This window comes from Mesorhizobium sp. M1423 (assembly GCF_040317575.1).
Taxonomy (GTDB): domain Bacteria; phylum Pseudomonadota; class Alphaproteobacteria; order Rhizobiales; family Rhizobiaceae; genus Mesorhizobium.
In genome coordinates, this window is the sequence record NZ_JAMYKU010000028.1 from 1 (window position 1) to 56,215 (window position 56,215).

Below are 56,215 nucleotides of genomic sequence, written 5' to 3' on the forward strand. Positions count from 1 at the left end.
ATGCGCCTATATAAAAACTGATGAATTCGTCGGGCTAGGTGCCAAAGTCGGCGCCTCCGGGCGCCGACCGCAACCTCTTCGGTAACAACTAGAGCAATTCCAGGAAAAGTGTGAAACGGTTTTCCGTCCGGAATTGCGTCAAAACAAAGAGATAGAGCGGTTCGGCGTTTCCGTGAAAACGATGAACCGCTCTAACAGCCGAACTGGAATTCCAAACAAGAGCGGCGGGCCATGCCCGCCGCTATTGTCTTTGCATGGCGGAAAAACGCCTGCTTCAAGCCGCCTTTGCTTCTGCTTCATGGAGCGCGAAAGAGCGCCCGTCGGCGTCGAAAATATGCAGGTCGCCTGCGTCCGCCGTCAGCCGCAGCGTCGCTCCGCGCTTGACCTCGACATTGCCCGGCAGCTTGGTCACCAGCGGCAGGTCGGCGCGGCCGATGTCGACATAGACGAGTTGGACCTCGCCGAGCTGCTCGACATAATCGACCGTCCCTTCGAACAAATAGTCGGCGCCGGTGGCAATCATCAGATCCTCCGGCCGCACCCCGAAGCTCACCGCAGCGCCTTTCGCCGAGGCAGGCGTTGCGATCGGCACCGTTGCCTTGCGGCCGCCGACATGGCTGACGAGCGTCGGGTTGCCGGTCTTGTCGATCGTTGCCGGCAGGATGTTCATCGCCGGCGAGCCGATGAACTGGGCGACGAACAGATTGCCGGGCCGCTTGTAGAGCTCCATCGGCGTGCCGACCTGTTCGATATGGCCTTCCTTCAGAACCACGATGCGGTCGGCCAGCGTCATCGCCTCGACCTGGTCGTGGGTGACGTAGATCATCGTTGTGGCCGGCATCGATTCCTTGAGCTTGGCGATCTCGATGCGGGTAGCGACGCGCAGCGCCGCGTCGAGGTTGGACAGCGGCTCGTCGAACAGGAAGACCTTGGGATTGCGCACGATGGCGCGGCCGATAGCGACGCGCTGGCGCTGGCCGCCCGACATCGCCTTGGGCAGACGGTCGAGATATTTGGTCAGCTGCAGGATCTCGGCCGCCTGGCGCACCCGCTTGTCGATCTCGGCCTTGCTTTCCTTGCCGATCTTCATCGAGAACGCCATGTTGTCGTAGACGGTCATGTGCGGATAGAGCGCATAGGACTGGAACACCATGGCGATGCCGCGCTTCGACGGCGGCACGTCGTTGACGATTTCGCCGTCTATCTTGAGCTCGCCCGAGGTGATCTCCTCCAGCCCGGCGATGCAGCGCAGCAAGGTCGACTTGCCGCAACCAGACGGACCGACGAAGACGATGAATTCGCCCGACTTTATGTCGAGGTCGACGCCGTGCAGAATGTTGAGATTGCCGTATGATTTCTTCACTTGCCTTAGCGTGACATCGGCCATGGTACCCTCCAGTTCTTCCTTGAATTCAGTCGATACGCCCGAACCAGGCGCCGTAGCCGCCGAGGCGGATAGTGCCGGCGCCAGTCTGTCCCGAAAACCCGTGCCCCGGCAAGGGCTGCAGTGAGCGGCCGCCGAGATCGACCTCGGCCGGCTTTGCTCCGAGATTGAAGGCGCAGACGATCTGCTCGTTGCCTTCGCGGCGCGTGAAGGCGACGGTGTCGCCCTCGCTTTCGATGAACTCGATATCGCCCTTGGCCAGCGCCGGATGGGCGCGGCGGAAAGCCAGGAAGCGCCGATAGTGCTCGAGCAGCGAGCCGTCGTCGCCCTGCTGCACATTGACCGCTTGCGCAAGATGCTTGCTGGGCACCGGCAGCCAGGGCTTTGCCGTCGAGAAGCCGCCATTGCGGGCAGCGCCGTCCCAGACCATCGGCGTGCGGCAGCCATCGCGGCCCTTGAATTCCGGCCAGAAGCGGATGCCGTATGGGTCCTGCAGATCTTCAAAGCTGAGCTCGGCCTCGCTAAGCCCGAGCTCCTCGCCCTGATAGATGCAGACCGAGCCACGCAACGACATCAGCAGCGCCGAGATGACCTTGAGGTAGGCGGTCGGGTCGGGCTCGCCGGCAGCCCAGCGCGAGGCAGGGCGCATCACGTCATGGTTGGAGAAGGCCCAGCACGACCAGCCGTCGCTGGCCACCTTGCCGAAGGTTTCCAGCACCGAGCGTACCTTTGCCGCGCTGATCTTCTCCGGCGCCAGGAAGTCGAAGGAGTAGCACATGTGCACGCGCTTGCCGCCGGCCGTATAGGCCGCCACTACTTCCAGCCCACGCTGCGAATCGCCGACTTCGCCAACCGCGGCCGTCGCCGGATATTCGTCGAGCAGGGCGCGGAAGCGTTCGAGGAAGCCGAGGTTTTCAGGCCGGCTCTTGTCGTAGAGATGGTCCTGGTAGTTGTAGGGGTTGACGGCCGGCGCCGTCTGGTCGTTGCGCTGCTCGGGCGGCAGCGGCGGATTGTCTTCCAGCCCTTGGCTGTGGAAGTAGAAATTGATGGTATCGAGGCGAAAGCCATCGGCGCCGCGCTCCAGCCAGAAGCGGGTGACATCGAGCAGCGCGTCCTGGACCGCGCGGTTGTGGAAATTGAGGTCGGGCTGCTCGGCCAGGAAATTATGCAGGTAATATTGCTGGCGGCTGGTGTCCCACTGCCAGGCCGAGCCGCCGAAGATCGACAGCCAGTTGTTGGGCGGCGTGCCGTCCGGCTTGGCATCCGCCCAGACATACCAGTCGGCTTTTGGATTGCTGCGGCTCGAACGGCTTTCCTTGAACCATGGATGGATGTCGGCGGTGTGCGACAGCACCTCGTCGATCATCACCTTGAGGCCAAGCCGGTGCGCCTCGGCGGTCAGCGCGTCGAAGTCGGCCAGCGTGCCGAACATCGGATCGACATCGCAATAATCCGACACGTCGTAGCCAAAGTCCTTCATCGGCGATTTGAAGAATGGCGAGATCCAGATGGCGTCGGCACCGAGCGAGGCGATGTAGGGCAGCCGGCCGATGATGCCTCTGAGATCGCCGATGCCGTCGCCGTTCGAATCCTGATAGCTGCGCGGATAGATCTGGTAGATCACGGCACCTCGCCACCAGTCGCGATCGATCGCGAGATCGGGCTTCGGGGTCGCCTTCAAAGCGGATTGCATGATTTCAACCTCCTTTCACCGAGCCGGCAAGCAGCCCGCGGACGAAATAGCGCTGCAGCGAGAAGAACACGATCAGCGGCACGATGATGGTGACGAAGGCCGATGTCGTCAGGATCTCCCAGTCGCCGCCGCGCGAACCGAGCAACGCATTGAGCTTGGCGGTCAGCACGATCTGGTCGCCCTCGGTACCGAGGAAAACCATCGCCACCAGCAGATCGTTCCACACCCAGAGAAACTGGAAGATGGCGAACGAGGCCAGCACCGGGAACGACAATGGCAGCACGATCTTGACGAAGATCTCGAAATCGCTGGCGCCATCGATGCGCGCCGATTCCATGATCTCGCGTGGCAGGCCGGCGATATAGCTCCTCAGAAGATAGATGGCGAAAGGCAGGCCGAAGCCGGTATGCGCCAGCCAGATGCCGAGATAGGTCTTCGACGGCACGCCGAAGAAGCTGCCGACGCCGTTATAGAGCTTCAACAGCGGGATCAGCGACATCTGCAGCGGCACGACCAGGAGGCCGATGATGACGGCGATGAGCAGCGCCCGGCCGGGAAAGCGCATCCACGCCAAAGCGTAGGCGGCGAACGCGGCGATCAGGATCGGGATCACGGTCGCCGGAATGGTGACGGTCAGCGAATTCATGAAGGAGCGGCCGATGCCTTCCGAAAACAGCACCGTGTCGTAATTGTCGGTGGTGAATTTCGGCGGCGCCGACGAGGCGTAATAGACGCGCTGGCCGCGTTCGCTTTCGAAAGCCTTCGGCGAGGTCATGACGAAACTGCCGTCGGCATTGAGCTGCAGGGTCACGCCGTCGCCGAGATCGGCTGTCGTGCCGGCGGGATATTGCGTCGGCGCGGCCGACTTGACGCCGAAGGCACTGATGTTGCGGGCCGGACCGTCGCCGAAGATATTGCCTTGCAGGACGAACTTGCCGTCCTTCTCGACTTGCGCCGAGGCGGGCGGCAGCCGTCCGGCTTCCGTCTGGCTGGAACTGGTGAACGAGTTCCACCAGCCCGAAGCGATGATCTGGTCCTTGTCGCGCAGCGACGACACCAGAATGCCGAGCGTCGGGATCGTCCAGATCGCAACGAAGATGAAAACGGCGATATGGACGCCGAAACGGCTGACAAAGGACTTTCCGGTCGCCACGGCCATCTCAATGTCCTTCCGTCTCTTTGTTCGCCTGGCGGATGTTCCAGACCATGATCGGAATGACCGCTATCATGATGATGATGGCGATGGTGGCGCCGCGGCCGAAATCGCCGCCGCCGCGGAACATCCAGTCGAACATCAGATTGGCCAGCACCTGGCTGTTCCACTGGCCGTTGGTCATGGTCAGCACGATGTCGAAAACCTTCAGCACCAGGATGGTGATGGTGGTCCAGACGACGGCGATGGTGCCCCAGATCTGCGGCACCATGATCTTCCAGAAGATCTGGAAAGGATTGGCGCCGTCGATGACGGCGGCTTCCAGCGTCTCTTCCGGAATGCCGCGCAAGGCCGACGACAGGATGACCATGGCAAAGCCGGTCTGGATCCAGATCAGGATGACCATCAGGAAGAAGTTGTTCCAGAACGGCAGCGATATCCAGACCTGCGGCTGGCCGCCGAAATACTGGATGATGGCGTTGAGCAGACCGATCTGCGTCTGGCCGTCGCCGCGATACTCGTAGATGAATTTCCAGATGACGCTGGCGCCGACGAAGGAGATGGCCAGCGGCAGGAAGATCAGGCTCTTGGCGATGGTGCCCCACCAGATCTTGTCGGTGAGCACGGCGATGATCAGCCCGAGGAAGGTGCAGGCGGCCGGCACCACTGCCAGCCAGATGATGTTGTTGAGGATCGAGTTGCGGAACTCGCGGTCGCCGAACGCCCAGTGATAGTTGGCCAAGCCGACGAAATGGCCGCCGCCGCGATCGAGGAACGACAGCCTCAGCGTCTCCACCACCGGGTAGATCAGGTAGATGGTGAGGATGATCATCGCCGGCCCGACGAACAGCCAGGGCCGGATCACCCCCTGCCGCCGCAGATTGTTAATCGCCGCCTTGCCGGAAACGCCGCGTGCCGGAAAGATCGTATCGAGTGCCTTGTTGGCGCCCCAGAAATAGGCGACGCAGCCGCCCACGCCGATGATGATGACGAATATCGCCGAAAAAATCTGAGCCGCCATGGGTCCCTCCCCCTGCGCACGGATCCGCCAGTCGAGAATGGCTTTGGCGACGGGATCATGCGCCGATTCAGTTGTCTGGAGCGCGACCGGCCGAAAAGCAGGTCACTGGGCGCGCATCATGCCGGAATGCGTTGTGCTCACGACAATCGACGCGACGCCAAGCACCGGATAAGGTCCGGGCCGTTTGAGGCCCGGACCGCATCACATTGGGAACTCAAGCCGGCCGCTTACTTGATCGCGTCCCAGCTTTTCTGGATGTCGGTGGCGACGTCCTGGGCGGACTTGCCGCCGACCAGGTCGATCATGCCGGTCCAGAAGGCGCCGGCGCCGATCTTGCCCGGCATCAGGTCGGACCCATCGAAGCGGAAGGTCGAGGCGTTGGCCAGGATTTCGCCCTGCTTCTTCAGCGCGTCGCTGGCATAGGCGTCCTTGTTGACCGACTTGAACGGCGTCACGAAGCCGCCCTGTGCCATCCAGATCTCATGAGCGAGCGGCAGCTTCAGGAATTCGATGAAGGCACGCGCTGCCTTGGAGTCCTTGGTGATCATGGCGAGCGTGCCGGCGCCCAGCACCGGAGTGCCGAGATCGGGCTTGGAGGCGTAGGGCGGGTAATAGAAGAAGTCGGCATCCTCGCCGATCTTGGTGCCTTGCGGGAAGAACGTCGGGATGAATGATGCCTGGTGGTGCAGATAGCATTTTGGCGGCACCGAGAAGAGGCCCTTCGGGCTGTCGCGGAAATCGGTCGCCGCAACCGCCTTGGCACCGCCCTCGACCATTTTGTCGTCGGTCGCGATCTTGCCGAAAATGTCGATGGCGTTGACCACGGCCGGATCATTGAACGGAATTTCGTTCTTCACCCATTTGTCGTAGGTCTCGGGCGTCTGGGTGCGCAGCATTATGTCTTCGACCCAGTCGGTTGCCGGCCAGCCGGTGGCGCCGCCCGAACCAAGCCCGATGCACCATGGCGTGCCGCCGTCGGCGATGATCTTCTTTTCGAGCTCGGCAAGCTCTTCCTGCGTCTTCGGCACCTTGTAGCCGGCTTCCTCGAAATTGTCCGGCGAGTACCAGACCAGCGATTTCACGTCGGCCTTGTAGGGGAAGGCGAAGAAACCGGGCTTGCCGTCCTTGTCCTTGAAGGTGCCGAGGTCGACCCAGGATTGGCCGGCGCCGTAATTGTCCTTGACCCAGTTGGCGGTGTCGTCGCCGAGCGGCGTCAAAAGCCCCTTCGATGCCAGATCCTGGATCAGGCCCGGCTGCGGCAGCACGGCGATGTTGGGCGGGCTGCCGGCCTGCGTGTCGATGACGATCTGCTGTTCGTAATTCTCCGACGAGGAGTACTTGATCTCGGCGCCGGTGGCTTCGGAGAAGTAATCGAGAACGGTGCGGACAAGCCCTTCGTCCTCGCCGCGCCACGGTCCGAAGATCGTCAGCGTCTCGCCCTTGAGGTCGACCTTCTTCAGCTCTTCGTAGTTCGCCCAGTTGAAACGGGGATCTTCGCCCGGTTTGAACTTCAATTCGGCTTGCGCCGGCATGGCCAGGGCGAGCGTGGCAAACGCGGCGCCCAGCAGAAGCATTTTCTTCATCGGTATTCCCTCCCAGTGGTGACCAACACCGAACGAAACCTCCATTCCGTCCGCCGGCGCTGCAGGACTGTGACTCAGTCGGAAAGGAACTGCAACCTTTCGTAGAGTCTTCCAAAGCGCTTTGGTGATTTTGATCACGCCACTGAATTGATCCGGAGTCAAGAGAAAGCCAAACTAATCGATTTAATTTCTGCGGTCGAGTGCCAGCGAAAGTGCGCTGCAGCACAGTTTTCTGGCGGTGCAGCAGCAAATTCGGCTTCAAACCGGTCCGAACCGTGCGTATGGTCATTGCGCTCGGCAAGGCGGTTCGTAGCGGCCAGCTCGATTCAGATTAAAAGCGCTTTGAGGTTTGGAGGCCTCCGGTGAACCTCAAGCAGCTCTCCCACATGCTGGCGCTTTCGCAGACCACGGTGAGCCGCGCATTGAACGGCTACCCGGAAGTCAACGAGGAAACGCGCCGGCGGGTGGTCGATGCCGCCAAGCGTCACGGCTATCGCCCCAATCCGAGCGCCCGCCGGCTGGCGACCGGCAAGACCGGCATGATCGGCTATGTGCTGCCGACGGGGACGACCGTCGACATCGATCCGCATTTCGTCGAGTTCCTGTCCGGCCTCGGCGACTATGCGCGTTCGCACGAGCTCGACCTGGTGCTGTCACCGGCCGATGCCGACGACCAGGAGACGACTTACCGCCGCATTGTTGCCAACCGGCAGGTCGACGCGGTCTATATCTCCTCGCCGAGGCCGGCCGACCGGCGGGTGGCGCTGGTCAATACGCTCGGCATTCCTTTCATCGTCCATGGCCGCAGCGAAGGCTTCGATTTCGACTATCCCTTCACCGACATCGACAATGAGGGCGCCTTCCACGAGGCGGCGCGGCTTCTCGTCCAGCTCGGTCACAGGCGTCTGGCGCTGATCAATGGCGACGATCGCGAGACCTTCGCCATCCATCGCGAGCGCGGCGTGCGCCGCGCGCTCGCGGCAAGCGGACTGGTGCTTGGTAATCAGCATGTCTGTTCCCTCACCATGACCGAGGAGAATGGCTACCGCGCTGCCCGGCGCTTGCTGGAACAAAGCGACGCGCCGACGGCGATCGCCTGCTCCAGCCTGATCATGGCGCTCGGCGTGGTGCGCGCGGTGCGCGATCTCGGCCTGACCATTCCGGGCGACCTGTCGCTGATCGCCCATGACGACGTCTTTCCCTGGCTGAAACCGGAAAATTTTTCGGTGCCGCTGTCGACGACGCGTTCGTCGATCCGCCTGGCGGGCGCGCGCATTGCCGAACGGCTGGCGGCGCGGATTTCCGGCCTGGAGGAGGGGGCTTGCGGCGAGGTCTGGCCGGTCGACCTGGTGGTCAGGGGATCGGTCGCCGGCGCGCCGGCCTAGGGGCATAACTCAATCACGGGCGAGGTCGACGTTGGCGGCTGTTGGCCAGCACCAGCGAATGCGTCCTGGTGTCAGGCCGCAGATTTGAGGTGATCGATGAAGGCGCGCAGCTTCGGCAGGACTTGGCGCTTGCCTGGATGATAGAGGAAGACACCCGGCGTCGTCGTGGCGATGCTGTCCAGCACCGACTTGAGTTTTCCTTCTTCTATCAGACCTTCGGCGGGTGGTCGTGGTGTCTGCGCCAGCCCAACGCCCCGCGTCGCAGCCCCGACCAATGTCGAATAGTCGTGCGCGATCAGCGGGCCTGAGACGATCGCTTCGATCGCGCCATTGCCGTCGACGAAGGACCAGGGCGCGATCGCGCCATTCGAGCGGCGCAAGCGTAAGCAGGCGTGGTGGCGCAAGTCCTCGACACGCTCGGGACGGCCGTGGCGCTCGAGATAATCAGGGCTGCCGACGACCACGAACGAGAACGGCGCTGTCAGCCGCACCGCGACCATGTCGGCGGCGATGAGCTGGCCGAGGCGGATGCCGGCATCGAACCCGCCGGTCGCCAGATCAACCATCTGGTCGCTCACGGCGATCTCCAGTTCGATCTCAGGATAGGCTTTGCAGAACGACGCGATCAGCGGCTCCAACATCAGCGGCACGATAGCGCGGGGCACAGACAGGCGCAGCAGACCGGTCGGCCGCTGGCCGATATCACGGGCGGCCTCGCCGGCCGCGACAAGCTCTTCGAATGCCGGGCCGGCACGGTCTAGGAACCGCTGGCCAGGCTCGGTCAAACCAACGCTCCGCGTCGTGCGGACGAACAGCGCCGTGCCCAGGCGAGCTTCCAGCGCGCGCACCGCCTGGCTCACGGCCGAGGGCGTCACGCCGAGATCGGCGGCGGCGCGGCGAAAGTTGCGGCGCCTGGCGACGGCCAGGAACGCCTCGACGCCCTCCAGCGCACCATGTCGGACTGTGTAGTTCTGCTTCATAGGTTGTTGTGATTACACCGGATAGTCGAATTGCGGTAGCGGGCTTAAAGCCACGTGAATCAACTGTTGAGAGAAGGCCAATGTCCACGGAAATGGTGTTCCAAACCCATCTTGTTCTCGGCTATGTCGCGTGGCTGCTTTGCTTCGGCGCGTACGGTTTGCCGTGGCTCAGGTCGATGGACCGGGTCGCAGCGCAACGTGCTATCGCTACGCTCCACAGCTTCCGCTTCTTCGGGCTCGTCTTCATCGTTCCAGGCGTTGTAAGCCCCAATCTGCCCGTCGATTTCGCCGTGTTCGCCGCCTACGGCGATTTCGCGACTGGCGTGCTGGCCATGCTGGCGCTGCTCACGGTGAGGATACGCCCGCTCTTCTGGCCGTTGGTCGTCGCCTTCAACGTCGTCGGGACGGTCGACCTCATCGTCGACTATTACCACGCCATTCAGATCGGCCTTCCTGCACGCGCGGGGGAACTGGGCGCAACCTACGCGATCCCGATCATCTACGTACCGCTGCTGATGATAACGCACATCGCCGCATTCTATTTTCTGGCGCGTCCTCGGCAAAACGCGACTTGAGCCATCGTAGTCGATCCGCCTGGCCGGCGCGCATTGCCGAACGGCTGGCGTCGCGAATCTCTGGCCGGAGCAGGCCGCGCGCGGCGAGGTCTGGCCGTTCGACCAGTGGTCAGGGCATCCAGGGCCGGCGCGCCGATGTAAAGGTCCAACTCGATCACTCCCGGCGACCGAGTTCGACCCAGAGCGGCCGTCCGACCCTGCGAGCCCGATGACGCTGGCCAACCCTTAGCAGAAAACGGACTGAAGAATAGCCGCGCTGCAGCAGCAAAGGAGATCGATCGCTTCCCCAATACCACAACCGCTATCGGCGGAGTACCGAATCGGCCGGCTGAGCCGTCGTTATCGGATCGGCATGACGATGCACAATCTTCCACAGACCATCTTCTGGGCGAAAGACGCTCGTCGCGCGTAACGCAAGAGGCGTGACATCGCTCCGACCGCCAACCTTGGACCTGAGCCGCTCCACTTCGACGATGTATGCCAGCTCAGACGTCACACACTTCGCTATGTTCTCGAAGCCGGTAGCGTCGCCGTCCCTGTAGTTCGATGCCGCTTGCTCCATCGTCTCAACGACCTGCTTCCATCCATGCGCGAAAGGGCCAAAGGGATTGCCCAGTGTTACATCGTCTCGTTGGGAAAAGAGCTTCTTCGCTGGCGCGGGGTTTCCTTTCATTAACTCATCCAGAGCCAGGTGGTATTCTTCAACTGCTTGATCGAAGCCACTGGCGTCGAGGGACACGTCATCCTCCCTGTCGTTTTTATTTCTGATCCGGGCTGGCGACCACAGGTCTACATTCTGTGCGCCCGCAGCGGTGAAGCATTTTCCCTACGGCGGCGTAGTGCAGGTTGGCTTGGTCATTATAGCACGGCGTGAGACAAGTTTCGCGACAGCGTTATGAGACGGCTCGGTTCAAACACGAGAGTTAGTCCTTGGCCGCCTCGGCCGCCTTGGTGTTCAGAAGCCCAAAGCCGAAATCATTGTCCCGCCCCTTGGGGCCGAGATCCTTTGCCGTGGCGGCCAGTGCTTTCTCGACCCAGTCGGCCGAACGGTCGGGCGCGGCATGCAACAGGTTGGCGACCGCGCCGGTCACGATCGCCGCTGCAAAGGACGTCCCGGTCACCACATCCGAGCCGGCGCCGCTTGGCGCCACCATCTCGACGCCGGGAGCGGAGATGAAGACGTAGGCGCCGCGATTGGCCTGCGGCATCAGCCCGTCCTTGGCATCGGTGGCCGTCACCGCGATCACGCCGTCGAAGGCGGCCGGATAACCATAGGGCGCCTTCGGCCCGTTATTGCCGGCGGCCGCGACCAGCACGATGCCAAGCGCGCGAGCATTGCGGCAGGCGATGCCGAGCAGGTCGTTCTTCGGGCCGACGAAGCTCATATTGATGATACGGACATCCTGCTCCGCCGCCCAGTCGAGCGCCGAAAGGATGACGTCCATGGTCGACTTGCCGCCCTCGAAGGCGCGGGCGTGATAGATCCTGGCGCCCGGCGCCATGCCTTTGAACGCGCCGGTGCCGGCGATCAGTCCATCGACCGAAGTACCGTGGTCGCGCGCCTTGATCGGCACGTCGGGCATGGCATCGAACTGCTCGGCGATGACACCGGAGAGCGCGGGATTGCTGTCGTCGATGCCGGTGTCGATGACGCCGACGCGGACATTCTCGCCGCTGGCTTCGTTGGCGTCGAGCGCGATGCGCTCGAACGCATAATTGACGATGCTGGCCGCCTGCTGCAGCGCATAGACGTGGTTGGCCTCACGCCGCAAAGTGCGGCCGTCGGCGGCAAGCTGCGCCAGCACGACGCCGACTGGGCGGCCATCGGGAATGCCGAAGCGCACCAGCGTGTTGCCGAGCAGCCGCGACTGCCGCTGCGAGCGTATTTCGAGGCCGAACGAGGCGGCGATCTGCTGGACCGCGCCGGCATCGCCATTGACCGTGACCAGCACCTCGTCGGGCACGAAATCGCCGATCACGGCGCGCGGCGGCTCGGTTGCGATAAGATCGGTGGGTGCTACGACCGGACCGCCCGGCGCGGCCGCCGGTATTGCCGGCAGGCCCGAAGGCGGAGCGGTCGGCGGGGCCGCAGTATTGCCGGGAGGTATCGGCGCCTCGGTGACTAGGGCAGGATTGGGGAACAAGTCGACGATCAGCGCGGGAAGAAACACGGCACTCACCGTTGAAGCCTTAGCCGGCGTTTTGCCGCCGCTATCCTTCCCGTCGTCGCCGTCCTTGGCGCAGTCGGTGCCGGCGGCACTTGCCCGGTTCAGGCAGTCGATCTCCGCCTGGGTGAGGTTCGGGTCGTTGGTCTGCGCCATCGCGGACGTGGCGAAGATTGTCATCGCCGCCGTCAATCGAATGACCGCCCTAGCCGCCATCAGCCGGTTTCCTTCCCTCCAGGGCAGCTTCGGTGAAAGGCTGGGCGGCAATAAGGCCAAGCAGCTTCTGATAGTCGGCGGCGGTCTTGGCCGGAACGCCGAGGCGGAAGACGCCGTCGGCGGTCGGCCCGCCGGCGATCTTCAACTGGTTCTGGTCGAGAAAAGCGACGATGTCGGATAGCTTCGCATCCGGTTTGAACTTCACCAGTGCAAACGGCATTTTGGCCAGATCGTCTTCCGATCCGGCAATCTCGAAGTCGCCACCTTGGTTGCCGGTCTGCACAAAGGATTGCGCGACGACCAGGGCCAGCAGCACCGCGGCCGCCGCCCAGGCGACGCCGGCCGGCACCGCCATGAAGCGGCTCCAGGCCTGCGCCAACCAGGGCGACGCCGCCGGCGCGCGGGCCGGGCCGGCCTCGGCGTCGAGCGCCTTGGCAAAGCGGCTGAGCGCATCGGCCGGCGGGCGGATTGCCTCGTTTGCGGCAGCAGTGCCGGAGAATTCGGCCTCGGCCTCGCCAAGCGCGGCCATCGCCGCCGGATCGCTCTCCAGCCATTCCTCGATGGCTTCCAGCTCGGCGCCTTCCAGCGAGCCGTTCAGATAAAACGGCAGCAGCATTTCCATTTCGTCGCGGCGTGACATTTTTTCAGCGGCGCTCATGGCCACCCCCTGTCGTAACCGGCGGCCTTGAGGGCTTCGCCGAGTTTCTTGCGGGCGTAGAACATCCTGGTCTTGACCGTGGCGACCGGAATACCGAGCACCTCGCCGATCTCGCTCACCGATTGCCCGTGATAATAGGCAAGGTCGATCACCGTGCGATGCTCTTCCGGCATGGCTTCGATGAAGCGTCGCAAGGCAGCGGCCTTGTCTACCTTCATCGTCACGACTTCCGGCGTGTCGGCACCGTCGGCGACCTGGGCCGCGTCATCGTCGTCGATCCAGTCTTCCTTCTTCTTGCGCAGCAGGGACAGCGCCTTGAAGCGGGCAATGCCGAGCAGCCATGTCGAGGCCTCCGAGCGCCCCTCGAAGGCCGGCGCCTGCCGCCAGAGCTCGAGGAACACCTCGTTCGCGATATCGTCGGCCATCAGTTCCGATCCCGTCTGGCGTGCCACGAAGCGGTAGACCCGAGCGTGGTGGCGCATGAACAGGAGCCGCACGGCTGCACGGTCGCCCTTCGCGACCCGCTCGACGAGCGCGCGATCGGTCTCCGCGGCCGTCATCGCCGGTCGAGCCGCCTGGCTCCTGCCTGCTCTGTCGCTGATCGGCTCAAAAAGGTTCACCGCCTCCGCCGGATATTTGCGGAGGCTAACCGAAGAGCAGAGAGGTTGCCAGAGGTGCGCTTTCTCCTTCTCCCTGCGGGGGAGGGAAGACGCCGCCTTTGCAAACATCGCTGCCAGTGAATACGCTCCGCAAATGATCAGGAATCCCACAGTTACGGTCGGTGCATTGCTGGTGAACCACGACCGGAAGGTCTTGATGGGTCTTCGCGCTGCCTGGAAGAGCGCGTGGCCTGGGCATTGGGACACGATCGGCGGCCGCGTTGAAGCCGGAGAGACGCTGGAAGAGGCACTCGTTCGCGAGATTCAGGAAGAAATTGGAGTGACGCCAACAGATTTCGGTTGGATGCAGTGCATTGGAGAGCGCCATCCCGAGCTCTATGGGAAGGCGTTGCACCACGTTTTCAAGGTCATCGGCTGGGAAGGCGGGAATCCAAGCAACATTTGCGAGGAACACACCGAGATCCGGTGGTTTGATGTCGAGGAACTTCAGCGCCTCCCCAATCTGGTGGATTGCGATTATCCCCGGCTCGCAAAGCTCGCCGCGACGTGACCTCCCGAAAGTACCCGTTCTCGCGCGTGATCCGCGCACCGATCCTCGGCATTTCCCGTGACGCAGGGGAATCCCTAGGTGCTCAATTTCCCGCGCTTGCCATCCGCCGTCCCTTGATCGCCTTCTCCAGCCCGCCGATCTCCACTTCGGGCATCTGTCGCTGATCGGCCCAAAAAGGTTCACCGCCTCCGCCGGATATTTGCGGAGGCTAACCGAAGAGCGGAGAGGTTGCCAGAGTGTACCGTTCTCCCCCTTTTTAGCGATACTGTCTCGGCCGTCAGGCTCGCAATGACGGCGGCCACAAGGCGGCTCATAACCATCGGGTAAGGTGCAGTCGTTCAGCCTCGGGCGAGGCGTAATTGGACGCCATCGCCGTGCAGGGATTCCCGACAGTTTTGTAACTCAACAGTCCGCTGCCGGGCGACTAAGGTCCCGATCGCAAATGGCAATCCAGCCTGAAGAAACGAAATGTCATGACCAACAACAGCTTTGCGGCCGCGATTCTCGTGGATCAGTCGCCCATGGCGGTGTTCGACGCGGTCAAGCGTCCACGCGAGTGGTGGGGCGCATGAAGCCTTGCGCGGTCGGAAGGAGCTTTCCATGAGATTGATTAGGCTGAAAGCGCCGGGAGGCTTGGAAAATCTCAAGCTGGTCGAGGAAGATTGCCCAGAACCAGGGCCGGGTGAGTTGCTTGTCAGGATACGAGCGTGTTCGTTGAATTTCCACGACAGCATGGTGGCGCTGGGAAAGAAACCGTGCGCCGATGGCCGTATTCCGCTGTCCGATGGCGCCGGAGAGGTGGTTGCGGTCTCAGACGATGTCCAAGAATTCAAGATCGGAGATGCCGTCGTCAGCACCTATTGGCCCCATTGGCTGGCAGGCGAACCGACGCCGGCCAACAAGAGGGGCGAGTTGGGAGATGATGTTGACGGCTATGCCCGTGAGTATGTGTGCATGCCCTGGCATGCCTTCACAAGGGCACCGGCAGACTTCACGCATGTGGAGGCGGCAACGCTCACTTGTGCCGGCGTCACCGCCTGGAAAGCCCTGATGGTGTGCGGCCAGGTGAAGCCCGGTGATACGGTGCTGGTCCTTGGCACGGGAAGTGTATCGCTGTTCGCGCTGCAATTCGCAAAAATTGCCGGCGCTCGGGTTATTGCCACCTCCTCATCGGAGGAGAAGCTGGAAAAGTTAAAGCGATTTGGAGCCGACATTGTCGTCAATTACAAGGCAGTGCCGGATTGGGGCCAGAAGGTAAGGGTTTTGACGGACGGACGCGGCGTCGATCATGTGATCGAGGTTGGCGGGCCCGGCACGTTGGCGCAGTCGATAACAGCATGCAGGATGGGCGGCCACATCGCACTGATCGGTGTCTTGACTGGTTTTGCCGGGCAAGTTTCGATCCCGGCCCTGTTTTCCAATCAGATCAGGATCAGCGGAATCTCGATTGGCAGCAGGGCAGACCAGAACGACATGATCCGTGCCATAGAGGCCAACCGTTTGAAGCCTGCGATCGACCGCGGTTTTCCCCTGCAGGAGATCGCCAATGCCTTCAAGCACTACGAGTCCCAACAGCATTTTGGCAAGGTCTGTCTCGAACTTTGACTCCTGTATCTGGCCTCCATTTGGCGTCGCGCATTTCGACCGGCTTTATGTTCTCCGCAAGCAAAGCAGGCCAGGCACCAATCAGTCGAGAAATGGCTTTGCCTTCATCGTCGCCGGCACCGGCACGCCGAGGCGCGCAAGCACCGTTGGCGCGAGCTGCAGCTGATCGAGCAGCGTCTTGGCTTCCGGACCCTCGCCGGATCCGAAGTAGTAAAGTGCGAAATCCTGCATCTCCTCGTCGTGGCCGCCATGATGGCCGCGATCGGTCTGGCCATGATCGGCGGTGACGATCACCTCGTAGCCGGCCTCCCGCCAGCGCGGCAGGAAGCCGGCGAGCATGGCGTCCATTGCATAGACGGCATGATCCATCTCATGGCAGTCATGGCCGAAGCGGTGGCCCATCGAGTCCAGCGTGCAGCTGTGCAGGATGCCGTAGTCGATGCCGTAGCGCCTGGTCAGCATGGTCAAGGTAGCGAACAGGTCGACGTCGCTCGGCGTCATCTGGTTCCTGGCATTATAGCCGGTCATGGTGTGGAACCGGCCGTGGCCGATCGGCCCGCCCGGCTCGTCGAACTCCATGTCCTCGACCAGGTCGAACGGATAGGCCCGGAAGAATTCGGACCAGTAGGAATGGGTGACCGCACCCGTCTTGCCGCCGGCCCTGCTGACTTCGGAAAAAATGTCCGGCTGTTCGACGCGAAACCGGTTCTCGTTCGACAGGATACCGTGCACTTGGGGCGGCACGCCGGTGTGGATCGAGGCGTAGCAGGATGCCGAGGTCGACGGCAGGACGGAGCGCATTTTCCATACGCGGGCTTCGCCTGATTGCACCCAGCCTTCGAGATTGCCCATCAGCCGCCGCCAGTTCCGGTAAGGCACGCCGTCGAGGATGATGACCAAAAGTTTTGTCTTGAGCGCCACGGGAGTGTCTAATTTCCCGCGCTGGCCATGCGCCGTCCCTTGATCGCCTTTTCCAGCCAGCCGATCTCCATTTCGGGCACCGACGACAGCAAAAGATCGGTGTAGGCATCGAAGGGTGGCGTCAGCACGGTGCTCTTGGCGCCGTAGCGCACCACCTCGCCGCGATACATCACCGCGATTGAATCGGCGATCGACTTGACCGTGGCCAGGTCGTGGGTGATGAACAGATAGGCGACGTTTTCCTCTTTCTGCAGCCCGAGCAGCAGCTCCAGTATGCCATGGGCGACCAGCGGGTCGAGCGCCGAGGTCACCTCGTCGCAGATGATCAGCTTCGGCTTGGCGGCGAGCGAGCGGGCGATGCAGACGCGCTGCTTTTGGCCGCCCGAAAGCTCGGCCGGATAGCGGTCGATATAGCCTTTGCCCATTTCAATCTTGTCGAGCAGTTCGGCGACGCGTTTGTCGCGCTCGCGCCCGCGCATCCCAAAATAGAATTTCAGCGGCCGGCCGATGATGGTGCCGACCGTCTGGCGCGGGTTCATCGCCACATCGGCCATCTGGTAGATCATCTGCAATTGGCGCAGATCCTCTTTCGGCCGGTCGGCAAGCCGGTTGGCGAGCGGCCGCCCGTCGAAGGTGACGGTGCCTTGTTCGGGCGGCAAGAGGCCGGTGATGGCGCGCGCCAGCGTCGATTTGCCGGAGCCGGACTCGCCGACCACCGCCAGCGTCTGGCCCGGGAAAATATCGACCGAGACGTTCTTCAACACCTTGATGTGGCTGCGGCCATAGGCGGCGGTGATGTTCTTGACCGACAGGAACGGGCTCGTGCCGGGCTTCTGCTCCTGATGTTCGATCTCATGCACTGAAACCAGCGCGTTGGTGTATTCTTGGCGCGGCTCCTTGATGATCTGGCGCGTGCCGCCCCATTCGACCAGCCGGCCGTGGCGCAGCACCATGATCTCGTCCGATACCTGGGCGACGACGGCAAGATCGTGGGTGATGTAGAGCGCCGCGACATGCGTGTCGCGGATGGCATCCTTGATCGCCGCCAAGACGTCGATCTGCGTCGTCACGTCGAGCGCCGTGGTCGGCTCGTCGAAGACGATCAGGTCGGGCTCCGAGCACAGCGCCATTGCCGTCATCACGCGCTGCAGCTGACCGCCCGACACCTGGTGGGGGAAGCGCTCGCCGATGCTTTCGGGGTTCGGCAGGCTGAGCTTCTTGAACAGCGCCACGGCGCGCTTTTCGGCTTCGGCCCGCGTCGCCGTGCCGTGCAGCAGTGCTGCCTCGACCACCTGGTCCATCAGCCTGTGCGCCGGGTTGAAGGCAGCTGCCGCCGATTGCGCGACATAGCAGACCTCGCGGCCGCGCAATTTGCGGAACCCTTCGTTGCCGCCCTTCAGGATGTCGCGGCCATTGAGGATGACCTCGCCGCCGGTGATGCGCACGCCGCCGCGGCCGTAGCCCATCGACGACAGGCCGATGGTCGATTTGCCGGCGCCGGACTCGCCGATCAATCCGAGCACCTTGCCCTTTTCGAGCGTCAGCGAGACATCGTGCACCAGCACGATGTTCTTCGGCGCCTCGCCCGGCGGATATACCGTGGCCTCGATGCGCAGATTGCGGATGTCGAGCAGCACGCCGGACCTCGGTTGCCCGGGCTTAGGTTGCTTGTCAGCCATTACCCGCGTCCTCCCTTCAGGCTTGTCGTGCGGTTGAGCACCCAGTCGGCGACGAGATTGACGGAAATCGCTAGCGCTGCGATCGCCGCCGCCGGAATGAGGGCGGCGCCTATGCCGAAGACGATACCATCCTTGTTTTCCTTGACCATACCGCCCCAATCGGCGTCCGGCGGCTGTACGCCAAGCCCAAGGAAGGACAGCGTCGACAGGAACAGCACGGCATAGATGAAGCGCAGGCCGAGTTCCGAAACCAGCGGCGACAGCGCATTGGGCAGGATTTCGCGGAAGATGATCCAGCCGCTGCCTTCGCCGCGCAATTTGGCCGCCTCGACGTAATCCATGACGTTGATGTCGACGGCGACCGCCCTCGACAGGCGGTAGACGCGGGTCGAATCCAGAACGCCCATGACCAGGATCAGCGTCACCAGATTGGATGGCAGCACCGAAAGCACGACAAGGGCCATGATCAGCGTCGGGATCGACATCAGGAGATCGACGAGACGCGACAGAAGCGTGTCGAACCAGCCGCCGAAAACCGCCGCCGAGAAGCCGAGTATGGCGCCGAGCGAGAACGATAGCGCGGTCGCCAGCACCGCGATGAACAGGGTGATGCGGGCGCCATAGATCATGCGCGACAACAGATCGCGGCCCAGATTGTCGGTGCCCAGCCAATGCGCCGCCGACATCGGTTCCCAAGGGACGTCGCTGACGATCTCGGCATTGCCATGCGGCGCGATCCACGGTGCAAAAATCGCCGCCAGAACGAACAGCGCCGTCAGCACAATGCCGATCAATGCCGGGATGGGGATGCGTTTGATGACGAGCATACCCGACCCCTTCATTTCGGATGTCTAAGGCGCGGATTGGCGACTATCGCCGCTATGTCCGCGATGATGTTCAGGCTGATGTAGACGGCGGCGAAGATCAGCCCAACCGCCTGAACCACCGGCACGTCGCGCTTGGTGACGTGGTCGACGAGGTATTGTCCCATGCCTGGATAGACGAAGATCACTTCGACAACGACGACGCCGACGATGAGGTAGGCGAGATTGAGCATGACGACGTTGATGATCGGCGCAATCGCATTGGGGAAGGCATGCCTGCGGATGACGGCGAAGGCCGAAAGCCCCTTGAGTTCGGCGGTTTCGACATAGGCCGACTGCATGACATTGAGGATCGCGGCGCGCGTCATGCGCATCATATGGGCGAGCACCACCAAGGTCAGCGCCGCCGCCGGCAGTGCTATGGCCTGGATGCGCTCGCCGAACGGCATTCCGTCATAGACGGTGGAAATGGCGGGAAACCATTGATGTTGCACCGCGAAGAAAAAGACGAGCACATAGCCGACGAAGAATTCCGGGAAGGACGTCGAGGCCAGCGCCAGTCCCGAGATCAGCTTGTCGACCCAGCCATTGCGGTAGCGCACCGCGATCAGCCCGAGGATGATCGCCAGCGGCACCGCGACGACCGCCGCCCAGAAGGCGAGGAACAGCGTGTTCCACAGCCTTCCCTTGATAGAGGTTGCGATATCCTGACCGCTCGACATAGCCGTGCCGAGATCACCGGTCAGAATGCCGCCGAGCCAGCGAAAATAACGGATGTAAGCCGGATCGTTGAGCCCGAGCTGTTCGCGCAGATTGGCGAGCGACTCCGGTGTCGCCGACTGCCCGAGAATGGCTTGCGCAACATCGCCGGGCAGGATCTGGGTGCCGGCGAAGATCAGGACCGAAACGGCCAATAGAAGGATGATGCCCAGCGCAATGCGCTGGGCCACCAGTTTCACGATGGGTGAGGACATATCCGCAAGGCCGGGCTCAGGCTTCGAGCCAGCACTTCGCGAGAGCATATCCGTTCATCAACTCCTGATGCGGATCATCCACCCAGCCGGCAACCTTGGCGCCCGTCGCGTCGATGAACTGATTGAACATCGGCAGGATCAGGCCGCCCTCGTCGCGCACCATCACAGCCATGTCGTGGTACATTGCCTTGCGCTTGGCCTCGTCGAGCTCGGCGCGAGCCGCCAGCGCCATCTTGTCGAAATCCGGACGCTTGAACCGTGTGTCGTTCCAGTCGGCCGTCGACAGATAGGCAGTCGAGTACATCTGGTCCTGCGTCGACCGGCCGCCCCAGTAGGAGGCGCAGAAGGGCTGCTTGTTCCAGACTTCCGACCAGTAGCCGTCGCCCGGTTCGCGCTTGATCTCCAGCTTGATGCCGGCCTTGGCCGCGCTTTGCTGGAACAGCTGTGCGGCATCGACGGCACCGGGGAAGGCGACGTCCGACGTCCGGAGCAGGACGGCACCGTCATGGCCCGACTTCTTGTAGTGGAACTTGGCCTTGTCGGGATCGTATTTGCGCTGCTCGATCTCGGTGAATAGCGGGTACGATGCATTGATCGGGAAGTCGTTGCCGAGCGAGCCATAGCCACGCAGCACCTTGTTCAGCATCTCCTCGCGGTCGATCGCCAGCTTCAGCGCCATGCGCAAATCGTTGTTGTCGAACGGCGCGGTGTTGCAGTGCATGATGAAGACGTAGTGGCCGGGTCCCGAATGGTTGCGGATGGTGACGCCGGGCACACGCTTGATCAGGTCGACGATCTTCGGCTCGACGCGGTTGATCATGTGGACCTGGCCGCCCTGCAGGGCCGCCGTACGCGCCGTGGCGTCGTTGATGACGATGATCTCGATCTGGTCGGCATGGCCCATCTTGTCGCCCTGCCAGTAGTTGGCGAAGCGCTCGCCGCCATGGCGCACGCCGGGCTCGTTGGTGGTGACCTTGTAAGGACCCGCCGAGATGCCGGCATCGGCCTTGTCCTTGCCGCCGTTCGGCTGGATGATCAGGTGATAGTCGCTAAGCAGATAGGGAAGATCGGCATTCGGCTCCTTCAGCGTCAGCACCACTTCCTTGCCGCTGGCCTTGATGCTCTCGATGCCTTTCATATAGCCGAGCGCGCCGGATTTCGACTTCTCGTCCGAATGGCGTTCGAGGGTGGCGGCCACGTCCTCTGCAGTCACTTTCTTGCCGTTGTGGAACTCGACGCCGTCGCGGATCTTCAGCGTCCAGGTCTTGGCGTCGTCCGACGAGCCGATCTCCTCGGCAATGCGGTTCTCGAGCTTGCCTTCGGGAGACAGCTCGACGATCAGTTCGCCCCACATCTTGCCGAAGGCGAACGGCACCTGCGTCATGAACAGCGCCGGATCGAGGCTGTTGGTGGATTCGCCACCGACGAGGCCGGCCTTGAGCGTGCCGCCCTTGACCGGACCCGCCGCGCGGGAAGCGCTGGAAAGCAGCGAATTGGCGAAGGTTGCGGTGACGCCGAGCGCTGCCGCCCGGCCGAGAAAATCGCGACGGCTCAGCTTGCCGGACGCAACGCGCCGGCTCAGATATTCCAGTTCGTTCGACATGTTGAGTTCCTCACTCTGTTGGTCGACCTTATGGTCGTTTTTTCTCATTTCGATCGGGAGAATAATGACCGTAAGGGAAAGCGGTAAGCAAGACCGAATGCGACATGCCGTGGCGTAAATCGTGCGTCGCAATTGGACCAATCGCTATAAGCGCTCAAAGCAGTGCACGCGGGATTTTCTCCTCGAAGTTGCGCTCGAGGACCAGTTTCTCGCCTTCATAGGCTTCAATTCTGGCGCTAACCATGAAGCTTTGCGCGTCGGAGCGCATTTCGGCGAAGGTTTCGGTGCGCACCGACCATTCATTTCGCGACAGCGTCTGGGTCCAATGCGTCTTGCCCAAGGCTGACAGCGGATTGTCAGGACGGATCGCCCATGTCTCTCTGGCGATGCTCCCGTGGGCGAGGCCATGCTCCAGGTCGCGCACCTCACCGAAATCGTCGACGATAGAAAGCGTGATCATTCCGGTCTTTTCGTCGCGATCGACATGACGCTCGGAATTGGCGGCGCGGACCGTTTCGGTTGCCCAGGGCGTGGCGCCCTCGGGAGCGGGGAAGACCACTTCGTCACCTGGCGCCAGCGGGCGCAGCGGCAGCATCAATGTCGCGGCCGACAATTCCAGCCGGACCGGCTCCGGCGACGGCCAGATCATCGGCCAATAGCTGTTGGAGATGGCAACACGCAAGCGGTGGCCGGCCGGCACGCGATAGGCGCATTGGTCGAGGACCACCCGGGCGCTGACGGTTTCGCCGGGCACCAGCGCTTCGGGAAATTCGTGCGAGTTGCGATGCGTCAGGTTGAGCACGCCGTAGGAGATCAGCTCCGACGCTCCGTCCGGATGGACGTCGCACAGCCGAACCGCGATGTTCGCCTGGCGCCGGTCCGCCGAGACCCTGACCGCAACTTCGGGAGCACCGACGATGTCGATCGCTTCGTTCAGCACCGGCTGGTCGAAACACACCGACAGCGCATCGTCGGGGCGCTGGTCACCCGGCAGTTCCGGGCCGAAGGTGAAGGGGAAATATTCGCCACCGGCAAGGCCGCAGTTTTGCGGCGAAGCGACGATAGCGTGGTTGCCTTCAGCGATAAGCTCAACCTCTTGCGTCTTGATGTTGGGTGACGGCCATTCCGTTTCAGCGACCCAGCGGCCCGGCCGCTCGGGATGCCAGCGCGCCGGACGCACGCTGTCCATCACATAGGCGCGGTAGGCCGGGTCGGCCTCTACGCCGGTGTCGAGGTCCTTCAGCCAGCGGTCCCACCAGCGCAACGCCTCCTGCAGGAAGCCGATGCGCGGTTCGGGCGCGGCGTAATGCGGGTATTTGTGGATCCACGGGCCGACGATGCCCTTGACCGGCGCCTCGATATTGGCGGCGAGATGGGAAATCGTATTGCGATAACCGTCATGCCAGCCGCCGATCGACAGCACCGCGGCATGAATGGCGGAATAGTCCTCGCAGATCGAGCCGCGCTTCCAATAGGCGTCGCGATGCTGGTGCTTCAACCACAGCGGCGCCAGGAAGGGCTGGTTCTCCAGCCGGGTCAGCCACAGCTCGCGCCATCTGTTGTCGCCGGCCAGCAACGGATCCGGCGGCCGCGACGAATAGGACAGCATGGTCGAAGCCCAGCCGAAATTCTCGATCAGCAGGCAGCCGCCCTTGTAGTGGATGTCGTCGGCGTAGCGGTCGACTGTCGAACAGAGACTGATAACCGCCTTCAGCGCCGCCGGCTGCTTGGCTGCTACCTGCAGGCAGTTGAAGCCGCCCCACGAAATGCCCATCATGCCGACATTGCCGTTGCACCAGGGCTGCGCCGCCGCCCAGGCGATGACGTCGCAAGCGTCCTGCAATTCCTGCTCGGAATATTCGTCGTCCATCAGCCCTTCGGAATCGCCATTGCCGCGCATGTCGACGCGGATCGAGGCGTAGCCGTGGCCTGCGAAATAGGGATGCGTCAGCTGATCACGATAGATCGTGCCGTCGCGCTTGCGATAGGGCAGATGTTCGAGGATTGCCGGCACCGGATCGTCGGCAGCATCGGCCGGCATCCACACCCGCGCCGACAGCCGGCAGCCGTCGGGCATGACGATGCCCATATCAGGAAATTCGACGATCTTTCGTGGGAATTCAGTGACGATTTTCATGCGGGCAGACTCCAGGAGCGCCAGATGATGGAGTCCGCAGGATGTCGTCGTGGGCCAGCCAACGAATTCGGCTGGTCAATCCGCGTCAATTCAACGGGATGTCGTTTTCGGCCTTGCTCGCCTGGTAAGCGCCGGACAGTTCGTCGTAGATTGCCGAGATGGCGTTGATCCGCGCCTCCAGCCGCTCGCGCTCAGGCCCCGACAGCGATCGCACCAGTCTGCGGATCGAAAAGCTCTTCCAATAGGCATTCTCGGCATTGTAGCCGCCGGGATCGAGGGTGAAGACCTCTTTCAGGATCTTCAAATCGTGCGGGATAGCGAAACTGTCGCGCGAATCCTCGTGGCTGAACAGATAGTAGAAATTGTCGAAGCCGGTCCAGGTGATCGCCGACAGGCAGAGCGAGCAAGGTTCGTGCGTGGCGAGAAAGATGGCATCCGCGGTGTCGATGCGCTCGGCCTTCGGCATTTCGTAGAAGCGCTTCAGGCAATGCACCTCGCCGTGCCACAGCGGGTTTTCCGTCTCATTGTTGGTTTCGGCAAGCACCAGCGAGCTGTCGTCCTTGCGCAGGATCGCCGCGCCGAACAACTTGTTGCCATGCGCGACACCCTTCGCCGTCTTCGGCACGATGTCGTGCTCTATGACGTCGAGCAGGCGGTCGATCAGCGAAATGTCAGCCATCACCGGCTCCCATCGGGAAGATGAATCTCATAGGCGTGCGAGAAGTGGCACTCTTCGAGGTTGGAGCCGTCGCCGCCCCGGTCGACGACCAGGAAGTCCTGGGGCTCGCCGATCGGCGTCAGCACGCCGTGCCACAAATCGCGCGGATAGTTGACGCCTTGCCCGGGCGCGGTGATGAACGCATGCGGCTCGCCCGGGCCTTCCTCGCCGTCATGGCAGACGATGACCAGGAACGGCCGTGGTGACAGCGGAATGAAGGCCTGGCTGCCAAACGGATGGCGCTCGACCATGGTAAGCTTCAACGGCAGCTCATAGGGCGTGCCACGCACCATCGAGATCAGCACGTGCGCATTCGGCCCTCGTGCTTCAGCGGTGGCGAGATCGTGATAGCGCTCGGCCTTGCCGCCATTGATCGGATAATGGTTGTCGCCGCCCATATCGATGACGTCGCCGAATTCGGCGAAATTCTCGCGGGTCAGCGGCCGCGCGACGATGCGGATCACCGCGCGCGACCCTCGATGCCCACACCGCCGAGCTTGGCGTGGCGGTTCACGTCCTTGTAGAGGAGGTAGCGGAATTTGCCTGGCCCGCCGGCATAACAAGCCTGCGGGCAGAAGGCGCGCAGCCACATATAGTCGCCGGCCTCGACTTCGACCCAGTCCTGGTTGAGACGGTAGACCGCCTTGCCCTCCAGCACATAAAGCCCGTGCTCCATGACATGCGTCTCGGCGAAGGGAATGACCGCGCCCGGCTCGAGCGTCACGATGGTGACATGCATGTCGTGGCGGATGTCTTCAGGATCGACGAAGCGCGTTGTTGCCCAGCGGCCTTCGGTACCTGGCATCGGCGTCGGTACGATATCCTGTTCGTTGGCGAAGAACGCTTGCGGCAGCTCGATGCCGTCGACCGCATCGTAAGCCTTTCGGATCCAGTGGAAGCGGACGGCAGCGCCGCTTTCGTTGCGCACCGTCCACCCGCTCGCTGGCGGCAGAAACGCGAACCCGCCCGGCCTGAGCACATGCTTCTTTCCGGCTAGCGACACGCTCAGCTCGCCTTCAACCACGAATATCGCGCCCTCGGCATCATCATCCGGTTCTGGCCGGTCGCTGCCGCCGCCGGGCGCGAGCTCGACGATGTATTGCGAAAACGTCTCGGCAAAACCCGACAGCGGCCGCGACAGCACCCAGACCCGTGTCCCATCCCAGAACGGCAAGGCGCTGGTGACGATGTCCTGCATCACGCCTTTGGGGATTACGGCATAGGCCTGTGTGAACACGGCGCGTCCGGTCAGCAATTCACTCTGGCCGGGATGTCCGCCCTGCGGCGCATAATAGGTTCGCTCGGCCATTTTCATCATATCCATAAATTCAAGCCTGTTGCGGAAGCCAGGGCCCATCGCGGCAGCCAAAGCCTATTGTGGAAGCATGTCCTTGAGACGAAGCAGCGCGATGCGCTCGACCTGTCTGCAGGCGGTTTCGAATTCGACATCGCGGCTGTTGCCGATACGCGTTTCGAACTCGGCCAGGATGTCCTCCTTGGTCTTGCCCTTCACCGCAATGATGAACGGGAAACCGAAACCGGTGACGTAGGCGGCATTGAGCTTTGCGAACAGCTCGCGCTCGTTGTCGGTCAGCGCGTCTAGCCCGGCCGAAGCCTGTTCCCTGGAGGATTCCGCGGTTAGCCGCTTGGCCTGCGCCAGTTTTCCGGCAAGGTCGGGGTGGGCATTGAGCACGGAAAGCCGCTCGGCCTCGCTGGCCGCGCGAAAGACGCGGCAGAGCGCGTTGTGCAGGCCGCCGGCACTGTCATGCGCCGGGCCGAGCTCCAGCTCATAGGCGCGCTCGGCAATCCACGGCGAATGCTCGAAGACGCCGCCGAATGCGTGGACGAAGGCCTCGAATTCCATTTTCGACGGGCGCAATGCCGGCAACCGGAACGGATGCGTCTCCTGCCAATGTTTTGCAATGTCGATGCGCCGTGCCAGCCAGACCTTGTCGTGTGATTTGACGTAGTCGATGAAGCGCTTCAGTGCCGCGACCCGGCCCGGCCGCCCAACCAGGCGGCAGTGCAGGCCGATATTCATCATGCGCGCCCGCCCTGCCTTGCCCTCGGCATAGAGCGTGTCGAAACTATCCCTGAGATAGGCAAAGAACTGGTCGCCGGAGTTGAAGCCCTGCGGCGTGGCAAAGCGCATGTCGTTGGCGTCGAGCGTATAGGGGATGACCAGCTGCGGCTTCGCCGACCCGTTCGGTGTCACATGCTCGAACCAGTAGGGCAGTTCGTCGTCATAGGTGTCCGACACATAGTCGAAGCCGCCTTCTTCCGCCGCCAGACGCACCGTGTTGATCGACGTGCGGCCGGTGTACCAGCCGGTCGGCCGCGCGCCTGTCACCTCATAATGCAGCCGTATCGCCGCTTCCATGTCGCGGCGCTCGTCTTCTGGCGCGTGGTCGCGGTAGTCGATCCATTTCAGCCCGTGCGAGGCGATCTCCCAGCCGGCCTCCTGCATCGCTGCGACCTGGTCGGGCGAGCGCGCCAGGGCCGTGGCGACGCCGTAGCAGGTGACCGGCACCTGTGCCGCGCTGAACAGGCGCAGCAATCGCCAGAAGCCGGCGCGGGCGCCGTATTCGTAGATCGATTCCATGTTCCAGTGGCGCTGGCCGGGCCAGGGCGCGGCGCCGACGATCTCCGACAGGAAAGCCTCCGAGGCCTTGTCGCCGTGCAGGACGCAATTCTCGCCGCCCTCTTCGTAATTGACGACGAACTGGACCGCGACATGCGCCCCGCCGGGCCATTTCGGATCCGGCGGATTGGCTCCGTAGCCGCGCATGTCTCGTTCGTAACGCATTCTCGCTCCTGCCGGAAATTGTGATCAGGATAGTCGAAAGGAGTGCCTGCGCATTCCCCCGAAATTTTTGAAAGTGTTTTTGTCGCGCTCCGCTCGACCGGGACTTATGCATCGCCTTTAATTGGCGCACAATTCATGAATAGTGTTCGACTGTGCAGGGAATGGAGCAGCCAGTGGCGGAAACGTCGAAAGCCGGAGGCGGGCGCCTGACGACCCATGTCCTCGACACCGCGGCCGGCAAACCGGCGGCCGGTCTGTCGATTGAGCTCTATCATCTTGACGGCCAGGCCCGGACGCATCTGAAAACGGTCGTCACCAATGATGACGGCCGTTGCGATGCTCCGTTGCTTGCCGGCGCGGAGTTCCGTACCGGCGAATACGAATTGGTCTTTGCGGCCGGCGATTATCTGCGCCGGCAGGGGACAAAACTGCCGGAACCGGCCTTCCTCGACCATGTGCCCATCCGCTTCGGTATGGCCGAGCCGATGCACTATCATGTGCCGCTGCTTCTGTCGCCGTACGGCTATTCGACCTACCGGGGAAGCTGAGATGGCCGGGATCAAGACACGCAACGAAATCCGGTTCATCCTCAATGGCGAGGACGTCGCGCTCGGCACGGTTGCACCCGACCAGACACTGCTCGACTGGCTGCGGCTCGACCGCTCGCTGCGCGGCACCAAGGAAGGTTGCGCCGAGGGCGACTGCGGCGCCTGCACGGTGCTGGTCGGCAGGCTCTCCGGTGGAACACTGGTCTATGAAAGCGTCAATGCCTGTATCCGCTTCCTTGGCTCGCTAGACGGCACGCATGTCGTGACCATCGAGCATCTGCGCGGCGACGCAGGAAAACTGCACCCCGTGCAGCAGGCGATGATCGATTTCCACGGCTCGCAATGCGGCTTCTGCACGCCGGGTTTCGTCATGTCGCTTTATGCGCTGTGGATGCGGTCGCCGGAGCCGTCGGACGCCGCCATCGAAAAGGCACTGCAAGGCAATCTCTGCCGCTGCACCGGCTACGAGGCGATCATGCGCGCCGCACGTGCCATCTCCAGATACGGCAAGGCGGCAAAGGATCCGTTGGCGGCCGAGCGCAAGGCAGTCACGGCCAAGCTCGACGCGATGAAGGACGGTTCGCGCATTGAGATCGGCTCCGGCAACAAGCGGCTGATCGTGCCGGCCAATGCCGACGATCTCGCCAGCGTGCTGGTCGAGGAGCCGGGCGCCACTATCGTCGCCGGTTCGACCGATGTCGGCCTTTGGGTGACCAAGCACATGCGCGATATTTCGCCGGCGGTTTTCATCGGCAATCTCGATGGTCTGTGCGGGATGTCCGAGGACAAGGGCGTCATCTCGATCGGCGCCGGTGTCACCTATAGCGAAGCCTTCTCGACGCTGGCAAAATGCATCCCGGCGCTAGGCCCGCTGTTCGATCGCATCGGCGGCGATCAGGTGCGCAACATGGGCACCATCGGCGGCAATATCGCTAACGGTTCGCCGATCGGCGACACGCCGCCGCCGCTGATCGCACTCGGTGCCCGCATGACGCTGCGTCGCGGCCACAAGCGGCGGACGATCCCACTCGAAGATTTTTTCATCGCCTATGGCCGACAGGACCGGCAGCCCGGCGAATTCGTCGAGGCCGTGCATGTTCCGGTGCCGGGCAGCGAGACGAAATTTGCCGTCTACAAGATCACCAAGCGCCGCGACGAAGACATCACAGCAGCGCTAGGCGCGTTTTTCCTGACGCTGGCCGCGGACGGCACGGTGGCGGAGATACGCATCGCCTATGGCGGCATGGCGGCAACGCCGAAGCGCGCCTTTGGCGTCGAAAAGGCATTGCTTGGCAAGCTCTGGACGGAAGCGACGGTCGAGGCGGCGATGGCCGCGTACGCCGGCGATTTCACCCCGCTGACCGACATGCGGGCAAGCGCCGAATACCGGGCGCTGGCGGCGCGCAACCTGCTGCTGCGCTTCTTTGCCGAAACCATGGGCACCCGGGCGCCGATCCAGGTATCACGGCACGAGGCGGCATGATGAACAAGCACGCCACTCCGAACTTGAAGGCGCAAAAAATCGCCGGCGGCGTCGCCACCGATCAGCGCCATGATTCCGCGCACAAGCATGTCAGTGGCACGGCCGTCTATATCGACGACATGCCGGAACCGGCCGGCACGCTGCACGGCTGTCTTGGGCTTTCGGCGGCGACGCATGCCACCGTCACCAGCATGGACCTGTCGGGGGTCCGCGCCGCACCCGGCGTCATCGACGTGCTGACGGCGAGCGACGTGCCCGGCGAAAACGATATTTCGCCGACCGGCCGCCACGACGAGCCGGTGCTTGCCGACGGCAAGGTGCAATTCTTCGGCCAGCCGATCTTCTGCGTCATCGCCGAAACCCGCGAGCAGGCGCGCCGGGCGACGAGGCTGGCCAAGGTCGAATACAAGGAATTGCCGTTCGTCGCCGATATTGGCGAGCTCGATCCCCGGAAAGACAAGCTGGTCACGCCGCCGCTGACCCTGAAGCGCGGTGATGCAGCGGCTGCGATCAAGGCAGCGCCACGCCGGCTGAAAGGGCAGATGCGCATCGGCGGCCAGGAGCATTTCTATCTCGAGGGTCATATCGCCTTGGCCATCCCTGGCGAGGACCACGACGTCACCATCTATTCCTCGACCCAGCACCCGAGCGAAATCCAGCACATGGTCAGCCATGCGCTCGGTGTTCCGAGCCACGCGGTGACGGTGGAAATCCGCCGGATGGGGGGCGCTTTCGGCGGCAAGGAAACGCAAGGCAATCAGTTTGCGGCATTGGCCGCTATCGCCGCGAAGAAACATCATCGGGCCGTGAAAATCCGGCCCGACCGCGACGACGACATGATCGCCACCGGCAAACGCCACGATTTCCTCGTCGACTACGAGGTCGGCTTCGACGATGAGGGCAATATTCTCGGCGTAGATTTCATGTTCGCGGCGCGCTGCGGCTTCTCGGCCGACCTCTCCGGCCCGGTCACCGACCGCGCGCTGTTCCATTGCGACAACACCTATTTCTGGCCGGCGGTGCACGCGCAATCGGCGCCGCTCTACACCAATACGGTATCGAACACCGCCTTTCGCGGCTTCGGCGGCCCGCAAGGCATGGTCGGCGCCGAGCGCGTCATCGACGAAGTCGCGTTTGCCGTCGGCAAGGACCCGCTCGAAATCCGCAAGAAGAATTTCTACGGCACCAGCGACCGCAACATCACGCCCTACCACCAGACGGTCGAGGACAACATCATCCACCGCATCGTCGCCGAGCTGGAGGCGAGTTCCGACTATGCAAGGCGCCGCCGCACCATCGATGCTTTCAATGCCAACAGCCGCTTCATCAAGCGGGGACTGGCGCTGACGCCGGTCAAGTTTGGCATCTCGTTCACCGCCACCCATTACAACCAGGCCGGCGCGCTGGTGCATGTCTATACCGATGGTTCAGTGCACCTGAACCACGGCGGCACCGAGATGGGGCAGGGCCTCTATGTCAAGGTGGCGCAGGTTGTGGCGGAAGAGTTCCAGATCGACCTCGATCAGGTCAAGATCACCGCGACGACGACCGGCAAGGTGCCGAACACCTCGGCCACTGCCGCGTCTTCCGGCTCCGACCTCAACGGCATGGCGGCGCAGAACGCCGCCCGCCAGATCAAGGACCGGCTGACCAATTTCGCCGCCGAGAAATTCCAGGTGCCGCGCGACCAGGTGCTGTTCCTGCCAAACCGGGTGCGCATCGGTAACCAGGAGATCGCCTTCGCCGATCTCGTCAGGCAGGCCTATATGGCGCGCATCCAGCTTTCGGCGGCTGGCTTTTACAAGACGCCGAAAATCCATTGGGACCGCGACAAGGGCGAGGGTCGCCCCTTCTATTATTTCGCCTATGGCGCGGCTTGCTCGGAAGTTTCGGTCGACACGCTGACCGGCGAATATGTCGTCGAGCGCACCGATATTCTGCACGAAACCGGGCGTTCGCTGAACCGCGCCATCGACCTCGGCCAGATCGAGGGCGGCTTCATCCAGGGCATGGGCTGGCTGACCACGGAGGAACTGTGGTGGGACGACAAGGGGCGGCTGCGCACCCATGCGCCGTCGACCTACAAGATCCCGCTCGCTTCGGACCGGCCGAAGATTTTCAACATCACGTTGGCCGACTGGGCGGAAGCAGGCGAGCCGACGGTGCACCGCTCCAAGGCGGTCGGCGAGCCGCCCTTTCCGCTCGCAATGTCGGTGCTGCATGCGCTGTCGGATGCGGTGGCGAGCGTTGCTGGCCACAAGATCTGCCCGCGCCTTGACCCGCCTGCCACGCCGGAACGGGTGCTGATGGCGATCGAACGGCTGAAGCGAGAAGCCAGGACCGGCACTTGAATCCCGGAAAACGTGCAATTCAGGCCGAAAAACTCTATATTTCCCAACAGGGAACGCGAATGATGAACGCGAAAATGCAGAGCCTGAAAGCCTTTCTTGCCGGTGCCTGCCGGGTCGCCTTGGTTGAGGTGGCCGGGACAAAAGGCTCGACGCCGCGCGAGAGGGGTGCCTTCATGCTCGTCTCAGGATCGGCCACTTTCGGCACGATCGGCGGCGGCCAGCTCGAATATATGGCGATCGACAAAGCGCGGCAGATGCTTGGTCGATCGGCCTCAGGTTCTGGCGAATCTGTCGAGGCTGGCGCCGCCCCTCATCCGCCTGCCGGCCCCTTCTCCCCGTATAGTTACGGGGAGAAGGGGGCTGGCCGCAACGCTGTCGCGACGCTCGACGTCGCGCTCGGCCCGGAGATCGGGCAGTGCTGCGGCGGCAGGGTCGAGGTGCGGATCCGGCTGGTTGACGCCGCGCTTGAGGCCAAGTTGGTCGCGGCGGCGGAAGCCGAGGAGGCGCAGCTGCCGCATGTCTACATCTTCGGCGGCGGCCATGTCGGCCATGCGCTGGCCTCGGCGGTGGCTTTGCTGCCGGTGCATGTCGTCATTGCCGAGACGCGAGCCGAAGCGCTGGAGGGCATGCCAGACACGGTCGAAACCTGTTTGACGCCGATGCCTGAGGCGATGGTGCGCGAAGCCCCGGCTGGATCCGCCTTCGTCGTCCTTACCCATGACCACGCGCTGGATTTCCTGATCGTCGCCGAGGCGCTGAAACGCCGGGATGCCGCCTATGTCGGCATGATAGGCTCCAGAACCAAGAAGGCGACGTTTCGGAACTGGTTCCTTAAGTCGGCGGACGGAAGCGAGGCGGAATTTGACCGCCTCGTCTCGCCGATCGGCGGCGATGCCGTCAAGGACAAGCGCCCGCAAGTGATCGCCGCACTCGCCGCAGCCGAGATCATGACGGCGTTGGCCGCCCACGCGATAGAACCGGCAGCTCCGTCCAAAGCACGTCGTGGCAAGGCGATGGCGGGCTGACGTTTCCTTCTATTCCTGTTCCTGCGTGTGTGCCTCGAGGAACCACAGCAATTTGTCGAGCGAGCGTGAATAGGCGGTGAAGATGTCGGCGGTGTCGGCGTCGCCCGCTCCCGCCGCTTCGTCGATCGCCGCGCGTGCCCGCTTGGCGGTCGCGGCATAGCGGTCGATCAGCGCCGCCAGATGATCTCGGGTCTTGTGGATGTCGGTCGGATAGGCCTCGAGCATAGTCGCCTTCGACACCTCCTGCGATGTGCCAAGCGCCGTGCCGCCGAGCTGTACGGCGCGCTCGGCAATGGTGTCGACATGTCCGTCGATCTCCTCGCGAAACGTGTCGAGCATCTCATGGATGGCGATGAATTGCGGCCCCTTGACGTTCCAGTGCGCCTGCTTGGTGATCAAGGCCAGATCTATGGCGTCGGCGAGGCGGGCGTTGAGAAGATCGATACACTCTTTCTTGGCATTGGATTGCAGGTCGTTGCGGGTGGCGATGGCATCCATGATCGGCTCCTGTGGCGGTTGCGTCCGCGTGGTTTGAAGAGGGCGAAGTTTGTGGAAGGTCAATCGAACATGCGCGCAGACGCCCTCATCGCCGCGGCACAGCATCCCAAAACGGCGATCTCCGACTTTCGTTCCGCTCGTCGTTTACGCCGGCCTTTTCAAGCCCAGATGGTCGCGCAGCGTGCTGCCGTCATAATCCGTACGGAACAGACCGCGCCGCTGCAGCTCCGGCACGACAAGCGTGGCAAAGGCATCGAGTTCGCCGGGAAAATAGGATGGCATCACGTTGAAACCGTCTGCCGCGCCGCCCTCGAAGCGTGCTGCGAGCTGGTCGGCGATCTGGGCCGGAGTTCCGACGACGCGCCAATGGCCGCGCGCGCCGGCGAAATGACGGGCAAGCTGGCGAATGGACAGGTTGTCGCGGCGCGATTGCTCGATGACGAGCGCCTGCCGGCTCTGCATGCCTTCGCTGGCCGGCAGCTGCGGCAGCGGTCCGTCGATGGGATAGCGCGAGAGATCGGATATGCTGAGATAGCTGGAAAGCAGCGCAACGCCGACATCGTCCGGTATCAGCTCCTGCAGTTCATCATGTTTTGCCCGGGCTTCCGCTTCGCTTGCCGCGACGACCGGCGCCACCCCAGGCATGATCTTGAGGTCGTCCGGCTTGCGCCCATAGGCAGCCAGCCGTCCCTTGAGGTCGTCGTAGAAGGCCTTCGCTTCCTCGAATGTCTGCGCCGCCGTAAAGACCACGTCGGCGGTCCGGGCGGCGAGGTCACGACCCTCGTCCGACGCTCCCGCTTGCACCATGACCGGTGCACCTTGTGGCGAGCGCGGCAGATCGAGCGGGTCACGCACCGAAAAACTTCTGCCTTCGTGTCCACCCTGGCCTCGCCAAAGGCCGGCAACCACGGCAGCGAATTCGCGCGCCCGCCCGTAACGGTCCGCATGCGGGCGCAGACCGGTCGAGCCGAAATTGGCGGCCTCGATCTGGCTGGCCGAAGTGACAAGGTTCCAGCCGGCACGCCCGCCGCTCAGATGGTCGAGCGACAGGAAGGTCCGCGCCAGCCCGTAAGGCTCGTTGTAACTCGTCGATGCCGTGGAGACGAGGCCGATGCGCTCCGTCTGCACCGCGAGCGCCGCAAGCAGGCTGATCGGCTCGAAGCCAATCGAGCGCGACGTTTGGCTGGCGATGTCGACATTGGCCTCGCGCACACCGGCGGCGTCCTCGCAGAAGATCATGTCGAACTTCGCCGCTTCCGCCGTCCGCGCCAGCTGGATGTAATGATCGATGTCGATGCCAGCCGTGACATGCGCCTGCGGATGGCGCCAGGCGGCGATGTGGTGGCCTGTCGCCCATAGGAAGGCGCCGAGCTTCATCTGGCCTCGACCGGCGCTCATTGCCGATCCTCCCCTGCAAGCCCGAGATGGGCCCGCAGTGTCGCCGCGCTGTAGCCGGACCGGACAAGGCCGCGGCGGCGAAGCTCCGGCAGCACGAGACCGATGAAATCGTCGAGCGCCGACGTGAGCGGCACGGCGATGTTGAAACCGTCGCAGGCTTTCGAGCGAAAGCACTCTTCGAGCCTATCCGCAAACATATCCGGCATGGCGGCCATCTCGCCATCCGTGACAACATTCATCAGCACCTTCAGCCCCTCCGGCCTGCGCCCGAAGGCAAGCGCACGGCGCTTCAGATCGTCAGCCCAGTCGATCGATCGCTGGTCTAGCAGGACAACATCGGCGGTGCGGGCGGCGATATCCATGTCGGGCTCGGACAGGCCGGACATGACCAGCACCGGCGTGTCCTGCGGCGACCGCGCCACGTTGAGCGGCCCGCGCACAGAAAAATATTCGCCCCTGTGGTCGAGAAGGTGCATCTTCTCGGGATCGAAGAAGCGGCCGCCACTTTTGTCGAACAGAAGCGCGTCTGCGTCCCAGCCTTTCCACAAGCCTTGCACGATGCCGACGAATTCCTCGGCGCGCAGGCGGAATGCGTCGCCGGAAAACCCTTCCGGTCGGCTGAAATTGGCCGCCTCGCGCGGGTCGGGCATCATGCTCGCGTTCCAGCCGGCGCGGCCATGGCTGATAATGTCGAGCGAAGCGAAACGGCGCGCGAGATTATAGGGCTGGTGGGCGACCATTGACGCCGCGGCGATGAGACCGATCCTGCTTGTCACCGTCGCCAGCGCTGCCAGCAAGGTCGTTGCTTCGAAGCGCATTTGCCGGTTCGGTCCGCCTGCAACCGGCGCGGAATCGGCGAGCAACACCATATCCAGGCCGGCCGCTTCGGCTTTTTGCACGGACCGCGTCAGCAGACTGAAATCCGGAACGACGTCGGACGGAGAAGAGGGAGCAGTTTCCGGAGCTAGTGAAACGGCTAGATGCATTGTGGCGCCGCTGGCCATCGGTCTTCCCTGGTGAGTGAGATTCCATAAGAAATATCTTCGCCGGCTGGACGGAAAGCAACCGGCCAGCCGGCGATCATTTGCCGGCCAGAATATCCCTGATCAGCCGCTGGCAGCGCTCGGCCATGAAGTCGAGCAGCAGCCGCACCTTCGGATCCTGCAGCTTCTTATGCGGGTAGACGGCGGCGAATTGCACCGGCGTCGGCGGCGTTTTGCTCAGGATCACCTTCAGCCGCTGGTCGCGGATAAACGGCTCGACCTCGAAGCGCGGCTTGTTGATGATGCCGCGGCCGGACAGCGCCCAGCCGGTCAGCACGTCGCCGTCATCGGTATCGTAGGGGCCGTGCACCTCGAACTTTTGCGGCCCGTTCCGCGTCTGCAGGGTCCAGACATATTCGCGCGCGCCGGAATAGCGCAGCATCAGGCAATCGTGCTTCTTGCCGATCAACTCGCTCGGCTCGCTCGGCTCGCCGCGCGCCTCCAGATATTGCGGAGCCGCCACCAGCACTCGCTCGCAGTCCATGATGCCGCGCATCCTGAGGCTGGAATCCTCGATGATGCCCAGCCGGAACGCAACGTCGATGCCTTCCTTCATGATATCGACATTGTGGTCGGAAAGCCGGAGCCGCACCTCGATATCTGGGTATCTGTCGTGGAAATCCGGGATGCCGGATGCCACCAGTCTTCGCCCGAGGCCGAGCGGCGCTGTCACCTTTATGGTGCCGCGCGGCTGGCCGGATAACGCGCTGACCGCAGCTTCGGCCTCGGTGACCGCCTCGAGCACCTGCTTGGCGCCGGAATAGAACACCGTGCCGTGCTCGGTCGGCATCAACTGCCGCGTCGTGCGGTTGAACAGCCTGACACCGAGATGCTTCTCGAGCTCCTTGATCCGGTTGGAAGCGACCGCCGGCGAAATGCGCATGTCGCGCCCAGCCGCCGACAAATTGCCGAGTTCGACGACGCGAACAAAAACGGCGATGTTATCGAGATAGGCCATGCGGCTTTCGGGGCTCTCATGTGGCTGCGTATGATCAGCCTAGTATTTTCCAATTTTTTTTGAAAGTCATCGTGCACCTCAGCCCTTTCCGTTTGCGCTCCAGTCCGTAAAGTCAGTCGATCGGCAGGGACGATTTTTCATGATGGATTTCGCGATATTCTGGGATTGGCTGAGTTTCGCCGTGCGCTGGCTGCACGTCGTCACCGGCATCGCCTGGATCGGCTCGTCCTTTTATTTCGTCGCGCTCGACCTCGGCCTGCGCCAACGCCCGGGCATGCCTGCAGGCGCTTTCGGCGAGGAATGGCAGGTGCATGGCGGCGGCTTCTACCACGTGCAGAAATATCTGGTGGCACCGGCCGAAATGCCCGAGCACCTGACCTGGTTCAAGTGGGAATCCTACGCCACCTGGCTGTCAGGCTTCGCGATGCTGTGCGTGGTCTATTATGCCGGGGCGGACCTGTTCCTGATCGATCCGAATGTGCTTGCCATGTCGGTGCCTACAGGCATCTTGCTGTCGCTGGCGACGATCGGCGTCGGCTGGGTGGTCTACGATCTCCTGTGCCGTTCGCCGCTCGGCAACAGCGACACCGGCCTGATGCTGGTGCTGTATGGGGTGCTGGTATTCATGGCCTGGGGACTGACCCACCTGTTCACCGGCCGCGCCGCCTTCCTGCATCTTGGCGCCATCACCGCGACGATCATGTCGGCCAACGTCTTCATGGTCATCATCCCCAACCAGAAGATCGTCGTCGCCGACCTGATCGCCGGCCGTAAGCCCGATCCGAAATACGGCAAGATCGCCAAGCAGCGCTCGCTGCACAACAACTACCTGACGCTGCCCGTTTTGTTCCTGATGCTGTCGAACCATTATCCGCTGGCGTTCGGGACAGAGTTCAACTGGGTCATCGCCTCGCTGGTGTTCATCATCGGCGTGCTGATCCGGCACTATTTCAACACCAGGCATGCGCGCAAAGGCAATCCGACCTGGACCTGGCTGGCGGCGGCCGTGCTGTTCTTGGTCATCATCTGGCTGTCGACGGTGCCGAAGTTGCTGACCGGCGAGGCGAAGGCGTCGGCGGCGGCCCAGGTCTACGTTGCCTCGGCGCATTTCCCTGCCGTGCGCGATACGGTGCTTGGCCGCTGTTCGATGTGCCACGCCGCGGAGCCGTCCTACGAGGGCATCTACCACGCGCCGAAGGGCGTGATGCTCGACACCGATGCCGGCATCGCCGAGCACGCCGGCGAGATCTACCTGCAGGCCGGCCGCAGCCACGCCATGCCGCCCGCCAACGTCACCCAGATCACCGACAAGGAACGGGCGCTGCTGGTGGCATGGTTCGAAGGCGCAAGGAAATGACCAGCACGCTCCTGCGCGGCCGCACGCTGTCGTTTTTGCGCTGGCCCGAAACCGTCGACGACCATTCCGCCTGGCGCTACGAGCAAGATGGCGGCCTGCTGCTCCGCGATGGTAGGATCGTTGCCGCGGGCGCCTATGCCGAGGTCGAGAAAAAGGCGGGCGAGGGAACGAAAAAGATCGACCACCGGCCGCATCTGCTGCTGCCCGGGTTTATCGATGCGCACGCGCATTTTCCGCAGATGCAGGTCATCGCTTCCTTCGGCGCCGAGCTGCTCGACTGGCTGAACACGTACACTTTTCCGGAAGAGACAAAATTCGGGAACGCTCAGCATGGCCGCCGTATCGCCAGGCTGTTCCTGGATGAAGTATTGCGTCATGGCACGACGACTGTCGCCGCCTATTGCTCGGTACACAAGGAATCGGCCGAGGCGTTCTTTGCCGAGTCGCATGACCGCAACATGCTCAACATCGCCGGCAAGGTGATGATGGACCGCAACGCGCCGGACGGCGTGCTCGACACGCCGCAATCGGGTTATGACGACAGCAAGGCGCTGATCGAGGAGTGGCACGGCAAGGGGCGCCAGCACTATGCCATCACCCCACGCTTCGCCATCACCTCGTCACCCGAGCAATTGGAAACGGCGGGCGCGCTCTGCCGCGAATATCCGCACTTGCATATGCAGACGCATCTGTCGGAAAACCACGCCGAGATCGCCTTTACGCAGCAATTGTACCCGCAGACGCGGGACTATACCGACATCTACGAGCAGTATGGACTGCTCGGCCGCAAAAGCCTGTTCGGCCACTGCATTCATCTGTCGGAACGCGAGGCGGATGTGCTTTCGGATAGCGGCTCGGTGGCGGTGTTCTGCCCGACCTCCAACCTGTTTCTCGGCTCGGGCCTGTTCGATTATCAGCGCTATCGCCGCCGCGAGAAGCCGCTCCGCATCGCCGCCGCCACCGATGTCGGCGGTGGCACCAACTATTCGATGCTGCGCACCATGGACGAGGGCTACAAGGTGATCGCGCTGAATGGCGAGAAGCTCAATCCGTTTCAGTCATTCTGGCAACTGACCCGCGGCAATGCCGAGGCCTTGTCGCTTGCGGAAAAGATCGGCACTCTGGAGGAAGGCAGCGACGCCGATATCGTCGTGCTCGACGCCCGCGCCACGCCGGCGATGCGGCTGCGGGTGGAGACGGCGGACACGCTCGCCGAGGAATTGTTTCTGCTGCAGACGCTAGGCGACGACCGCGCCGTGCACGAGGTCTATGTCGCCGGTCGGGCAGTTAAGGCGGACATGGCGACCTAGCTGGTCCCGGCGTCCCGGCTTGACCGAACGGCAGCCATCGGCCAAAGCGTGCGACGAGATTAACAGGGGAACGACATGGCCGTTGTGGACGACATCGCTCTGATCAAGAAACAGGAAGCCGCGCTTGTTTTCTCCGCCTTTGACGAGGCTGTCGCTTTCGAGATCGGCTCGGCGATCCGCGACCGGGCTTTGACCGAGAACCTGCCGATCATCGTCGATATCAGAACCTTCGATCGGCCGCTGTTCTATGCGGCAATGCCCGGCTCGAACGCTTCCAATCCGGACTGGGCGCGGCGCAAGATCAACGTCGTGCGGCGGTTCCTGAAAAGCACCTACCGCATGGTGCTGGAGCAGCAGCGCCCCGACCGCAGCTTCAAGCCTGGCGAGGGGCTGGACATTGTCGACTACGTGCTGGCCGGCGGCGGCTTTCCCATCACTGTCAAGGGCGCCGGTGTCATCGGCGTGATCGCCGTCTCGGGCCTGCCGGAGCGTGAGGACCATGGCGTGGTCGTCGATGCGCTGTGTAGCTACTTGGGCGTCGATAGCCAGGAGTTGGTCCTGCCGCCGGAAGCAACATCGTGACGTTGGCGCCGCCCCTCATCCGCCTGCCGGCACCTTCTCCCCGTGTAGCGACGGGGAGAAGGGAAGCGCTCCAACGCTGGCGTGTCCAGTTGATAGATGGGTGGCGACCCCCTCTCCCCGTCTCTAGACGGGGAGAGGGTAAGGGTGAGGGGCAGCGCAGACGCCGCAGAAGTTCGCAGAACGTCGGTGGCAGCTCAGTATGACCATTCTCGACCCGAAATCCTTCCTTATATCCATCTTCAACGCCGCCGTTGCCGCCGCCGATCCCCAGAGGACGATCAAGAATCATTTGCCGGCAAGGCCGAAGGGCCGCACGATCGTCATCGGTGCAGGAAAAGGCTCGGCGCAGATGGCGGCTGCTTTCGAGGAAGCGTGGGACGGGCCGATCGAAGGGCTGGTCGTCACCCGCTACGGCTATGGCGCGGTCTGCCGGCGCATCGAGATCATCGAGGCGGCGCATCCGGTGCCGGATGCCGCCGGGCTGGAAGCTTCGCGGCGGCTGCTCGAAAAAGTCCAGGGACTGACTGCGGACGACCTTGTCGTGGCGCTCATTTCCGGCGGCGGCTCGGCGCTGCTGCCGTCACCCGCCGAAGGTCTGACGCTGGCCGATGAGATCGCCGTCAACGAGGCGCTGCTCGCCTCCGGTGCGCCGATCACCGCGATGAACACGATCCGTAAGCACCTTTCCACCATCAAGGGCGGCAGGCTGGCGGCCGCCGCATATCCGGCCAAGGTGGTCTCGCTGGTGGTATCAGACATTCCGGGCGACAATCCGGCTCTGGTCGCTTCTGGTCCGACCGTGCCGGACATAGGCAGCCGTGAGGACGCACAGGCGTCGATCGCTGCCTATGGCATGAAGCTGCCGGCTTCGGTCATGGCGCATATCAAGTCGCCGGCGGCCGATGCGCCACGTCCGGACGATCCGCGTTTTATCCGCAACGAGGTGCATCTGATCGCTTCGGCCGGCGTCTCGCTGGAAGCAGCAGCGGCCGAAGCGAAGCGCCGAGGTATTCAGGCCGTCATTCTCTCCGATTCCATCGAGGGCGAGGCACGCGAGGTCGGTGGCATCCACGCCGCAATCGCGCGCGAGGTGGCGACGCGCAGCCGGCCATTTGCAAAGCCGGTGCTGATCCTGTCGGGCGGCGAGACGACGGTGACCCTGCGCGCGAAAGGCAAAGGCGGCCGTAACTCGGAATTCCTGCTCGCCTTCGCCATCGGCATCACCGGCATGGCGGGCGTGCACGCACTGGCCGCCGACACCGACGGCATTGACGGTTCGGAAGACAATGCCGGCGCCTTCGCCGACGGCTCGACAGTTTCGCGGATGCGCGCGGCGGGCGTCGATGCCAAGGCCATGCTTGCCGGCAACAACGCCTGGACGGCATTCAATGCCGTAGATGACCTTTTCGTACCCGGTCCGACCGGCACAAACATCAACGATCTCCGGGCGATATTGATCAAATAGCTCAGGCCGCCATCAGCCTTTTCACCGCTCTCATATCCTGCAGGAACCGCTCGCGTTCGGCCCGCTTGTCCGCCGGCTCGCGAATGCGCAGAATGAAGGACGGGTGGATGGTGACGAAGACACGCAAGCCATCGTCGCGCTCCACTACCGCCCCGCGCATCTTCATGATCGGCACCACCTTGCCGAGCAGCGCCTGCGCTGCAGTGGCGCCGAGTGCCACCGCCAGGTTGGGCTTGATCAGATCGATCTCTTTGTCCAGCCACCAGCGGCAAGCCTGCACCTCGCCGGCATTCGGCTTGGAGTGGATGCGCCGCTTGCCGCGCGGCTCGAACTTGAAATGCTTAACCGCGTTGGTGACGTAGACTTTCAGCCGATCGACGCCGGCATCATCCAGGATCGCGTCGAACACCTTGCCGGCCGGACCGACGAAAGGCTTGCCCGCCAGGTCCTCCTGGTCGCCCGGCTGTTCGCCGACGAAGATCACCTTGGCTTTATCAGGACCCTCACCGAACACGGTCTGCGTGGCATCGCGCCATAGCGGACAGCGGCGGCAGATCTTGGCCGTTTCGCGCAGTTCAGGAATCGTCCTGGCGTCGATTTCTGTCGTGTCCGGGGACTTGCTTGCAGGCAAGCCTCTCGACTGCACCTTGGCATGGTGCGGCGTCGGGGTTGTCTGCATCCTGGCGATCATGACTAAGGCGGCCTTGTTCGCTCCTGCAATCAGACACGCAATGAGCAAAGCCCGCCGAAGGTTCCGCTGAAATTATTCCGCATGGGCCTTCACCGGCAGATGGCCGACGATGTGAAGCCCTAAACCTCGTGCAGATAGAGGTGATAATCCAGTTCGCTGACCGTGCGCGCCACGCGCAGATATTCCGACTGCTTGATCGCCACGAATGTCCGGTGCAGGTCTTCGCCCAATGCGCCCTTGAGGAAGGTCGACGCCCTTGCCGCCTCGATCGCGGCACGCCAGTCGACCGGCATCGTCGTGCGCGTGACGGCGGATTCGTAGCCATTGCCGGTGGTTTCAGGGCCGGGGTCAAGACCTTCGTCGAGACCCCTAGTGATGCCGGCCAGCACCGTTGCCGCGACTAGATAAGGGTTGGCGTCGACGCCCGATGGCCGGTGCTCGATGCGGCGGTTCTTGGCATCGCCGGCTGGCACACGCAGCGCCACCGAACGGTTGTTGACGCCCCAGGTCGGCGCCACCGGCGCATAGGATTGCGATACGAAGCGCCGCCATGAATTGGCGTGCGGCGCGAACACCAGCATCGATTCCGCCATCGTCTGGATCAGTCCGCCGAGACCGCGCAGCAGCGGCAGCGACCAGCTTTCGCCGCCGGCTTCGGCAAAGACGTTCTTGCCGGCATCATCCAGCAGCGAGACATGAAAATGCATGCCAGAGCCGGCATACTTCTCGATCGGCTTGGCCATGAAGCAAGCGGTGACACCATGACGGCGTGCCTGCGCCCGCACCAGCCGCTTGAGCATGACGAGATCGTCGGCCGCCCGCATCACGTCCTTGCGGTAATTGAGCGTCAGTTCGTACTGGCCGGGCGCATATTCCGAGATGACCGTCTCGGCCGGGATGCCTTGCACCTTGGCCGCGGCATAGATGTCGGAAAACAGCGGCTCCATGCCGTGCAGATGGTCGACGGAATAGACCTCTGTCTTGGCCGAGCGGCGGCCGTCGAGCACCGCATGCGCCGGCTGCACCTTGCCTTCGGCATCGCGCTCATTGGCGAGCAGGAAGAACTCGAGCTCGAAGGCGCCGGCCGGATGCAGGCCCTTGGCCGCGAGGATATCTACCTGGCGGGCGAGCGCCAGCCGCGGGTCGGACGACATCGGCTGGCCATCGAGATGGTACATCGCCATCAACACCTGGCCGCGCGGCGGCTGGGTGCCGAACAGCGGCACCAGCGTGCCGGGGATCGGCCACGCCCGCAGGTCGCCGTCGCCAGTCGTCCAGATCAGCCCGGTCTCGTGAACATCCTCGCCGGTGATGTCGAGGCCGAGGATCGAGATCGGCATGTGCCGGCCGCCCTCGAAGATGCTCATCAACTCATGTCGGCGCACGATCTTGCCGCGCCCCACGCCATTGGCGTCGGTCAGCACGATGTCGAACGCTTCGATCTCCGGATGGGCGTCGAGAAAGGCCTGCGCCTCGGCGGGCGTCGAGCCCGAAGGGGATGCCGTGACCAGGTTCAAACTTTGCTTGGGCGCTTGTTTCATGCTGCCAGCTTGTCTCATGCCGTAAGCTTTGCCGCAACCGCGCCGAAGGCGGTGATCAGCCGGTTCACCTGGGCGGCGCGAGTTGCCGGCGAGATCAGCATCATATTGTGGAACGGTGCGATCAGCACGCCGCGATTGACCAGCGCGACATGCATCGCCGCTTCGAGCTCCGGCGCATGCGCCCTCTCGGCTTCGCCGCCATTCCTCAGCGGGCCTGGCGCGCAGATGAACTCGACGCGGGCGCCAACCCGAGCAACATGCCAGGGCAGGCGATAGCGATCGATAACGGCAGTCAGCCCGGCGTCGAGCCGCCGCGCCAGATGGTCCATATGGCTGTAGTTCTCGTCGGTCATGACGTCTTCGAGCGTGGCACGCATCGCCGCGAATTGCAGCGGATTGGCCGACAGCGTTGTCCCCATGCCGGAATAGCCGGGCTCTTTCCGGCTGATATAAGCGGCATAGCGCGCCGCAACGCCTTCGCTCATGCCCCACACACTCGCCGGTATGCCGCCGGCAATCGGCTTGCCGAGCACGAACAGGTCCGGCTCCAGCCCGTATTTGCTTGTATAGCCGCCGGGACCGGTCGAGATCGTATGCGTCTCGTCGATTAGAAGCAGCGTGCCGGTCGCACGGGTGAGACGCCGCAAGCCGTCATGAAAGCCGGCTTCGGGCAGCACCATGCAGGAATTGGTCAGCACCGGCTCGGCGATGACGCAGGCGACATCGTTGCCCTGAAGTGCGGCCTCAAGCGCCGGCAGATCGTTGAACTCGACGATATCAGTTGCCCGCGTCAGGTCGCGGAATTCGCCGGCCAGTCCCGGTCGGTTCACCGCTTTGCCGTCGACCAGCCGGACCATCGTCTCGTCGACCGAGCCATGATAGCAGCCGTTGAAGACCAGGATCTTCTCCCGGCCGGTAACGGCACGGGCAACCCGCAGCGCGAAGCGGTTGGCGTCGGTTGCCGTCGTCGCGATCTGCCACAACGGCAGACCGAAGCGCTGTTGCAGCAGCGGGCCGATGGCGAGCGCGTCCTCGGCAGGCAGCATGTAGGTCAGACCGCGTCCGGCCTGCCGGCGGATGGCGCGGGCGACCGGCGGCGGCGAATGACCGAACATCGAGCCGGTGTCGCCGAGGCAGAAATCGTCGAGCCGGTTGCCGTCGATATCTCTGATGGTGGCGCCTTTGGCCTTATCAACGAGGATCGGGAACGGCGCCGGCCAGTCGTTCATCCAGTGCATCGGCACGCCGCCGAAGAAGCCGGGCAGGCCATTGCCGATTTTCGCCATCGATTTCGGCCGCGCCTGGCGGAAGGCTTCTGCCTCGGTCTGGCGCAACTCGGCAATCCGGGCCGGGCCGATGCCGCCGATGGAAGTCTTTGAATGGTTGATGACGTTCATGGCGGGCCCTCTCCGCCGCACTTTAGACAATCGGCATCCGCCACCGCAATTGGCCGGGCGGCTGCCCTGTGTTGGGTCAGCGGTCATTTGAATGGAACAGGCGCTTGACCGCGAGCCGCCTTCGGGCGCCAATGGCACTTCGGCTGGAGGGGACACGATGGTGCGGGCGATCATCTGCGCGGCAACGCTGCTGTCGTCGGTTGGTGCGGCTTTGGCATCCGGCGGCATCTGGTGTTCCGCCGAGGATGCAGCCGTCAAATTTGAGGTCGATGCCGGAGTCACCAGAGGCATGGGCGGGCCGACCTTCAATTTTCGCGGCGAGCTCGAAATTCTGGGCAGGCCAGTCGGCGACACTCTGCGCAAGACTGTGTTCGAGGATCAGAACCTCACGCAATATTGGCTCGACAACAAGGAATTGCGGCTGCTCGTCTACCATGAACGGCAGGTCGAAAACGCCTACGGCTATGTCGAACTGGCGATCCTGACCAAGGCCAGCGACGAAGGCGTCTTTGACGGCCACTATTTGCTCTCAATCTATGATGTAACGGCCGATGCCGAAAAGGACGGCAAGCCGGCTGAATTGACCGGCAAAGTATCTTGCGGAGCCGACTAACGGGCTAGGCGGAAATGTCGATGACGCCGCAATCGCCGGCGGCGCTGCCGAACGCGACGCGGCGCTCTTCCTTGTCCCACATCATCGATGTGATGGCGCCCTTGCCTGGCCGGCGCAGCAGCACTTCCCTGGCGTCGGTGAAGCGCACCGCCATCACCATGCCGTCATCATACCCTATCGCCACTACATCTTGGCTCGGATGGCAGGCGACGGAGGTGACCATCGCATTGCCGCGCGTGCCGAGTTCCAGCGGCGCCTTGCCCATCGGCCCATCCTTGCCCGAAAACGGCCAGACGATCGCCGCCGGAGCGCCCGAACTCGCCAGCCATTTGCCCTTGGCGCTCCACGACAGGCTTTTGACCTTGCCGGGGTAGCCGGACATCCGCATGTGCTTGCCGTCGGCGAGTTTCCAGCCATGCAGGGCGTTTTCCTGCATTGTGGTGACGACGAAGCCGCCGTCCGGCGAAAACGTGATGCCGGTGTGGGCGCCGGCCCATTCGAGCTCGACCGGCTTGCCGTCGGCGGCCGGGAAATGGAGCGTCGCGCCATTGTAGCGGGCAACGCCGAAGCGCATGCCCTTGGGCGAGAAGGCCAGCCCCTCGACCGAGCGCGGATGCGAGAATTCCCTGGTCTTGCCGTCAGCAAAACGCACATAGGCAATTTTGCCCGAAGCATAGGCAACAGCGCCTTGCGGCCCGGCGGCGACGCTGGTGATCCATTTTTTGCCTGCGGTCGCCAATTCCGCAGTATTGCCGCCTGCGGTCACGGCAAAGATCTTGCCGTCCTCACCGCCGGTGATCAGCCGGTCGTTTGCGCCATCGTGAAGGGCGGCGAGCAGCCCGTCATTGGCCTGCACCGTCTTGTGGCCATGGTCGAGCCGATGGATTGCGCCGTCGGCCAGCGCGAAATGCGGCACGTCGCCAAGGAACACGGCGGCGAGGCAGTGGCCTTCGAGATCGAGCGGGGCGACTGTCGGCATGAGAGACCATTCCGTTCGAGATTTCTGCTGCCCCACCCTTAAGGGGTTGAGCTGCGGGTCTCAACCCGTGCTTCGGATCGTCGTGAGGAGAGAGCGCCAGCGTTGCGGGCGCCCCTTCTCCCACAAGGGGAGAAGGGGGAAAGGGCAGCTAAATCAAGCGGCGTGGCAGGCCTGGAAGCTTGTCTTCAGCCGCTCGGCGTCGAGTTCGCGGCCGATGAACACCAGCCGGCTCTCGTGCTTCTCGCCGTCCTTCCAGGCGCGTTGGTGGTCGCCTTCGATGATCATGTGCACGCCCTGGATGACATAGCGCTCGTCATCGCCTTTCAGCGCGATGATACCTTTCAGCCGCAGGATGTTCGGGCCTTCCATTTGGGTGACCTTCTCGATCCACGGGAAGAACTTTTTCGGGTCCATCTCGCCGCCGCGCAGCGACACCGACTGCACCGTCACATCATGGATGTCGGAAGGGTGCGCGTGATGATGGTCATGCCCGTCATGATCGTGATGATCATGGCCCTCGTGATCATGGTGATCATGATCATGATGGTCGTGATCGTCATGCGCCTCGAGGAAGTGCGGATCGTTCTCCAGCGCCCGGGACAGGTCGAACGCACCGCGATCGAGCACCTCGGACAGCGCCACGCCGGCGCGTGTGGTGCGATGGATGCGTGCCGCCGGGTTGATGGCGCGGATCGTCGCCTCCACCTTGCTCAGCTCTTCGGGGGTGACCAGGTCGGTCTTGTTGAGCACGACGACATCGGCAAAGGCGATCTGGTCCTCGGCCTCGCGGGAATCCTTGAGGCGCAGCGGCAGGTGCTTGGCGTCGACCAGCGCCACCACCGCATCGAGCCTGGTCTTGGAACGCACATCGTCGTCCATGAAGAAGGTTTGCGCTACCGGCACGGGATCGGCGAGGCCTGTGGTCTCGACGACGATGGCGTCGAAGCGGCCGGGCCTGCGCATCAGACCTTCGACGACGCGGATCAGGTCGCCGCGCACGGTGCAGCAGATGCAGCCATTGTTCATCTCGTAGATTTCCTCGTCGGATTCCACGATCAACTCGTTGTCGATGCCGATCTCGCCGAACTCATTGACGATGACGGCGTAGCGCTTGCCATGGTTTTCCGAAAGGATGCGGTTGAGCAGTGTCGTCTTGCCGGCGCCGAGATAGCCGGTAAGGACGGTAACGGGGATCTGCGTCTGTGCGTCGCTCATATTGTGCCTCGAATAGGGATTGTCGGCTCCATATAGGATGTGTGCTCGGCTTTTGCACGAGGCAAACCGATGGGCCAAAGAGGCCGGTATTGCCGAACTTTCCCCACATTGCCGAACGTTCATTGGCGCGGGCTGGCGGTGGGGCCTAGATAGGGCGAGGGGTTGTTCGCACTGAGGAGGCGCCAGATGTCCGACAAGTCCTTGCCACTAAGCCGGCGGCAGGCTCTCGGTCTTGTAGCGGTCACCACGGGCGGCATATTCCTGCCCGCCGGCGTAAGGGCCGGGCAGGTCTCGCCCTATGCCGGGCTTGCTTTGTTCAAAGCCGGTGCCGGCGTCTGCGCCATCACGCCCGAGGTCACAGAAGGACCGTTCTATTTCGACCCGAAGCTCGAACGCGCCGATATCACCGAGGGTAAGAAGGGCGTCGCCCTCAATGTGCGGCTGCAAATCGTCGACGCCGCCTGCCGGCCGCTTCCCGGCGCACGCGTCGATATCTGGCATTGCGACGCCCAGGGCGCCTATTCCGGCTATCCCGGACAGGGCGACGGGCAGGATATCGACACGTCCGGCCAGAGCTTTCTGCGCGGCTGGCAGAGAGCCGATGAAAGCGGCATCGCTTCTTTCGCCACCATCTATCCCGGCTGGTATCGCGGCCGCACCACCCACATCCATTTCAAGATCTTCCCCGACGACCGCTCGGCGATGACCGGCCAGATGTTCTTCCCCGACAGCTTGAGCGAGCAGATATTCGCCACCGTCGCGCCCTATAACGATCGCCCCGGCAAACGCGATACATCGAACACGCGGGACGGCATTGCCCGCCAGGCCGGGCCGCTGTCACAGGCAGCGCTGCGGGAAATGGCGGACGCCTATCAGGCCTTGATGGTGGTCGCGGTGAAGGCCGGTTGAGGGCGCCTCGTCACGTCGCCATCCAGCCGTCGCGGAAAGTCGTTTGTCATCTAACTGAAATAAACATCTGGCATTAGCCACGGCGAACACCGCGATGCTTGCCGGCAAAGCTATTTTCCGAGCCGGAATGTTTTCGATCGTCATTGCCAATCGGCGGCCTGCTTCTATGCTGTCCGCACCGGTTCGGCCGAGGAGGGATGAGCATGGCCAAGGCGGACAAGACTGCAACAATGAGCCGGCTGCATTCGGCGGCGCGGCTGGCGCGCACGGCGCTCGCCGCCCGGCTTCTGGCGCATGGCTTCTATGCCGGTCAGGACCAGATCATGCTGGCGCTCGACCGCGAGGACGGGCAGACGCCCGGCAATCTTGCCGGCCGCCTCGGCGTGCGTCCGCCGACCATCACCAAGACCATCAACCGGCTGCAGGCACAGGGTTTTCTGGAAAAGCGCGCCTCCTCCGCCGATGCCCGCCAGGCTCATATTTTCCTCACCGACACCGGCCGCGAAATCATCCACGCCATCGAGAAATCGGTGAAGAAGACCGAAAAGCAGGCATTGAAGGGTCTCGACAAGAAGGATCAGAAATCGCTGTTCAAGCTGCTTGCACGTGTCGAAGCGAATCTTTCGAACGGCGAAATGGTGCTCCCCGATGACGAACTGGATATCGAGGACAAGATCCTTGAATAGGTCACGCGTTCGCCGCTGACGGCCGCCGCGTCAGTGCCGACCAGCGTCCGGGTGTGACGCCGAACGCCTTCTTGAAATGCCGATTGAAATGGCTTTGGTCACTGAAGCCGGCTGCGATGGCGATTTGCGCCAGCGGCTCGTCGGCTTCGATCATCCGACGGGCTCGCTGAAGCCGGCGCATCAACAAGAACCGGTGCGGGCTGGTCGAGAAGGTGGCGCGGAAATGCCGTGACAGGGCATAACGGTCCAACCCGGTGATCGCCTCCAATTCATCCGAACGTACAATCCGCGCGACATTTTCCTCCAGATAGTCGCGCGCCAGACTTGCGGCACGCCACGCAGTTTTCGCTATCGGTTTCGCCGGCTGACCGGCGTGCCGGGCCAGGCTTTGCATCAGCTGCGTCATGAAATCGACCACAAACAGCTCGTCCAGTTCCTGATCCAGCGGCCCGAGCGCCGAAAGCAGCGTCGCGCGGAAATCGCGGTCTGTCATCACGGCATCCCCGACAAACGGCAGTGACCCGCCGCCGAGGCAATCGAGCATCAGGGACGGCTCCAAATACAGCATTCTGTAACGCAATCCGTCTTCTGTGCCGGCGCCGCCATCGTGCATTTCGTCGGGATGAAGGATAATGATCTGGCCAGGCAGGCTCTGATGCGTCGCGCCGCGATAGCGGAAGCTCTGTATGCCATAAAGCGTCACCCCGATTGCATAGGTGTCGTGGCGATGGAGATCGAAGGCGTTGCCGTGGAACCGGGCCTCGATGCGTTCCATGCCGGCAGTACCGGGTGCCGATACGATGCAGTTCTCGGCTGCATCCACGCACAAACGTCCAAGACCCTGAAAGGCTTCCCCGTCTAGACCGTGCGGCATCGCTTCACTCGCAGCCTCGGATTGGCCCCCTTTCGGATTGGAAACTGTCGCATGTTCGATACGAAATTTGCAATCGTGCTCAGGGACGATCTTCCCGTCTGGCAGAAGCTCAACGTCACCGCCTTTCTGACCAGCGGCATCGTCGCGCAGTTTCCCGACCTCATCGGCGAGCCCTACCGTGACCGCGCCGGCAATATCTACAACCCGCTATCGATCCAGCCGGTCATCGTGCTTTCGGCAGACGGCCAGGCGCTCGGAACGATCCAGCGGCGGGCGCTGGAGCGTGGTGTGACGGTTTCGCTCTATGTCGAGGAAATGTTTTCGACTGGGTACGATCTGGCCAACCGCGCCGTCTTTGCCGAATTTGCGCCGGAGGATGCCAAGGTGGTCGGCATCGCGCTTCGCGCCGAAAAGAAGCTCGTCGACAAGATCACCAAGGGTGCCCGCATGCACACCTGACTCTCCGGCCACCAGGAACAAAACTGAGCCTGTCGTCGCCTGTCGGTGTGCCAGCCTCTTTTGGCTTGCCCGCTGGCGACAATTCCCGCATTGGTGAGGGACTGCCTTGCTTCCCGTCCGGCCTGAAATTGAATGCTCCCCCAAGACAAGACGAAAGCGCGACGTCGCCGGCGGCGATCCTGTGCATGCTTTCCGTCTATGTGTTTTTCACCTTCCTCGACACCAGCAGCAAGTACCTTGTGCTGGCTGGCGTCTCGGCGCTGATCGTCGCCTGGACCCGCTTCGCGGTCCATGTCCTGCTTGTCGGCGTCTTTCTGCGCGGATGGCGTGAGCCGTTGCGTTTTCGTCCCGCCAACCTGCCGGCGCATCTCACGCGCGGTCTGCTCCTGTTCGGATCGACCATGTTCAACATTCTGGCGCTGCGGACGCTGCAGCTGGCGGAAACCACCTCGATCTACTTCTTCGGCCCGATGGTGATCACCGCGCTTGCCGGTCCGTTGCTCGGCGAATGGGCCGGCTGGCGGCGCTGGCTGGCGATCATGAGCGGCTTTGTCGGCGTCCTCATCATCACCCGGCCGGGCGTCGGGGTTTTTGGCGTCGGCCATCTCTTTGCGCTCGGCTCGATGCTATCGAACAGTTTCTACGTCATCATGACGCGCCGTATGTCGGCGACGGAAACCTCGGAAAGTCTCATCCTGTTTTCGGCGCTGGCGCCGGCCGTGCTGCTGCTGCCGACGCTGCCGTTTTCGCTTTCGCTGCCGCAGGATGGCTGGCACTGGTTCATATTGCTGATGCTTGGCGTCTTCGGCGCCATCGGCCATTGGCTTCTTGTGCAGGCCTATCGCCTTGCCACCACCACGGCCCTGGCTCCCTATCCCTATTCGCAGATGATCTGGATGATCATCTCCGGCCTGATCGTCTTCAACCAGTTTCCCGACCGCTGGACGCTGGTCGGTGCCACCGTCATCGTCGCCAGCGGCCTCTACATCGTCCACCGCGAGCACCGGCTTCGCTTGCACAACCGCGCGACGCTGGACGCGGAGGCGGAAGCGCTGGCAAAAAAACTTTGATTTGCTCGGGATCGATGGCATAAGAGCCGGCCTTTAAACAGTTTAAATTGCTTCGGGAGCGCAGGGCGCTGGCACAGAAGATCAAGCTTTCGACCATCGCGGATGCGCTCGGCGTGTCCACGGCCACGGTCTCGCTGGCCTTGCGCGACAGCCCGCTGGTCGCCGGCGGCACCCGCGACCGTATCAAGGAACATGCACGCGCCATCGGCTATATCTACAACCGCCGCGCCGCCAGCCTTCGCACCTCACGCTCGGGCATTGTCGGCGTCGTCGTCCACGACATCATGAACCCGTTCTTTGCCGAGATACTGCGTTCGATCGAGAGCGAACTCGACCGCAGCCGGCAGACCTTCATCCTGTCGAACCACTACGACCAACTCGAGAAACAGCGCACCTTCATCGACACGCTTCTGCAGCTCGGCGCTGACGGCGTCATCATGTCGCCGGCCATCGGCACGCCGCCCGAAGACATAATCATGGCCGAGGAGAACGGTCTCCCGGCAGTGCTGATTGCACGCACCGTCGAAGGTGCCGACGTGCCGGTGTTTCGCGGCGACGATGCCTATGGCACCGGGCTTGCTACCAATCATCTGATCTCGCTTGGCCACAAGCGCATCGCCATGATCGGCGGTACCGACCAGACGTCGACCGGCCGCGACCGTTATCAGGGATATGTCAACGCCATGGAGGCGGCAGGGCTCGAGGTCAGGCCGTCATGGCGTATCGCCGGCCCGCGCACCAAGCAGGCCGGCTTCGAGGCTGCCGGGCAGTTCTTGGCGCTGAAAGACAGGCCTACCGCGGCCTGCTGCTGGAACGACCTCGTCGCCATCGGCCTGATGAACGGCATTGCGCGCGCGGGGCTGGTGCCGGGCATCGACATCTCCGTTACCGGCTATGACGACCTCGAGGAAGCGGCGATCGCGACGCCGGCACTGACCACGGTCTGGAACGGCCAGCGCGAGGTTGGCCGCCGCGCCGCCAGCGCGCTGCTCGACAAACTCAACGGACAGACGGTGCGGCCGTCGCAGGAACTGATCAAGCCGGAACTGCATGTGCGCCAGTCGACCGGCAAACCGGTGGAACGTGCATGACAAAAACCGAACAGCAAGCTGTCGCCATTCTGGTGCCGGGCCAGTTCAACGACCATGCGGTCGGCCGCATCGACGGGGCGTTCAGCCGCGTCCGGATCGAAGGCGCCGATCCGTCGCTGGTCACCGACGACATGCGCCGTACGGTGCGCGGCATAGCCGCCTTCGGCGGCATAAGCGCCGCGTTGATGGACGCGCTGCCAAAGCTCGAGATCATCGCCAATTTCGGCGTCGGCTATGATTCTGTCGATGTCCGCCACGCCGTACAGCGCGGCATCATGGTCACCAACACCCCGGATGTGCTGACCGAAGAGGTCGCCGATACGGCGCTCGGCTTGCTGATCAACACCATCCGCGAACTGCCGCGCGCCGAGGCCTGGCTGCGCGACGGAAGTTGGCTGCGCAAAGGCAACTATCCGCTGAGCCGGCTGACCCTGCGCGGGCGCCATGTCGGTATCTTTGGCATGGGCCGCATCGGCCTCGCCATTGCCCGCCGGCTCGAGGCTTTCGGGCTGCCCATCGCCTACCACAACCGGCGCCGCGTCGAAGGCCTGTCCTATGACTATCACCCGACGCTGAAAGGTCTCGCCGAGGCGGTCGACACACTGATCTCGGTGGCGCCCGGCGGGGCCGCGACGGAAAGGGCAGTCAATGCCGAAATCCTCTCGGCTCTTGGGCCGAACGGCGTCTTCGTCAATATCGGCCGGGGCAGCACGGTCGATGAGCCAGCCCTTGCCGCCGCACTTGCCAGCGGCAGCATCGCCGCTGCCGGGCTAGACGTCTTTGCCGACGAGCCGAATGTGCCAGCGGCGTTGCTTGCCGCGCCCAACACCTCGCTTTTGCCACATGTCGGCTCCGCCTCGCAGCACACCCGCCGCGTCATGGCGGACCTATGCGTCGACAATCTGGTCTCGTGGTTTTCGCAGCGCAAGGCACTGACGCCGGTGCCGGAGACGGCAAATGTCAAGGCAAGGCCGTAAGCGGGCTGCCATATCTATTAACTTCAGCTTAACCCTTCGGAATCATTCTGGTCCCTTCCTAGTGTCTGTCCGCCTGACAGCACATGACAGCAAGATGAAGCGCGCCTCCTGATCTCTTCGAACGCGGCGCGCTTGAAATGCGCGGAGAAACAGGATGAAAACGCTTCCTGCATTGATGGCGGTTGCTGTGCTGTTCGGCAGCGTCCAGCTGTTTTATGCCGGTAGCGGTGAAAGCCGTGCAGCCAGTGAGTCACCACCTTCATCCGGCAACTACCGGCTGGTAGCCCATGGTGACGAGGCGTCTTGTGCGGTCAGCCGTGGCGCCGAGATTTCGCAAGGCTTGTCGCTGTTGACGGTCGCCGCGAATTGCCGCCGGGTGTTGCCCGGTGTCGAGCAGGCGAAGTTCTGGCGAGAGCAGAATGACGGCACGGTCACATTCAGCGCCAACGACACCGATCCAATCGTCATGTTCTCAGTCGCCGATGGCGACGGTTACGAATCCTACGCGCCGGCGCTGCCGCTGCTATCGCTGGCGTCGGCCGGCAACTGACGAGCGCTATTCTGCCGCTGCGCGCGCGCCCGATTTCGCCGCCTGATGCAGACGTACAGCGTCGCCGAAGGCGCGGAAAATCTTTGCCGAGATGTTGTCAGATTCGACCCAGTACTCTGGATGCCACTGCACGCCAACAGCGAAGGCGCGGGCGTCCTTGACCGAAACCGCCTCGACAGTGCCGTCGGCGGCGACCGCTTCGACCTGCAGCTTCGGGCCAAGCCGATCGATGGCCTGGCGATGCACCGAATTGACCAGGATGTCGCCGGCGCCGAAGACCCCGGCCAGGCAGCTGCCGGGTTTTATCGACACGCTCTGGCGGATGGCGAAGCGTTCGTCCTGATTGTCGCTTGCCGGCGCACGATGGTCGAGCGAACCGACGCGTTCCTGGATTTCGGTCGCCAGCGTGCCGCCCAGTGCCACATTCATCTCCTGGATTCCGCGGCAGATGGCGAGCAGCGGTACCCCGCGCTCCACCGCCCGGCGGATCAGTGGCAACGTCGTCGCGTCGCGGGCGGAGTCGTAAGGACCATTGGCTTCGCTGGCGTCACCGCCATAGAGCGAGGGATGAACGTTGGACTTCGAACCGGTGACCATGACGCCGTCGACGGCGGAAAGCAGTTCATCGAAGTCGAGCCGGTCGCCGAAGGACGGTACCAGCAGCGGGAACACGCCTGCACCCGAAAGCGCCGCTTCAAGATATTGCTGTGGCGCGGCATGCCAGATGTAATTGTCGAACTGGCGGACGTCGGTCGATACGGCGACGAGCGGCTGGTGCATTTGGTCCGGATCCCATCGGGTGCAACGAATTATCTGCCTGCAAAATAGGCGATCCGAAGGCGCATTTCCATGGCAAGTTTCGGCGTGTCGCGTAGGCCAGTTAATCGACCTTAGACTATAGTTGCAAGATCTGCCCCAACGCCGTGAATTTCCCCGAAATGCGCCACTCAAACCGGGCTGCCACGCTGGACTCGACTCCTTGCCTGTGTATTGTCGGGCTCGAAGCCGATCCGGGCCCCGAAGCGTCCCGAATGTCGGTCAGTTGATCCAAAAGGGAGGAACTTCATGGATCGTCGTTCGTTCATTCGCAAGGCCGGCACCACCGGTTTCGGCGCCGCGGCCGCTGCCGCGACACTTGCTGCGCCGGCCATCGCCCAGTCCAACCCGAAAGTGACCTGGCGGCTGGCGTCGTCCTTCCCGAAGTCGCTCGATACGATCTATGGTGGCGCCGAAGTGTTTTCCAAGATGCTGTCGGAGGCGACCGACGGCAACTTCCAGGTCCAGGTCTTCGCCGCCGGCGAACTCGTTCCCGGCCTGCAGGCCGCCGACGCCACCACTGCCGGCACCGTCGAGGCCTGCCATACGGTGGCATACTATTACTGGGGCAAGGACCCGACTTGGGCGCTGGGGGCGGCGGTTCCGTTTTCGCTCAACGCGCGCGGCATAAACGCCTGGCACTATCATGGCGGCGGCATCGATCTGTTCAACGAGTTCCTGGCGACGCAGGGTCTGTTCGGGCTGCCGGGCGGCAATACCGGCGTGCAGATGGGCGGCTGGTTCCGCAAGGAGATCAAAACGGTCGCCGACCTTTCCGGCCTCAAGATGCGTATCGGTGGTTTTGCCGGCAAAGTGGTGCAAAGGCTCGGCGTAGTTCCGCAGCAGATCGCCGGTGGCGACATTTATCCGGCGCTGGAAAAAGGCACGATCGACGCCGCCGAATGGGTTGGCCCCTACGACGACGAGAAGCTCGGCTTCTACAAGGTTGCGCCCTATTACTACTATCCCGGCTGGTGGGAAGGTGGACCGACCGTCCATCTGATGTTCAACAAGGCGAAATACGACGAACTTTCGCCGGCTTACAAGTCGCTGGTGCACACTGCCGCCCAAGCGGCCGA

52 protein-coding genes (1 of these 52 cut by a window edge) are annotated in these 56,215 nt (G+C 63.0%); 21 read left to right on the plus strand and 31 right to left on the minus strand.

Features of this window, described 5'->3' with window-relative positions; translation table 11 throughout:
• Positions 1-274: 274 nt before the first annotated feature.
• The 5 genes from NKG95_RS27360 to NKG95_RS27380 form a co-directional block, all read right to left on the minus strand.
• Positions 275-1,387 carry an ABC transporter ATP-binding protein gene (locus tag NKG95_RS27360; RefSeq protein WP_023718338.1) on the minus strand — a complete coding sequence of 371 codons (1,113 nt, stop codon included), beginning with the start codon at positions 1,385-1,387 and terminating at the stop codon, positions 275-277.
• A 25-nt stretch (positions 1,388-1,412) separates the two neighbouring features.
• A complete protein-coding gene (gene bglA, locus NKG95_RS27365; protein WP_353043032.1) occupies positions 1,413-3,077 on the minus strand; it encodes a beta-galactosidase BglA in 1,665 nt (554 codons plus the stop codon).
• A gap of 4 nt (positions 3,078-3,081) precedes the next feature.
• Positions 3,082-4,236, minus strand: coding sequence for a carbohydrate ABC transporter permease (locus NKG95_RS27370; protein ID WP_023718340.1), 1,155 nt, complete (start codon positions 4,234-4,236; stop codon positions 3,082-3,084).
• Between the two features lies 1 nt (position 4,237).
• The gene (locus NKG95_RS27375; protein WP_352640567.1) at positions 4,238-5,251 is read right to left on the minus strand and encodes a carbohydrate ABC transporter permease; all 1,014 of its coding nucleotides are present in this window, start codon (positions 5,249-5,251) and stop codon (positions 4,238-4,240) included.
• Positions 5,252-5,478: 227 nt separating this feature from the next.
• Positions 5,479-6,834, minus strand: coding sequence for an ABC transporter substrate-binding protein (locus NKG95_RS27380; RefSeq protein ID WP_353043033.1), 1,356 nt, complete (start codon positions 6,832-6,834; stop codon positions 5,479-5,481).
• Between the two features lie 362 nt (positions 6,835-7,196).
• Here NKG95_RS27380 and NKG95_RS27385 point away from each other — a divergent pair, with 362 nt between their 5' ends.
• Positions 7,197-8,219, plus strand: a complete 1,023-nt coding sequence (locus NKG95_RS27385) for a substrate-binding domain-containing protein (protein ID WP_353043034.1) — start codon at positions 7,197-7,199, stop codon at positions 8,217-8,219.
• 71 nt (positions 8,220-8,290) lie between these two features.
• Here the strand turns inward: NKG95_RS27385 and NKG95_RS27390 are convergent, their stop codons facing one another.
• On the minus strand, positions 8,291-9,199 hold the full coding sequence (locus tag NKG95_RS27390) for a LysR family transcriptional regulator (RefSeq protein ID WP_353043035.1): 909 nt from the start codon (positions 9,197-9,199) through the stop codon (positions 8,291-8,293).
• A gap of 80 nt (positions 9,200-9,279) precedes the next feature.
• On the opposite strand from NKG95_RS27390, the gene NKG95_RS27395 reads away from it, so the two are divergent.
• Entirely contained in the window at positions 9,280-9,774 is a 495-nt protein-coding gene (locus NKG95_RS27395; protein WP_353043036.1) for a DUF8737 domain-containing protein, read from the plus strand.
• A gap of 301 nt (positions 9,775-10,075) precedes the next feature.
• Here the strand turns inward: NKG95_RS27395 and NKG95_RS27400 are convergent, their stop codons facing one another.
• From NKG95_RS27400 to NKG95_RS27415, 4 genes are all read right to left on the minus strand, one after another.
• On the minus strand, positions 10,076-10,513 hold the full coding sequence (locus NKG95_RS27400) for a YybH family protein (protein ID WP_353043037.1): 438 nt from the start codon (positions 10,511-10,513) through the stop codon (positions 10,076-10,078).
• 184 nt (positions 10,514-10,697) lie between these two features.
• Positions 10,698-12,155 carry a S8 family serine peptidase gene (locus NKG95_RS27405; RefSeq protein ID WP_353043038.1) on the minus strand — a complete coding sequence of 486 codons (1,458 nt, stop codon included), beginning with the start codon at positions 12,153-12,155 and terminating at the stop codon, positions 10,698-10,700.
• Positions 12,145-12,813 carry an anti-sigma factor gene (locus NKG95_RS27410; RefSeq protein WP_353043039.1) on the minus strand — a complete coding sequence of 223 codons (669 nt, stop codon included), beginning with the start codon at positions 12,811-12,813 and terminating at the stop codon, positions 12,145-12,147. The genes NKG95_RS27405 and NKG95_RS27410 overlap by 11 nt, the downstream gene beginning before the upstream one ends.
• Positions 12,810-13,373, minus strand: a complete 564-nt coding sequence (locus NKG95_RS27415) for a sigma-70 family RNA polymerase sigma factor (protein WP_353043040.1) — start codon at positions 13,371-13,373, stop codon at positions 12,810-12,812. The genes NKG95_RS27410 and NKG95_RS27415 overlap by 4 nt, the downstream gene beginning before the upstream one ends.
• A gap of 193 nt (positions 13,374-13,566) precedes the next feature.
• On the opposite strand from NKG95_RS27415, the gene NKG95_RS27420 reads away from it, so the two are divergent.
• Positions 13,567-13,983 carry an NUDIX hydrolase gene (locus tag NKG95_RS27420; RefSeq protein ID WP_353043041.1) on the plus strand — a complete coding sequence of 139 codons (417 nt, stop codon included), beginning with the start codon at positions 13,567-13,569 and terminating at the stop codon, positions 13,981-13,983.
• Between the two features lie 600 nt (positions 13,984-14,583).
• Positions 14,584-15,588: a zinc-dependent alcohol dehydrogenase family protein gene (locus tag NKG95_RS27425; RefSeq protein ID WP_353043042.1), complete on the plus strand. Its 1,005-nt coding sequence runs from the start codon at positions 14,584-14,586 to the stop codon at positions 15,586-15,588.
• 81 nt (positions 15,589-15,669) lie between these two features.
• On the opposite strand, the gene NKG95_RS27430 is transcribed toward NKG95_RS27425, so the two are convergent.
• The 10 genes from NKG95_RS27430 to puuE all read right to left on the minus strand — a co-directional run bounded on the left by NKG95_RS27430 (position 15,670) and on the right by puuE (position 27,250).
• On the minus strand, positions 15,670-16,509 hold the full coding sequence (locus tag NKG95_RS27430; RefSeq protein WP_023718089.1) for an alkaline phosphatase family protein: 840 nt from the start codon (positions 16,507-16,509) through the stop codon (positions 15,670-15,672).
• Positions 16,510-16,517: 8 nt separating this feature from the next.
• Entirely contained in the window at positions 16,518-18,188 is a 1,671-nt protein-coding gene (locus NKG95_RS27435; RefSeq protein ID WP_353043043.1) for an ABC transporter ATP-binding protein, read from the minus strand.
• Positions 18,188-19,015 carry an ABC transporter permease gene (locus NKG95_RS27440; protein WP_023718087.1) on the minus strand — a complete coding sequence of 276 codons (828 nt, stop codon included), beginning with the start codon at positions 19,013-19,015 and terminating at the stop codon, positions 18,188-18,190. Before NKG95_RS27440 ends, NKG95_RS27435 begins: the two co-directional genes overlap by 1 nt.
• Positions 19,016-19,026: 11 nt before the next feature.
• Positions 19,027-19,986 (minus strand): ABC transporter permease, encoded by a 960-nt coding sequence (locus NKG95_RS27445; protein ID WP_023718086.1) that lies wholly within the window; start codon positions 19,984-19,986, stop codon positions 19,027-19,029.
• A 16-nt stretch (positions 19,987-20,002) separates the two neighbouring features.
• Positions 20,003-21,589 carry an ABC transporter substrate-binding protein gene (locus NKG95_RS27450; protein WP_353043044.1) on the minus strand — a complete coding sequence of 529 codons (1,587 nt, stop codon included), beginning with the start codon at positions 21,587-21,589 and terminating at the stop codon, positions 20,003-20,005.
• Positions 21,590-21,743: 154 nt separating this feature from the next.
• Entirely contained in the window at positions 21,744-23,726 is a 1,983-nt protein-coding gene (locus NKG95_RS27455) for a CocE/NonD family hydrolase (protein ID WP_353043045.1), read from the minus strand.
• Between the two features lie 85 nt (positions 23,727-23,811).
• On the minus strand, positions 23,812-24,405 hold the full coding sequence (locus NKG95_RS27460) for a nucleoside deaminase (protein ID WP_353043046.1): 594 nt from the start codon (positions 24,403-24,405) through the stop codon (positions 23,812-23,814).
• The gene (locus NKG95_RS27465; protein ID WP_353043047.1) at positions 24,405-24,908 is read right to left on the minus strand and encodes an ureidoglycolate lyase; all 504 of its coding nucleotides are present in this window, start codon (positions 24,906-24,908) and stop codon (positions 24,405-24,407) included. Before NKG95_RS27465 ends, NKG95_RS27460 begins: the two co-directional genes overlap by 1 nt.
• Complete coding sequence (locus NKG95_RS27470; RefSeq protein WP_023718081.1) at positions 24,905-25,753, minus strand: bifunctional allantoicase/(S)-ureidoglycine aminohydrolase; 849 nt, start codon at positions 25,751-25,753, stop codon at positions 24,905-24,907. Before NKG95_RS27470 ends, NKG95_RS27465 begins: the two co-directional genes overlap by 4 nt.
• A 63-nt stretch (positions 25,754-25,816) precedes the next feature.
• Positions 25,817-27,250: an allantoinase PuuE gene (gene puuE, locus NKG95_RS27475; protein WP_353043048.1), complete on the minus strand. Its 1,434-nt coding sequence runs from the start codon at positions 27,248-27,250 to the stop codon at positions 25,817-25,819.
• 173 nt (positions 27,251-27,423) lie between these two features.
• Between puuE and uraH the strand changes: the two genes are divergently transcribed.
• From uraH to xdhC, 4 genes are all read left to right on the plus strand, one after another.
• Positions 27,424-27,798: a hydroxyisourate hydrolase gene (gene uraH, locus NKG95_RS27480; protein ID WP_353043049.1), complete on the plus strand. Its 375-nt coding sequence runs from the start codon at positions 27,424-27,426 to the stop codon at positions 27,796-27,798.
• A gap of 1 nt (position 27,799) precedes the next feature.
• Positions 27,800-29,281, plus strand: coding sequence for a xanthine dehydrogenase small subunit (xdhA, locus tag NKG95_RS27485; protein WP_353043050.1), 1,482 nt, complete (start codon positions 27,800-27,802; stop codon positions 29,279-29,281).
• Entirely contained in the window at positions 29,281-31,632 is a 2,352-nt protein-coding gene (xdhB, locus tag NKG95_RS27490) for a xanthine dehydrogenase molybdopterin binding subunit (protein WP_352847790.1), read from the plus strand. Before xdhA ends, xdhB begins: the two co-directional genes overlap by 1 nt.
• A 62-nt stretch (positions 31,633-31,694) precedes the next feature.
• A complete protein-coding gene (xdhC, locus tag NKG95_RS27495; RefSeq protein WP_353043074.1) occupies positions 31,695-32,657 on the plus strand; it encodes a xanthine dehydrogenase accessory protein XdhC in 963 nt (320 codons plus the stop codon).
• A gap of 9 nt (positions 32,658-32,666) precedes the next feature.
• Here xdhC and dps read toward each other — a convergent pair whose 3' ends face one another.
• The 4 genes from dps to NKG95_RS27515 all read right to left on the minus strand — a co-directional run bounded on the left by dps (position 32,667) and on the right by NKG95_RS27515 (position 36,554).
• Entirely contained in the window at positions 32,667-33,155 is a 489-nt protein-coding gene (gene dps, locus NKG95_RS27500) for a DNA starvation/stationary phase protection protein Dps (protein ID WP_023718076.1), read from the minus strand.
• Positions 33,156-33,299: 144 nt separating this feature from the next.
• Complete coding sequence (locus NKG95_RS27505) at positions 33,300-34,553, minus strand: LLM class flavin-dependent oxidoreductase (RefSeq protein WP_352547948.1); 1,254 nt, start codon at positions 34,551-34,553, stop codon at positions 33,300-33,302.
• Positions 34,550-35,557, minus strand: coding sequence for an LLM class flavin-dependent oxidoreductase (locus tag NKG95_RS27510; protein WP_031193704.1), 1,008 nt, complete (start codon positions 35,555-35,557; stop codon positions 34,550-34,552). Before NKG95_RS27510 ends, NKG95_RS27505 begins: the two co-directional genes overlap by 4 nt.
• A gap of 76 nt (positions 35,558-35,633) precedes the next feature.
• Complete coding sequence (locus NKG95_RS27515) at positions 35,634-36,554, minus strand: LysR family transcriptional regulator (RefSeq protein ID WP_023718073.1); 921 nt, start codon at positions 36,552-36,554, stop codon at positions 35,634-35,636.
• A 139-nt stretch (positions 36,555-36,693) separates the two neighbouring features.
• Here NKG95_RS27515 and NKG95_RS27520 point away from each other — a divergent pair, with 139 nt between their 5' ends.
• From NKG95_RS27520 to NKG95_RS27535, 4 genes are all read left to right on the plus strand, one after another.
• Positions 36,694-37,911: a urate hydroxylase PuuD gene (locus tag NKG95_RS27520; RefSeq protein ID WP_023718072.1), complete on the plus strand. Its 1,218-nt coding sequence runs from the start codon at positions 36,694-36,696 to the stop codon at positions 37,909-37,911.
• Positions 37,908-39,221, plus strand: coding sequence for a guanine deaminase (gene guaD / locus NKG95_RS27525; protein WP_352817171.1), 1,314 nt, complete (start codon positions 37,908-37,910; stop codon positions 39,219-39,221). The genes NKG95_RS27520 and guaD overlap by 4 nt, the downstream gene beginning before the upstream one ends.
• Before the next feature lie 75 nt (positions 39,222-39,296).
• Positions 39,297-39,803, plus strand: coding sequence for a heme-degrading domain-containing protein (locus NKG95_RS27530; protein ID WP_353043051.1), 507 nt, complete (start codon positions 39,297-39,299; stop codon positions 39,801-39,803).
• 199 nt (positions 39,804-40,002) lie between these two features.
• Positions 40,003-41,268, plus strand: a complete 1,266-nt coding sequence (locus NKG95_RS27535; RefSeq protein ID WP_353043052.1) for a glycerate kinase type-2 family protein — start codon at positions 40,003-40,005, stop codon at positions 41,266-41,268.
• Position 41,269: 1 nt separating this feature from the next.
• On the opposite strand, the gene NKG95_RS27540 is transcribed toward NKG95_RS27535, so the two are convergent.
• The 3 genes from NKG95_RS27540 to NKG95_RS27550 form a co-directional block, all read right to left on the minus strand.
• Entirely contained in the window at positions 41,270-41,992 is a 723-nt protein-coding gene (locus NKG95_RS27540; RefSeq protein ID WP_280940411.1) for a UdgX family uracil-DNA binding protein, read from the minus strand.
• Between the two features lie 86 nt (positions 41,993-42,078).
• Positions 42,079-43,500: a glutamine synthetase family protein gene (locus tag NKG95_RS27545; protein ID WP_352547943.1), complete on the minus strand. Its 1,422-nt coding sequence runs from the start codon at positions 43,498-43,500 to the stop codon at positions 42,079-42,081.
• A gap of 14 nt (positions 43,501-43,514) precedes the next feature.
• A complete protein-coding gene (locus tag NKG95_RS27550; protein WP_352855780.1) occupies positions 43,515-44,897 on the minus strand; it encodes an aspartate aminotransferase family protein in 1,383 nt (460 codons plus the stop codon).
• Between the two features lie 91 nt (positions 44,898-44,988).
• On the opposite strand from NKG95_RS27550, the gene NKG95_RS27555 reads away from it, so the two are divergent.
• Positions 44,989-45,510 carry a hypothetical protein gene (locus tag NKG95_RS27555; protein ID WP_353043053.1) on the plus strand — a complete coding sequence of 174 codons (522 nt, stop codon included), beginning with the start codon at positions 44,989-44,991 and terminating at the stop codon, positions 45,508-45,510.
• A 4-nt stretch (positions 45,511-45,514) separates the two neighbouring features.
• Here NKG95_RS27555 and NKG95_RS27560 read toward each other — a convergent pair whose 3' ends face one another.
• Positions 45,515-46,489, minus strand: a complete 975-nt coding sequence (locus tag NKG95_RS27560) for a WD40 repeat domain-containing protein (RefSeq protein ID WP_353043054.1) — start codon at positions 46,487-46,489, stop codon at positions 45,515-45,517.
• 153 nt (positions 46,490-46,642) lie between these two features.
• The gene (locus tag NKG95_RS27565) at positions 46,643-47,704 is read right to left on the minus strand and encodes a CobW family GTP-binding protein (RefSeq protein ID WP_023718063.1); all 1,062 of its coding nucleotides are present in this window, start codon (positions 47,702-47,704) and stop codon (positions 46,643-46,645) included.
• Between the two features lie 186 nt (positions 47,705-47,890).
• Here NKG95_RS27565 and NKG95_RS27570 point away from each other — a divergent pair, with 186 nt between their 5' ends.
• Both NKG95_RS27570 and NKG95_RS27575 read left to right on the plus strand, forming a co-directional pair.
• The gene (locus NKG95_RS27570) at positions 47,891-48,613 is read left to right on the plus strand and encodes an intradiol ring-cleavage dioxygenase (protein WP_352591807.1); all 723 of its coding nucleotides are present in this window, start codon (positions 47,891-47,893) and stop codon (positions 48,611-48,613) included.
• Positions 48,614-48,816: 203 nt separating this feature from the next.
• Positions 48,817-49,299: a MarR family winged helix-turn-helix transcriptional regulator gene (locus NKG95_RS27575; protein ID WP_023718061.1), complete on the plus strand. Its 483-nt coding sequence runs from the start codon at positions 48,817-48,819 to the stop codon at positions 49,297-49,299.
• Between the two features lies 1 nt (position 49,300).
• On the opposite strand, the gene NKG95_RS27580 is transcribed toward NKG95_RS27575, so the two are convergent.
• Positions 49,301-50,173 (minus strand): AraC family transcriptional regulator, encoded by an 873-nt coding sequence (locus tag NKG95_RS27580; RefSeq protein ID WP_352918833.1) that lies wholly within the window; start codon positions 50,171-50,173, stop codon positions 49,301-49,303.
• 51 nt (positions 50,174-50,224) lie between these two features.
• Here NKG95_RS27580 and NKG95_RS27585 point away from each other — a divergent pair, with 51 nt between their 5' ends.
• The 5 genes from NKG95_RS27585 to NKG95_RS27605 all read left to right on the plus strand — a co-directional run bounded on the left by NKG95_RS27585 (position 50,225) and on the right by NKG95_RS27605 (position 54,320).
• Positions 50,225-50,632: a DUF2000 family protein gene (locus NKG95_RS27585; protein ID WP_023718059.1), complete on the plus strand. Its 408-nt coding sequence runs from the start codon at positions 50,225-50,227 to the stop codon at positions 50,630-50,632.
• A gap of 185 nt (positions 50,633-50,817) precedes the next feature.
• Entirely contained in the window at positions 50,818-51,702 is an 885-nt protein-coding gene (locus NKG95_RS27590) for a DMT family transporter (protein WP_353043055.1), read from the plus strand.
• 68 nt (positions 51,703-51,770) lie between these two features.
• Entirely contained in the window at positions 51,771-52,793 is a 1,023-nt protein-coding gene (locus tag NKG95_RS27595; protein ID WP_023676245.1) for a LacI family DNA-binding transcriptional regulator, read from the plus strand.
• Entirely contained in the window at positions 52,790-53,770 is a 981-nt protein-coding gene (locus NKG95_RS27600; RefSeq protein WP_353043056.1) for a 2-hydroxyacid dehydrogenase, read from the plus strand. Before NKG95_RS27595 ends, NKG95_RS27600 begins: the two co-directional genes overlap by 4 nt.
• A 154-nt stretch (positions 53,771-53,924) precedes the next feature.
• Positions 53,925-54,320 (plus strand): hypothetical protein, encoded by a 396-nt coding sequence (locus NKG95_RS27605; RefSeq protein WP_353043057.1) that lies wholly within the window; start codon positions 53,925-53,927, stop codon positions 54,318-54,320.
• A gap of 6 nt (positions 54,321-54,326) precedes the next feature.
• Here the strand turns inward: NKG95_RS27605 and NKG95_RS27610 are convergent, their stop codons facing one another.
• Positions 54,327-55,100: a gamma-glutamyl-gamma-aminobutyrate hydrolase family protein gene (locus tag NKG95_RS27610; protein WP_353043058.1), complete on the minus strand. Its 774-nt coding sequence runs from the start codon at positions 55,098-55,100 to the stop codon at positions 54,327-54,329.
• A 285-nt stretch (positions 55,101-55,385) separates the two neighbouring features.
• Here NKG95_RS27610 and NKG95_RS27615 point away from each other — a divergent pair, with 285 nt between their 5' ends.
• Positions 55,386-56,215, plus strand: partial view of a TRAP transporter substrate-binding protein gene (locus NKG95_RS27615; protein WP_023718055.1) — the 5' portion only. Its footprint extends 280 nt past the window's final position; the window shows 830 of its 1,110 coding nt (coding positions 1-830); it begins with the start codon at positions 55,386-55,388; the stop codon falls past the right edge of the window.

What these genes read in the sequence shown, in the direction of transcription:
- NKG95_RS27530 (WP_353043051.1), top strand. Translation starts at nt 39,297, where the DNA reads ATGGCCGTTGTGGACGACATCGCTCTGATCAAGAAACAGGAAGCCGCG.
- NKG95_RS27605 (WP_353043057.1), top strand. Translation starts at nt 53,925, where the DNA reads ATGAAAACGCTTCCTGCATTGATGGCGGTTGCTGTGCTGTTCGGCAGC.
- bglA (WP_353043032.1), bottom strand. Translation starts at nt 3,077, where the DNA reads ATGCAATCCGCTTTGAAGGCGACCCCGAAGCCCGATCTCGCGATCGAT.
- NKG95_RS27405 (WP_353043038.1), bottom strand. Translation starts at nt 12,155, where the DNA reads ATGGCGGCTAGGGCGGTCATTCGATTGACGGCGGCGATGACAATCTTC.
- NKG95_RS27415 (WP_353043040.1), bottom strand. Translation starts at nt 13,373, where the DNA reads ATGACGGCCGCGGAGACCGATCGCGCGCTCGTCGAGCGGGTCGCGAAG.
- NKG95_RS27435 (WP_353043043.1), bottom strand. Translation starts at nt 18,188, where the DNA reads ATGGCTGACAAGCAACCTAAGCCCGGGCAACCGAGGTCCGGCGTGCTG.
- NKG95_RS27390 (WP_353043035.1), bottom strand. Translation starts at nt 9,199, where the DNA reads ATGAAGCAGAACTACACAGTCCGACATGGTGCGCTGGAGGGCGTCGAG.
- NKG95_RS27520 (WP_023718072.1), top strand. Translation starts at nt 36,694, where the DNA reads ATGATGGATTTCGCGATATTCTGGGATTGGCTGAGTTTCGCCGTGCGC.
- NKG95_RS27555 (WP_353043053.1), top strand. Translation starts at nt 44,989, where the DNA reads ATGGAACAGGCGCTTGACCGCGAGCCGCCTTCGGGCGCCAATGGCACT.
- xdhA (WP_353043050.1), top strand. Translation starts at nt 27,800, where the DNA reads ATGGCCGGGATCAAGACACGCAACGAAATCCGGTTCATCCTCAATGGC.
- NKG95_RS27455 (WP_353043045.1), bottom strand. Translation starts at nt 23,726, where the DNA reads ATGAAAATCGTCACTGAATTCCCACGAAAGATCGTCGAATTTCCTGAT.
- NKG95_RS27395 (WP_353043036.1), top strand. Translation starts at nt 9,280, where the DNA reads ATGTCCACGGAAATGGTGTTCCAAACCCATCTTGTTCTCGGCTATGTC.
- NKG95_RS27585 (WP_023718059.1), top strand. Translation starts at nt 50,225, where the DNA reads ATGTTCGATACGAAATTTGCAATCGTGCTCAGGGACGATCTTCCCGTC.
- puuE (WP_353043048.1), bottom strand. Translation starts at nt 27,250, where the DNA reads ATGCGTTACGAACGAGACATGCGCGGCTACGGAGCCAATCCGCCGGAT.
- NKG95_RS27565 (WP_023718063.1), bottom strand. Translation starts at nt 47,704, where the DNA reads ATGAGCGACGCACAGACGCAGATCCCCGTTACCGTCCTTACCGGCTAT.
- NKG95_RS27460 (WP_353043046.1), bottom strand. Translation starts at nt 24,405, where the DNA reads ATGGCTGACATTTCGCTGATCGACCGCCTGCTCGACGTCATAGAGCAC.
- NKG95_RS27425 (WP_353043042.1), top strand. Translation starts at nt 14,584, where the DNA reads ATGAGATTGATTAGGCTGAAAGCGCCGGGAGGCTTGGAAAATCTCAAG.
- guaD (WP_352817171.1), top strand. Translation starts at nt 37,908, where the DNA reads ATGACCAGCACGCTCCTGCGCGGCCGCACGCTGTCGTTTTTGCGCTGG.
- NKG95_RS27505 (WP_352547948.1), bottom strand. Translation starts at nt 34,553, where the DNA reads ATGAGCGCCGGTCGAGGCCAGATGAAGCTCGGCGCCTTCCTATGGGCG.
- NKG95_RS27445 (WP_023718086.1), bottom strand. Translation starts at nt 19,986, where the DNA reads ATGTCCTCACCCATCGTGAAACTGGTGGCCCAGCGCATTGCGCTGGGC.
- NKG95_RS27545 (WP_352547943.1), bottom strand. Translation starts at nt 43,500, where the DNA reads ATGAAACAAGCGCCCAAGCAAAGTTTGAACCTGGTCACGGCATCCCCT.
- xdhC (WP_353043074.1), top strand. Translation starts at nt 31,695, where the DNA reads ATGAACGCGAAAATGCAGAGCCTGAAAGCCTTTCTTGCCGGTGCCTGC.
- NKG95_RS27600 (WP_353043056.1), top strand. Translation starts at nt 52,790, where the DNA reads ATGACAAAAACCGAACAGCAAGCTGTCGCCATTCTGGTGCCGGGCCAG.
- NKG95_RS27420 (WP_353043041.1), top strand. Translation starts at nt 13,567, where the DNA reads ATGATCAGGAATCCCACAGTTACGGTCGGTGCATTGCTGGTGAACCAC.
- dps (WP_023718076.1), bottom strand. Translation starts at nt 33,155, where the DNA reads ATGGATGCCATCGCCACCCGCAACGACCTGCAATCCAATGCCAAGAAA.
- NKG95_RS27440 (WP_023718087.1), bottom strand. Translation starts at nt 19,015, where the DNA reads ATGCTCGTCATCAAACGCATCCCCATCCCGGCATTGATCGGCATTGTG.
- NKG95_RS27360 (WP_023718338.1), bottom strand. Translation starts at nt 1,387, where the DNA reads ATGGCCGATGTCACGCTAAGGCAAGTGAAGAAATCATACGGCAATCTC.
- NKG95_RS27535 (WP_353043052.1), top strand. Translation starts at nt 40,003, where the DNA reads ATGACCATTCTCGACCCGAAATCCTTCCTTATATCCATCTTCAACGCC.
- NKG95_RS27450 (WP_353043044.1), bottom strand. Translation starts at nt 21,589, where the DNA reads ATGTCGAACGAACTGGAATATCTGAGCCGGCGCGTTGCGTCCGGCAAG.
- NKG95_RS27380 (WP_353043033.1), bottom strand. Translation starts at nt 6,834, where the DNA reads ATGAAGAAAATGCTTCTGCTGGGCGCCGCGTTTGCCACGCTCGCCCTG.
- NKG95_RS27570 (WP_352591807.1), top strand. Translation starts at nt 47,891, where the DNA reads ATGTCCGACAAGTCCTTGCCACTAAGCCGGCGGCAGGCTCTCGGTCTT.
- xdhB (WP_352847790.1), top strand. Translation starts at nt 29,281, where the DNA reads ATGAACAAGCACGCCACTCCGAACTTGAAGGCGCAAAAAATCGCCGGC.
- NKG95_RS27610 (WP_353043058.1), bottom strand. Translation starts at nt 55,100, where the DNA reads ATGCACCAGCCGCTCGTCGCCGTATCGACCGACGTCCGCCAGTTCGAC.
- NKG95_RS27470 (WP_023718081.1), bottom strand. Translation starts at nt 25,753, where the DNA reads ATGGCCGAGCGAACCTATTATGCGCCGCAGGGCGGACATCCCGGCCAG.
- NKG95_RS27370 (WP_023718340.1), bottom strand. Translation starts at nt 4,236, where the DNA reads ATGGCCGTGGCGACCGGAAAGTCCTTTGTCAGCCGTTTCGGCGTCCAT.
- NKG95_RS27590 (WP_353043055.1), top strand. Translation starts at nt 50,818, where the DNA reads ATGCTTTCCGTCTATGTGTTTTTCACCTTCCTCGACACCAGCAGCAAG.
- NKG95_RS27560 (WP_353043054.1), bottom strand. Translation starts at nt 46,489, where the DNA reads ATGCCGACAGTCGCCCCGCTCGATCTCGAAGGCCACTGCCTCGCCGCC.
- NKG95_RS27515 (WP_023718073.1), bottom strand. Translation starts at nt 36,554, where the DNA reads ATGGCCTATCTCGATAACATCGCCGTTTTTGTTCGCGTCGTCGAACTC.
- NKG95_RS27410 (WP_353043039.1), bottom strand. Translation starts at nt 12,813, where the DNA reads ATGAGCGCCGCTGAAAAAATGTCACGCCGCGACGAAATGGAAATGCTG.
- NKG95_RS27510 (WP_031193704.1), bottom strand. Translation starts at nt 35,557, where the DNA reads ATGGCCAGCGGCGCCACAATGCATCTAGCCGTTTCACTAGCTCCGGAA.
- NKG95_RS27550 (WP_352855780.1), bottom strand. Translation starts at nt 44,897, where the DNA reads ATGAACGTCATCAACCATTCAAAGACTTCCATCGGCGGCATCGGCCCG.
- NKG95_RS27375 (WP_352640567.1), bottom strand. Translation starts at nt 5,251, where the DNA reads ATGGCGGCTCAGATTTTTTCGGCGATATTCGTCATCATCATCGGCGTG.
- NKG95_RS27575 (WP_023718061.1), top strand. Translation starts at nt 48,817, where the DNA reads ATGGCCAAGGCGGACAAGACTGCAACAATGAGCCGGCTGCATTCGGCG.
- NKG95_RS27580 (WP_352918833.1), bottom strand. Translation starts at nt 50,173, where the DNA reads ATGCCGCACGGTCTAGACGGGGAAGCCTTTCAGGGTCTTGGACGTTTG.